General features: G+C 63.0%; 49 protein-coding genes (2 of these 49 running past the window's edge). 10 read left to right on the top strand and 39 right to left on the bottom strand.

Annotation, left to right across the window (positions count from 1 at the left end; translation table 11 throughout):
- The 6 genes from AC3DET_RS11460 to AC3DET_RS11485 form a co-directional block, all read right to left on the bottom strand.
- Positions 1-1534, bottom strand: the 5' portion of a protein-coding gene (locus AC3DET_RS11460) for a heavy metal translocating P-type ATPase (protein WP_488391655.1). 848 nt of this gene lie to the left of the window's left edge; only the first 1534 of its 2382 coding nucleotides appear in the window; it begins with the start codon at positions 1532-1534; its stop codon lies off the left edge, out of view.
- Positions 1531-1926, bottom strand: coding sequence for a MerR family transcriptional regulator (locus tag AC3DET_RS11465; protein ID WP_337731994.1), 396 nt, complete (start codon positions 1924-1926; stop codon positions 1531-1533). Before AC3DET_RS11465 ends, AC3DET_RS11460 begins: the two co-directional genes overlap by 4 nt.
- A 90-nt stretch (positions 1927-2016) precedes the next feature.
- Entirely contained in the window at positions 2017-2550 is a 534-nt protein-coding gene (locus AC3DET_RS11470) for a DUF411 domain-containing protein (protein WP_488391656.1), read from the bottom strand.
- Positions 2551-2561: 11 nt separating this feature from the next.
- Positions 2562-3542, bottom strand: coding sequence for a copper resistance protein B (locus AC3DET_RS11475; RefSeq protein WP_488391657.1), 981 nt, complete (start codon positions 3540-3542; stop codon positions 2562-2564).
- Positions 3470-5272, bottom strand: coding sequence for a copper resistance system multicopper oxidase (locus AC3DET_RS11480; protein WP_488391658.1), 1803 nt, complete (start codon positions 5270-5272; stop codon positions 3470-3472). Before AC3DET_RS11480 ends, AC3DET_RS11475 begins: the two co-directional genes overlap by 73 nt.
- 120 nt (positions 5273-5392) lie before the next feature.
- Positions 5393-5794: a CopL family metal-binding regulatory protein gene (locus tag AC3DET_RS11485; RefSeq protein WP_337731990.1), complete on the bottom strand. Its 402-nt coding sequence runs from the start codon at positions 5792-5794 to the stop codon at positions 5393-5395.
- A 141-nt stretch (positions 5795-5935) separates the two neighbouring features.
- Here AC3DET_RS11485 and AC3DET_RS11490 point away from each other — a divergent pair, with 141 nt between their 5' ends.
- A complete protein-coding gene (locus tag AC3DET_RS11490; protein ID WP_488391659.1) occupies positions 5936-6952 on the top strand; it encodes a glucokinase in 1017 nt (338 codons plus the stop codon).
- Positions 6953-7507: 555 nt separating this feature from the next.
- Here the strand turns inward: AC3DET_RS11490 and AC3DET_RS11495 are convergent.
- From AC3DET_RS11495 to AC3DET_RS11540, 10 genes are all read right to left on the bottom strand, one after another.
- Positions 7508-8269, bottom strand: coding sequence for an SseB family protein (locus tag AC3DET_RS11495; protein ID WP_488391660.1), 762 nt, complete (start codon positions 8267-8269; stop codon positions 7508-7510).
- Positions 8270-8271: 2 nt separating this feature from the next.
- Positions 8272-8544, bottom strand: a complete 273-nt coding sequence (locus AC3DET_RS11500) for a BPSL0761 family protein (protein ID WP_488391661.1) — start codon at positions 8542-8544, stop codon at positions 8272-8274.
- Positions 8545-8693: 149 nt separating this feature from the next.
- Positions 8694-9446, bottom strand: coding sequence for a hypothetical protein (locus AC3DET_RS11505; RefSeq protein WP_488391662.1), 753 nt, complete (start codon positions 9444-9446; stop codon positions 8694-8696).
- Positions 9447-9512: 66 nt separating this feature from the next.
- Positions 9513-10154 (bottom strand): DUF6988 family protein, encoded by a 642-nt coding sequence (locus AC3DET_RS11510; RefSeq protein WP_488391663.1) that lies wholly within the window; start codon positions 10152-10154, stop codon positions 9513-9515.
- Positions 10151-10624, bottom strand: coding sequence for a hypothetical protein (locus AC3DET_RS11515; RefSeq protein WP_488391664.1), 474 nt, complete (start codon positions 10622-10624; stop codon positions 10151-10153). Before AC3DET_RS11515 ends, AC3DET_RS11510 begins: the two co-directional genes overlap by 4 nt.
- A complete protein-coding gene (gene hxsA / locus AC3DET_RS11520; RefSeq protein ID WP_488391665.1) occupies positions 10621-11340 on the bottom strand; it encodes a His-Xaa-Ser repeat protein HxsA in 720 nt (239 codons plus the stop codon). Before hxsA ends, AC3DET_RS11515 begins: the two co-directional genes overlap by 4 nt.
- Positions 11259-12398 (bottom strand): His-Xaa-Ser system radical SAM maturase HxsC, encoded by a 1140-nt coding sequence (gene hxsC / locus AC3DET_RS11525; protein ID WP_488391666.1) that lies wholly within the window; start codon positions 12396-12398, stop codon positions 11259-11261. The genes hxsA and hxsC overlap by 82 nt, the downstream gene beginning before the upstream one ends.
- Positions 12399-12433: 35 nt before the next feature.
- Positions 12434-13930, bottom strand: a complete 1497-nt coding sequence (gene hxsB, locus AC3DET_RS11530; protein WP_488391667.1) for a His-Xaa-Ser system radical SAM maturase HxsB — start codon at positions 13928-13930, stop codon at positions 12434-12436.
- 2 nt (positions 13931-13932) lie between these two features.
- Positions 13933-14229 (bottom strand): hypothetical protein, encoded by a 297-nt coding sequence (locus AC3DET_RS11535; RefSeq protein WP_245123472.1) that lies wholly within the window; start codon positions 14227-14229, stop codon positions 13933-13935.
- 172 nt (positions 14230-14401) lie between these two features.
- Positions 14402-15340, bottom strand: coding sequence for a DNA-binding protein (locus tag AC3DET_RS11540; protein WP_488391668.1), 939 nt, complete (start codon positions 15338-15340; stop codon positions 14402-14404).
- Positions 15341-15442: 102 nt separating this feature from the next.
- On the opposite strand from AC3DET_RS11540, the gene AC3DET_RS11545 reads away from it, so the two are divergent.
- Positions 15443-16534, top strand: a complete 1092-nt coding sequence (locus tag AC3DET_RS11545) for a site-specific integrase (RefSeq protein ID WP_488391669.1) — start codon at positions 15443-15445, stop codon at positions 16532-16534.
- Positions 16535-16609: 75 nt separating this feature from the next.
- On the opposite strand, the gene AC3DET_RS11550 is transcribed toward AC3DET_RS11545, so the two are convergent.
- The 6 genes from AC3DET_RS11550 to AC3DET_RS11575 form a co-directional block, all read right to left on the bottom strand.
- Positions 16610-17218 (bottom strand): hypothetical protein, encoded by a 609-nt coding sequence (locus AC3DET_RS11550; protein WP_488391670.1) that lies wholly within the window; start codon positions 17216-17218, stop codon positions 16610-16612.
- 23 nt (positions 17219-17241) lie between these two features.
- A complete protein-coding gene (locus AC3DET_RS11555; RefSeq protein WP_488391671.1) occupies positions 17242-20892 on the bottom strand; it encodes an SIR2 family protein in 3651 nt (1216 codons plus the stop codon).
- Between the two features lie 145 nt (positions 20893-21037).
- Positions 21038-21523 carry a Mov34/MPN/PAD-1 family protein gene (locus AC3DET_RS11560; RefSeq protein ID WP_488391672.1) on the bottom strand — a complete coding sequence of 162 codons (486 nt, stop codon included), beginning with the start codon at positions 21521-21523 and terminating at the stop codon, positions 21038-21040.
- Positions 21520-23292, bottom strand: coding sequence for a ThiF family adenylyltransferase (locus tag AC3DET_RS11565; RefSeq protein WP_488391673.1), 1773 nt, complete (start codon positions 23290-23292; stop codon positions 21520-21522). The genes AC3DET_RS11560 and AC3DET_RS11565 overlap by 4 nt, the downstream gene beginning before the upstream one ends.
- The gene (locus AC3DET_RS11570; RefSeq protein WP_488391674.1) at positions 23285-24544 is read right to left on the bottom strand and encodes a nucleotidyltransferase domain-containing protein; all 1260 of its coding nucleotides are present in this window, start codon (positions 24542-24544) and stop codon (positions 23285-23287) included. The genes AC3DET_RS11565 and AC3DET_RS11570 overlap by 8 nt, the downstream gene beginning before the upstream one ends.
- Positions 24541-25740, bottom strand: coding sequence for an SAVED domain-containing protein (locus AC3DET_RS11575; RefSeq protein ID WP_488391675.1), 1200 nt, complete (start codon positions 25738-25740; stop codon positions 24541-24543). Before AC3DET_RS11575 ends, AC3DET_RS11570 begins: the two co-directional genes overlap by 4 nt.
- A 239-nt stretch (positions 25741-25979) precedes the next feature.
- On the opposite strand from AC3DET_RS11575, the gene AC3DET_RS11580 reads away from it, so the two are divergent.
- The gene (locus AC3DET_RS11580) at positions 25980-26534 is read left to right on the top strand and encodes a 3'-5' exonuclease (protein WP_488391676.1); all 555 of its coding nucleotides are present in this window, start codon (positions 25980-25982) and stop codon (positions 26532-26534) included.
- A gap of 87 nt (positions 26535-26621) precedes the next feature.
- On the opposite strand, the gene AC3DET_RS11585 is transcribed toward AC3DET_RS11580, so the two are convergent.
- The 4 genes from AC3DET_RS11585 to AC3DET_RS11600 form a co-directional block, all read right to left on the bottom strand.
- Positions 26622-27257, bottom strand: a complete 636-nt coding sequence (locus AC3DET_RS11585; RefSeq protein WP_488391677.1) for a hypothetical protein — start codon at positions 27255-27257, stop codon at positions 26622-26624.
- 242 nt (positions 27258-27499) lie between these two features.
- Complete coding sequence (locus AC3DET_RS11590) at positions 27500-28459, bottom strand: alpha/beta hydrolase (protein ID WP_488391678.1); 960 nt, start codon at positions 28457-28459, stop codon at positions 27500-27502.
- Positions 28460-28644: 185 nt separating this feature from the next.
- Complete coding sequence (locus AC3DET_RS11595; protein ID WP_488391734.1) at positions 28645-29055, bottom strand: HIT domain-containing protein; 411 nt, start codon at positions 29053-29055, stop codon at positions 28645-28647.
- 247 nt (positions 29056-29302) lie between these two features.
- Complete coding sequence (locus tag AC3DET_RS11600; protein WP_488391679.1) at positions 29303-30310, bottom strand: LacI family DNA-binding transcriptional regulator; 1008 nt, start codon at positions 30308-30310, stop codon at positions 29303-29305.
- Positions 30311-30399: 89 nt separating this feature from the next.
- Between AC3DET_RS11600 and AC3DET_RS11605 the strand changes: the two genes are divergently transcribed.
- The 5 genes from AC3DET_RS11605 to AC3DET_RS11625 all read left to right on the top strand — a co-directional run bounded on the left by AC3DET_RS11605 (position 30400) and on the right by AC3DET_RS11625 (position 35087).
- Positions 30400-31452 carry a sugar phosphate isomerase/epimerase family protein gene (locus AC3DET_RS11605; RefSeq protein WP_446539150.1) on the top strand — a complete coding sequence of 351 codons (1053 nt, stop codon included), beginning with the start codon at positions 30400-30402 and terminating at the stop codon, positions 31450-31452.
- A 27-nt stretch (positions 31453-31479) separates the two neighbouring features.
- The gene (locus AC3DET_RS11610) at positions 31480-32706 is read left to right on the top strand and encodes a nucleoside permease (protein WP_446539149.1); all 1227 of its coding nucleotides are present in this window, start codon (positions 31480-31482) and stop codon (positions 32704-32706) included.
- 11 nt (positions 32707-32717) lie between these two features.
- Positions 32718-33842 (top strand): Gfo/Idh/MocA family protein, encoded by a 1125-nt coding sequence (locus tag AC3DET_RS11615; RefSeq protein ID WP_446539148.1) that lies wholly within the window; start codon positions 32718-32720, stop codon positions 33840-33842.
- 61 nt (positions 33843-33903) lie between these two features.
- A complete protein-coding gene (locus tag AC3DET_RS11620) occupies positions 33904-34761 on the top strand; it encodes a sugar phosphate isomerase/epimerase family protein (protein ID WP_446539147.1) in 858 nt (285 codons plus the stop codon).
- A gap of 17 nt (positions 34762-34778) precedes the next feature.
- Entirely contained in the window at positions 34779-35087 is a 309-nt protein-coding gene (locus tag AC3DET_RS11625; protein WP_446539146.1) for a c-type cytochrome, read from the top strand.
- Between the two features lie 30 nt (positions 35088-35117).
- On the opposite strand, the gene AC3DET_RS11630 is transcribed toward AC3DET_RS11625, so the two are convergent.
- The 4 genes from AC3DET_RS11630 to AC3DET_RS11645 are packed head-to-tail and all read right to left on the bottom strand — an operon-like array spanning position 35118 to position 39046.
- Positions 35118-35876 carry a 3-keto-disaccharide hydrolase gene (locus tag AC3DET_RS11630; protein WP_446539285.1) on the bottom strand — a complete coding sequence of 253 codons (759 nt, stop codon included), beginning with the start codon at positions 35874-35876 and terminating at the stop codon, positions 35118-35120.
- Positions 35877-35932: 56 nt separating this feature from the next.
- Positions 35933-36508 carry a gluconate 2-dehydrogenase subunit 3 family protein gene (locus AC3DET_RS11635; protein WP_488391680.1) on the bottom strand — a complete coding sequence of 192 codons (576 nt, stop codon included), beginning with the start codon at positions 36506-36508 and terminating at the stop codon, positions 35933-35935.
- Entirely contained in the window at positions 36508-38193 is a 1686-nt protein-coding gene (locus tag AC3DET_RS11640) for a GMC oxidoreductase (protein ID WP_488391681.1), read from the bottom strand. Before AC3DET_RS11640 ends, AC3DET_RS11635 begins: the two co-directional genes overlap by 1 nt.
- Positions 38194-38218: 25 nt before the next feature.
- Positions 38219-39046, bottom strand: coding sequence for a hydroxypyruvate isomerase family protein (locus tag AC3DET_RS11645; RefSeq protein ID WP_488391735.1), 828 nt, complete (start codon positions 39044-39046; stop codon positions 38219-38221).
- Positions 39047-39811: 765 nt separating this feature from the next.
- On the opposite strand from AC3DET_RS11645, the gene AC3DET_RS11650 reads away from it, so the two are divergent.
- Both AC3DET_RS11650 and AC3DET_RS11655 read left to right on the top strand, forming a co-directional pair.
- On the top strand, positions 39812-41467 hold the full coding sequence (locus AC3DET_RS11650; protein WP_488391682.1) for an acetolactate synthase large subunit: 1656 nt from the start codon (positions 39812-39814) through the stop codon (positions 41465-41467).
- 106 nt (positions 41468-41573) lie between these two features.
- Positions 41574-42956 carry an aldehyde dehydrogenase family protein gene (locus AC3DET_RS11655; RefSeq protein WP_488391683.1) on the top strand — a complete coding sequence of 461 codons (1383 nt, stop codon included), beginning with the start codon at positions 41574-41576 and terminating at the stop codon, positions 42954-42956.
- 187 nt (positions 42957-43143) lie between these two features.
- Here AC3DET_RS11655 and AC3DET_RS11660 read toward each other — a convergent pair whose 3' ends face one another.
- The 9 genes from AC3DET_RS11660 to AC3DET_RS11700 form a co-directional block, all read right to left on the bottom strand.
- The gene (locus AC3DET_RS11660) at positions 43144-44301 is read right to left on the bottom strand and encodes a PepSY-associated TM helix domain-containing protein (protein ID WP_488391684.1); all 1158 of its coding nucleotides are present in this window, start codon (positions 44299-44301) and stop codon (positions 43144-43146) included.
- 4 nt (positions 44302-44305) lie between these two features.
- Entirely contained in the window at positions 44306-46462 is a 2157-nt protein-coding gene (locus tag AC3DET_RS11665) for a TonB-dependent siderophore receptor (RefSeq protein ID WP_488391685.1), read from the bottom strand.
- Positions 46463-47337: 875 nt separating this feature from the next.
- The gene (locus tag AC3DET_RS11670; protein WP_488391686.1) at positions 47338-50295 is read right to left on the bottom strand and encodes a bifunctional diguanylate cyclase/phosphodiesterase; all 2958 of its coding nucleotides are present in this window, start codon (positions 50293-50295) and stop codon (positions 47338-47340) included.
- Positions 50296-50423: 128 nt separating this feature from the next.
- Positions 50424-52253 (bottom strand): diguanylate cyclase domain-containing protein, encoded by a 1830-nt coding sequence (locus AC3DET_RS11675; protein ID WP_488391736.1) that lies wholly within the window; start codon positions 52251-52253, stop codon positions 50424-50426.
- A gap of 332 nt (positions 52254-52585) precedes the next feature.
- A complete protein-coding gene (gene ligD / locus AC3DET_RS11680; protein ID WP_446539140.1) occupies positions 52586-55162 on the bottom strand; it encodes a DNA ligase D in 2577 nt (858 codons plus the stop codon).
- 81 nt (positions 55163-55243) lie between these two features.
- Positions 55244-55870, bottom strand: coding sequence for a GIY-YIG nuclease family protein (locus tag AC3DET_RS11685; protein WP_337731974.1), 627 nt, complete (start codon positions 55868-55870; stop codon positions 55244-55246).
- A gap of 9 nt (positions 55871-55879) precedes the next feature.
- On the bottom strand, positions 55880-56227 hold the full coding sequence (locus AC3DET_RS11690) for a CBS domain-containing protein (RefSeq protein WP_337731975.1): 348 nt from the start codon (positions 56225-56227) through the stop codon (positions 55880-55882).
- A 184-nt stretch (positions 56228-56411) separates the two neighbouring features.
- Positions 56412-57314, bottom strand: a complete 903-nt coding sequence (ku, locus tag AC3DET_RS11695) for a non-homologous end joining protein Ku (RefSeq protein WP_488391687.1) — start codon at positions 57312-57314, stop codon at positions 56412-56414.
- Positions 57315-57655: 341 nt separating this feature from the next.
- Positions 57656-57671, bottom strand: the 3' portion of a protein-coding gene (locus AC3DET_RS11700; protein WP_337732221.1) for an ABC1 kinase family protein. 1670 nt of this gene lie beyond the right edge of the window; the window shows 16 of its 1686 coding nt (coding positions 1671-1686); its start codon lies off the right edge, out of view; it ends in the stop codon at positions 57656-57658.

The raw sequence follows: 57671 nt of genomic DNA on the forward strand, positions 1-57671 counted from the left end.
GGCTGGCAGCCAGCCGCAGCGCCGCGTTCTCGTCGAACGGGGCCAGCGCATGCACTGCCTGGAAGGCGGGACGGCCTTCCGTCAGGGTGCCGGTCTTGTCCACGATCAGGGTGTCGACCTTGCGCAGGGTTTCGATGGCCTCCGCGTCGCGGAACAGCACGCCGGCCTGTGCCGCACGCCCGCTGGCCACCATCACCGACATCGGCGTGGCCAGCCCCAACGCACAGGGGCAGGCGATGATCAGCACCGATACGGCGTTGAGGACACCGTACGTCCATGACGGATCCGGGCCGAACAGACCCCAGCCCATCAACGTCGCCAGTGCGGCAGCGAGCACGGCGAGCACGAACCAGAACGACACCCGGTCTGCCAGCCGCTGCATGGGTGCGCGGGTGCGCTGCGCCTGCGCGACCAGCTGCACGATCTGGGCAAGCACGCTGTCGCTGCCGACCTTTTCGGCACGTATCACCAGGCTGCCCGCACCGTTGAGGGTGGCGCCGATCACGCGGTCGCCCGGCACACGCTCCACCGGCATCGGTTCGCCGGTCAGCATGGATTCGTCGATGTGCGTGCGGCCTTCCAGCACCACGCCATCCACTGGGACCTTCTCGCCCGGCCGCACGCGCAGCCGGTCGCCGACGTGCACGTGCGAGAGGTCGATGTCTTCCTCATCGCCATCGTCGCGCAGGCGGCGTGCGGTCTTCGGCGCGAGGCCCAGCAAGGCGCGTATCGCGGCGGAGGTCTGCGAGCGCGCCTTCAGTTCCAGCAACTGGCCAAGCAGGGTGAGCGACACGATCACCGCCGCCGCTTCGAAGTAGACACCGACGTGGCCATGGTCGCGGAACGAGGGCGGGAACAGCTGCGGTGCCAGCACGGCGACCACGCTGTAACCATAGGCTGCGGCCACGCCGGTACCGATCAGCGTCCACATGTTGGGGCTGCGATGCCGGATCGATTGCGCCCAGCGCTGGAAGAACGGCCAGGCGGCCCACAGCACGACCGGCGTGCTGAGCGCGAATTCCAGCCAAGTGCGCACGGTGGGCGGGATGACGTCCAGGTACATGCCGCCCATGGCTAGCAGCAGCGTGGCCGTGCTGAAGGGCAGCGTCCACCAGAAGCGCCGCCGGAAATCGGTCAACTCCGGATTCTCTTCCTCGTCCAGCGAGGGCAGCATGGGTTCCAGCGCCATGCCACAGAGCGGACACGTGCCCGGGCCGTCCTGCACGATCTCCGGATGCATGGGGCAGGTGTACTGCGTGCCCGCAGGTGCCGGCGCGGCATCAGTGGCCGGATGCAGATAGCGTTCGGGATCGGCGACGAACTTCGTGCGGCAACCTGCGGAACAGAAATGGTAGGCCTGGCCTGCATGCTCCGCATGGTGCGAGGTGGTGAGCGGATCGACCTTCATGCCGCAGACCGGATCGGTGGCGTGAGTGCCATCGTTGGCGCGCGCCGTGGTATGGCCGCTGCAGCACACGGGTTTCGCCGCGTGTTCCGCCGGAGGGTGGCCATGCGTGTGCGGTGCGGGACTCATGCCTCGCCTCCCAGCGCCGTGAGGATCGGGCACTGGTCCAGCGCGCCATGCCCCGGACATGCATCGACCAACTGGCGCAACCCGTCACGCACGCGCGTCAGCTCGGCCAGACGTTGTTCCACGTCGACCAGCTTGTCGGTGGCGGCGGAACGGATGGCCGCCATGTCGCCGTCGTGGGCGCTGCTGAGGGCCAGCAGTTCGCGGATCTCCTCGAGCGTGAAGCCGAGCGCCTTCGCGCGGCGGATGAAATTCAGCCGCAGCACATCGTCCGCTTCGTAATGCCGGTAGCCGCTGGCACTGCGCGTGGGAGGGGGCAGCAAGCACTGCTTTTCGTAGTAGCGCACGGTATCGATGGGGACGCCGGTGCGGCGGGACAATTGTCCGATGTTCATGCGGGAACTCCTCGAAGTACCTGCAGTCTGCACCCTGGAGTACGCTCCAGAGTCAAGGGGTGGGACGGCGTCCGTGCCGTCCCCCTCGGTTCATGGCGAATGCGTGGCGTAGGGCGTGGTGCTGCCGTCGCGGTGCAGTGCCAGCACGGTGTAGGCCGGTGCGTCGACGCCTTCCACCTCCATCCCCGGCGAGCCCATCGGCATGCCGGGCAGCACGAGGCCACGGATGGCCGGCTTCTCGCGCAGCAGGCGCCGGATGTCCGATGCCGGCACATGGCCCTCGACCACATAGCCCTCGATGTCGGCGGTGTGGCAGGACGCATGCTCTGGCACGATGCCCAGTCGTTCCTTCACCGGACTCATGGCGTCCTCCACACGGTCGTCCACGTCGAAGCGTTCCTTGCGCAGGTGTTCGACCCACAGATGGCAGCAGCCGCAGTAGGCATCGCGATGGACGATGATCTTCGGCATCGCGGCCACCGCGGTCTTCTGCTGCGTTGCTGGTGCAGCCGTCGCCGCGAGGGCGCTGTCCACCGGCGCCGGCACCGCCTGCGTGCAGGCGGCGAGGGTGGTGGCGAGCAGCAGGATGGAGGCGAGGCGGGGCAGGGGCGTGCGGTAATTCATGAAGTCCTCCATCAGAACCAGACCCGGACGCCCGCGACGACGCGGGTATCGCGCGTGGCTTCGCCCTCGGCGCGGCGCAGATCGGCGGTGTCGCCCACGGCGCGTTCGTGCACCACGCCGATGTAGGGCGCGAAACGGCGCGTCACTTCGTAGCGCAGGCGCAGACCCGCTTCGATGCCGGAGATGCCGCGTCCGACGCCGTAATCGGGATCATCCTTCGCTGCGATGTCCACTTCCACCAGCGGCTGCAGGATCAGGCGGTTGGTGATGCGCAGCGTGTATTCGGCCTCGACGTTGGCGGCGAGCTGGCCGCCCTCGCCGACATAGGCCGTGGCCGACACCTCGAAGCGGTACGGTGCCATGCCCTGCACGCCGAACGCTGCCCAGCTGCGTGCATCGCCGGGCTTGAAGTCGTGCTTCACGCCGGCCACCACGTCCCACCACGGCGAGACGCTGCGGCCGTACAGCACTTCCAGATCGGCACTCTCGGTGTGGCCTCCCATGCGCTCGCCCTCGCTGCGCAGCCACAGGCGGTCGGTATCGGTGCCGAACCACGCGCTGCCTTCCCAGGCCTGGCCGGTGCCTTCGTCCGCATCCCAGGCTTCCAGCCGGTTGAAGGTCACCTTGTGGTTGAACGCCGGCGCATGCTGCATGGCGTGGTGGTCGATGGCCGGAAACGCTGCGGCCATGTCGTCCGCAGTGATCGCGGGAATCGGTTCGCGCGGCGCAGCGGTGATCGCCGCTGACGCTGTCTGGGACATGGCGCCGTGATCGTGATGCGCGTGGTCGTCCTGCTTTGGTGTCTCCTGCGTCGCAGGCTGTGAATGGTCGTGATGCTGCGCCATGGCAGGAGCGGCCACGCCCAGCATGACGGCAACGAACGAGGCCAGACGGAGCGGGGCAGGGATGAGGAAGGTCTTCATGCCTCGATCCTCACTTCGCGCATCATCCCGGCTTCCATGTGGTACAGCAGGTGGCAGTGGAAGGCCCACCGTCCCAGCGCATCGGCGCGGACGCGATAGCTGCGCCGCGTGCCGGGCGGCATGTCGATGGTGTGCTTGCGCAGCTGGAATGCGCCGTCCGCATCCTCCAGGTCGCTCCAGACGCCGTGCAGGTGGATGGGGTGCTGCATCATCGTGTCGTTGACCAGCACGATGCGCATGCGCTCGCCGTACTTGAGTCGCAACGGGTCGGCGCTGGCGAACGGGATGCCGTCGAACGACCAGGCGAACTTCTCCATGTGGCCGGTGAGATGCAGTTCCACAGTGCGGCCCGGGTCACGGCCATCCGGATCGTCGAACAGGCTGCGCATCGCGCCGTAGGTCAGCACCTGGCGTCCGTTGTCGCGCAGGCCGATGCCGGGATCGTCGAGTTTGGGTTCGCTGGAGGACGACTGCATGTCGACCAGCGGATTGCCAGTTTCGCTGGCGGGATGGTTCGGCGCGTTCAATGTCGCGCCGTGAGCGCCGTGATCCATCGCACCCATGTTCGCACCGCAGCCGCCTTCGCCCATCATCGCGCCGCATCCGCCTTCCATGCCTTTCTGCGTGCCATGGCCGCCCATGTCGTGGCCCATGTCGGCCATCGTCAGCAGCGGACGTGGATCGCGCGACGGAATCGGCGCCTCCAGCCCGTCGCGGACGGCCAGCGTGCCGCGTGCATGGCCGGTGCGGCCCATGTCCTGCGCGAAGATGGTGAAGGCGTCCTGGCCCTTCGGTTCGACGATCACATCGAACGTTTCCGCCACCGCGATGCGAAACTCGTCCACGCTCACCGGATGGATGTACTGGCCGTCGGCAGCGACGACGGTCATCTTCAGGCCCGGGATGCGGACATCGAAGTAGGTCATCGCGCTGCCGTTGATGAAGCGCAGCAGTACCTTCTCGCCAGGCTTGAACAGGCCGGTCCAGTTGCCGGCAGGCGCCGCACCATTCACCAGATAGGTATAGGTGTGCGCGTTGATGTCGGAGATGTCGGTGGGCGTCATCCGCATGCGCCCCCACATACCGCGATCCTCGACCGTCTCCGCCAGTCCGTCGCGCTTAGCGTCGCGCACAAAATCCACCAGCGTGCGCTGGTAGTAGTTGTCGTGCTCCGGCATCTTCTTCATGCGCCGGTACAGGGCAGCCGGATCCAGGTCCGTCCAGTCCGAGAGCAGCACGACGTGTTCGCGGTCGTGGTGGTAGGGCGGCGGATCGCGCGGGTCGATGATCAACGCGCCGTACAGGCCGGCCTGTTCCTGGAACAGCGAATGGCTGTGGTACCAGTAGGTGCCGGACTGCTTCAGCTGGAAGCGGTACTGGAACGTTTCGCCCGGCGCGATGCCGTTGAAGCTCAAGCCCGGCACGCCGTCCATGTTCGACGGCAGCAGGATGCCGTGCCAGTGGATCGAGGACATGTCGCGCAGGCGGTTGCTGACGCGCACGGTGACCGTGTCGCCTTCGCGCCAGCGCAGCGTGGGGGCGGGCAGGCTGTTGTTGACGGTGATCGCGGGCCGCATGCGGCCGGTGATGTCGATCGGCATCGCGCCGATGCTCAGCGCGAAGTCGGTGCCGGTGGCGAGCGCCGCACCGCCGCGACGCGCGGGCGTGCCGGCCGAGGCGGGCATGCGCGCCAGGCCGAGGCCCAGCGCGACGCTGCCGGTCGCCAGGCCGGTGACGAACTGGCGGCGTGTGGGTCGGAACGCACCCAGGCGTCCCGGTGTGGATTCATCGTGATTCATTGCAGACATCCTGTGCATCGTCGGCGCGACCGACCGCTGTGGCGGTGGCGTCCGTCGTGGTCGTGGATCCGGCGCGCGACACGCGCCACCGGCCCTGCGGAAAGCCGCGGGAATGCGGCGTCAGGCCGCCAGGATGGGAGGTCGGTGACGGTGCGACAGGCGTACGGATGCGTGGGCATCGGCACGGTAGGCGGGAGCTTCTGCCTGCGGATACGGGAGTGCCCCGAGCGGGGTCAGCCAGGTCAGTGCAGGCGCGTGCTGGGCACAGAAGCCGTCGCAGCTCCCTGCCTTGCAGCAATCGGGCAGGCCGGCGTCGGCGTCGTGGTGACCGGAAGAAGCGTCGCCGTCCACCGGCATCGCCATGTCCATGCCCTCGTGGCACGGTGGCGTGTCCTCGGCAGCCTGGACGGCGGCCGCCACGTCGCCCATCGCCATGCGCGTGGCGGCATGCGCGTACGCCGTGCCGTTGAGCAGCAACGCCAGGCAGAGCAGGGCACGGAGCAGGGGGGCGAACCGGGACATGCCCGCATGATACGCCATGACCCGTGCACGTACCTTTCCGTAGGGTGAGCTGCGCGCGTCCGCGGTCGGCCCGCGCCACGATCGGGCAACGACACGTTATCCTTGTCGCGCAATTCAGGCATTGGGCAGCGTGGCATCCGCATGACAGGCACGGTAACGATGGACAAGGTGCCGACAGGCGTTCCCGCAGCACACCCGCAGGACGTTTCGCGTGTACGCATCATCGTCGCCGACGTGGGCGGCACGTATGCCCGCCTCGGCTGGATCGACGCCGACGGCAGCAACGACATCCACGATTACCGTCGCTACGCCTGCGCTGAGCATCCGGATCTCGCCTCCATCCTGCACGACTATGCGGCCGGCACGCCGTGCCATGGCGCGGTCGTGGCCATCGCCGGTGTGCTGGAGGGCGACCGTCTGATCAATTCGAACCTGCCGTGGGCGGTGTCGGTGGAACAGACGCGCGTGGGTGCCGGCCTGGCCTGGGTACAACTGATCAACGATTTCGAAGCCGTGGCCAATGCGGTGCCGACGCTCGCGCCGGACACGCTGTCGCCGCTGACACCGCTGATGGCATCTGGAACGTCGTCGCCGGCGCTGGTGATCGGCCCGGGCACCGGGCTGGGGGCTGCGGTGTGGATCGAAGGCCAGCCGCCACGGGTGTTGCCGACGGAAGTCGGCCAGGCGTCGCTGGCGGCCGGCAACGCGCTGGAGCTGGATATCGTCCGCCGGTTGCTGAAGGACCGGCCGTACCTGCACAACGAGCACGTGCTGTCTGGGCCTGGCCTGATGAATCTGTACCGGTGCCTGTGCGAACTCCGCGACGCGACGCCGGTGCATTCGGATGCCGGCGCGCTGGTCGCGGCTGCGGAATCGGATGCGTTGGCAAGGGAAACGCTGGAGACGTTCTGTGGGTGGCTGGGCAGCGTGGTCGGCGATCTGGCGATCATCTTCGGTGCCCGGGTCGTGTATCTGGCGGGCGGCGTGACCGCGCACATTCCGCAGTTCCTGCACGACGGGCGCTTCCTGCAGCGGTACCTCAACAAGGGCGTGATGACCGAGCAGCTGGAACGGGTGCCGGTATGGCGGGTGGAGCATGGGCAGCTGGGGCTGCTGGGGGCTGTGGCTTGGTATAGGCAGAACCGCTTGGAGATCTAGCCGGCCCTGCGCATTGTATTTTACATAATAGGCATTATGCGAAATAGCCTATGAGGCGAGCTGGACTGTTGGATGCGCCTTGTCAACTGATTGCCGCAGCGAATCTGCCCCCGCTACGCCCAACAATCGCCTCATTTGGGTTCAACAACTGCCCCAGATTTGTTGAGGCTCCTACAAGTTGCCCCGTGATCTGAGAACCGCCAAGCAAGTTGCCCCGTGCTTGTTGTAGGTAGATCCACCGGTGGTCGGTTCGGACCCCAAATTCGTGCCGGCAACTTGCCTCCAAGTAAGGCTGCTCCCGACAAGATGCCCTCAGGCCAGAGAAAGGCTCCCTAAACACGCCACAATTTCCACGCTCCTGAGCCAATGGGTACGCTCAAGAAGGTTTCGACAGCCCTCTGACCCATCGCAGCAGCTCCTCATGCGGGATCGTCCGCCCAGCGTCGACGTCGGCCAAGGCCTCGCGGGTCCGGCGATCCTTTTCTTCCTCCGTTAGCTCCGGAGGAATTGCTGGCAGCTCATCATCGGCTTGCATGTGGACCAGGGTGCTCGGACTCAGATGGACTTGGTTCTCGTGAATATGGGCAAGACCTGCGGATTATCCAAGGCCTCCGGCAAAGGCTGCGACGCGTCGTGGACCATCAGATCAATGACAACATCCACCTCTGAGCATAAGGGCTGGATGGCCGTGGTCACTAGACGGGCAGCCCTCTCGGAAAAGGCCATGTCAGCCACCAGCCAGATCAATAACCCTGGGTGCTGGTTGGAAGCCGGGGCTGGGCGAGTTTCAAGGAGGTAGGCCGCCGAGACAAAGCTGGTGTGCTCAAGGCTTTGGGCGATCGTCGGAGCCAGCCAGCCGGGTGCACTTTGAGCCGGTCTTACTTCGAATTCGAAGGGCGCCGGCTTCTCTATCCTGGCCAGGAAGCCCGTATCCAACCATGTCGCGATCTCTTCTGGATACAGGACAATGCCCCCGTCGTTGGGGTTGAGCATTAACGTTGCGCCACGCGAACCCTCCAAGAGGTCGCGCCCCGCTACCCCCAGGATTTTGACGGCCGCTGAGCTGGCGATCTCCGCCTTGCCGAGCGAAGTAAAGAAAGGAATCGCGTCAAAGCCGTCGGGGTGCCGGAACTGGACCAATCTCGGGGCTCGAGCATCGTCCGAGACAGGCGCGTGCACGTACACCATGGCATCCATCAGCCGCTTGAAGAAGGCCAGTTCCTCGGCCGAGTCACCACGGGCTCGCTCGAGCGCAGCCTCCAGGTCTGCCTCCGCCGCTGACGCGATTCTCCCCCGCGGCCTGGCCGATCGCTTCATGATCAGATGCGGTGCGGGCCAAGCGGGAAGCTGCGAAACCAGTCTGCCTCGAACTCGCTCCTCAAATACGGGCGTACGGAGGCCGACTGGGTCAGCTCCCGCAGCCGTTCCTCGTGCTGGGCAATGGCCTCGATGTCGCTGACCGTCGGATAGTGTCGAAGCAATCGGTATGCCTCTTCTCGCACCGATTTGGGCACGTCCTTGCTGGCGGCGAGTTCTCTCAGGAACGCGCCGGCCTGCAGCACGTTGCGTGTGCGTTCGGCGGGCATAGTCATGCGGAGGCCTGATCGTACTAAGGAATACTTAGCTTACAGACTTCCGTGCATTCTGTGGATCAAGCGCTCAGGTCATTTGCTTTGGGTGGAAATATGCAGTAAAATCAGGTACATACTTCGCATAACATTCCTTATGTACGGAGTCGGTGTCAGGGGGCTGCCCGCGTTGACGGTATTGTTTGCTCCACCTGTACGGTCATAGGAGTTCGGTATGCGATCCGCCGGTCTTTGGGTACTAGTGTGGTGAGTCGAGCCTGAGGGCTGTAAAGCACGTTCGTGCTTCCTACCTGCCCCACGTACAGTGCGGGCGCTGGAACGTCTGCACCAATTGCGCTTAGTGCAAGATCAACGTGCAGCCCTTTTTCCACACTCGTGAGTGTGGTGACTTCGCTCTTACCGTAGTACGTCACGGCGCACGGTATGTAGGCTAATAGCAGTGCGAAGACAAGAACCAAGCTTGGTTCCGGGAGCCAGCGTTTGAGCCATGTACTTTGCGCTAGCACTAAGACGGTAAAGAAGTTCAGGCCCAAGCCCAGAAGAATCCAGTGCAGCGGGTTGCCAATGACTAGTAGCCAGACCCAGAGTCCAATGGCTACGATCAAGCTCGCTGCGAATAGAAACGGTAGGTACTTAAGCGATTTCTCGCCCAGGTTGGGTGTCTTCTGGCCAAGCCATAGGCCGATGATGACTCCGAATACAGAGAAGACACCGAGCAATGTGAGGCTTCCGATCGCCGTACCCAACAGCTCAGCCGCACTGGCATGTTGATAGGGATTGATTCCGACCTTGCTCCAGAAGGCGAACAAGTAGAACGCCGCGATGGCAAAACCGTACGGCGCAGACAACATGGCGATGAATTTCGCCAATGAGCTTGCTGAAATCGGGATCCGTTCGTCAGTCACACTCTTCCCTCCTTCCCCGTCCCCGTCCCCGTCCCCGTCCCCGTCTGGCGTCCGGGCCCTCTGCATCTAGATAGGGTCAGGAAGCACGCTTGAGAAGCAAGCACTAGCGGCCATGATCTCTTTTTGGATGCCAGGTACACCTGTCAGTATCCCCAAGTGGTTGTAGGCCAGGTAGCAGAAGCCGTTTGAAATCCTAAACGTCTGCTCGATCAATTTTGGCGGAGACCCGAATCGTGTTCGATGTATGGCGTGAATCCCGGCGTGTACAAAAGAATTGAGTGGTTGCCAGGCGCAGTCTCTGAACTCTCTTAGTGCCGCAGTCACGCCAAAAAGGTTAGGTCGTTTTTCCAGCTCGCTCAGCATCTCACTGGCCTGAGGGATATTCTTCGCTCCCTGTTGTGTCTCCATCGACAGATCGGTCTGGTTAAGACGTGCCACTTGATTGTCGGTGGCGCAGTGGAAAGCCCACACACTTCTTGTCAGCGCCTCGAACTGGGAACGCAGGCAGGTACTTGCCCCAAGTAACTGACCACTGACGCATAGCAGTCTGACGGAGAAGGCGAAGTCAAGGGAGGCATCGGCCAGTACGACGCTCAATCCGAGTCTTTCGGAGTCATCATAAAAAGGGTGATTAATTACTTGCTCAAGTATGTCGAACAACTCGTGCGCCCTGTCGACATCGATCGTGACCTCTTCGATTGTGTTCATTCCTCTTCCCAGTCCGGCTCGTCAGCGTATTGCGCATCTTCGGCCGCACGCTCAGCCTCAGCTTGCGCGGTTTCATCGGCCAACTGCTGACGATCCTCCACGAACGCTTCGCATCCCTCTACAAATGATTGTGAGTTTCCGCCACAGTCGGAGCCATCACTTAGATCGTTCTCTTGGGCCCAGGCAAATCCTGCCTCGTGACCTGAGCAGTCCTGCGTGCAAACATAGTTTCCGCTGTCTTCTACGTCATAGGCATCTACCCGCGTCGCATCGGCAGAGGTTCCATCACTGTTGGCGCCGTAGTCGTCATAGACAGATTGCCGAGCAGCGTCTCCAGCGTCTTCCGAATGCAACTCAATATCGTCGCTCGCCTCTGAGTAGCGCCCTCCTCCACCCGATCCGCCGCATGCAACCAGAGTGGTCGCCAGCATTGCTACGACAAGTAACTCGACGTACGAAGCTCGAATCATGGCGAAAGGGCGACTCCCAAGGCGTTCAAAGTGGGCGTGGTCATGGTGCCCGTCGCTGGCAGGCCGTGGGCTGCTTGAAAAGAGGCCAAGGCGGCCTTCGTTTGCATCCCCATCACCCCATCTATCGCGCCCGGATCATAGCCGCGCGCGTAGAGGGCGGCTTGCACGCGCATGATCATGAGCTGCAGTTGGTCGGAGCTCGGGCGAGGAGTGAGATTCTGCTTGGATCGCTGTACCGGTTCGAGCGTCAGAGGTTGTGAGTTCGAACCGGAGCTTGATCCCGAAGACGTGGTGCTGCTGTCGTTGTACGAAGATCGCGGTGCCGGTTGATACGTAGCCGGTGGCGGTGGAGGCGGCGGAGTGTAGGTTGGCGCTCGGTATGACCCGCCACTGCCCGAATAGTGCGAACTGTGCGACCGATGAGAGCTATGCGATCGGTGTGAGCTATGTGAGCGGTGGCGAGCGTACATATTGAACTGCTCGTGATTCAGTGGCGCGGTCAGCGTCGTCGTGAGCTTGCTCTCGTTGAGGGCCAACTCCGTAAGGCCACTGGCCTGCCAGCCCTGGTCAGCCAAGCCGCCTAGAGGGCTTGCGCCATTGATAATGGCGGTTGCGACTGCAAGGGTCTTGCTCATCAGGCTGGCTCCCGTTGATTTATCGGTGCGATGCCGCGGCTCAACCAGTCCGGCGTCACCCAGGAAAAGAACCCCCCGCATCGATCACGAACCTGACAAGGTGCGCATTCGGGGCGGTAGTCCTGTTTCCAATGCGAAATGCTTTGTCGCGAGAACGGCCATAGGCGTGGCGGCAGCGTACAAAGCGGCAAGTTGTAGAGCGAGACGGCAATGTTGCGCGAGCTCAGAAAGTCTACGGTCCCTTCCAACTCAACGGTCATGTCCATGGGATCCACCCAGAGCGCTTCCCGGTGGGCCTTGGCGAAGCCGATGGGCTCCACGCCCATGAGGGCAACATGTTCCACAAATGGCAGATTGCGATAGATGTAGCGCGCGATCGCCTCAAGGCGGTGCACCACGTCCTTGACGAGCACAACACGTATCTCGATCCGTTGCTTGGCCTGCTCAAGGGCGTATAACCCGCGAAGTGTTTGAGCGAAGGCCCCCTGGCGCTGAACGATGTAGTCATGCACTGTCGAAGTATCCCCGTAGAGCGGAATGCCCCAGGTCAGCGATTCGTGCAAGCCGGTGAACCGTGCGGCATACGTGCCCTCCCCCGCCAATCGCCCGTTCGAGAGGACATGGACGTGCGTCACGGGAAGCGCGGCGTTGCAATGCGCAATCACATCAACTAGGCCTTCTCCCAGGAGCATCGGCTCGCCTCCACTGATGGCGATCGAGGGCTCGTCTTTGTCGATTAGTTCAATCAAGGCATGGAGTTGTTCGACCCTCCAAAGATCATCCACTGCGCGCGGTGGCTGAGAGCACATCAAGCAATAGCTGTTGCACTGTTCGGTCGCAAACAGCACGTTCCCGTTGTCGCCGCGGCGATAGCGCAGTGCGACACGCCCGGACGAGGGCTGGAGTTCTAGAACATCGCCTGGCGATGCCCAGTTTTCTTCCGCTTCATATCGCACCCAGGGTCGACCTATGGGCGCCTGATTGGCGTGGTCCACCAGAAAGCCCGCCCAGGGCAGGCTGAATAGCGTATCCGTCTCACGCAGGCTCAACGTACGCATATCCAGCAACATGTGCTCCAGCGGATAAGCTCCGCCCGCAAACTCCTTCAGGCCAGCCACTTTGAAGTGACCGTAGTCCATGCCATGGAACTCCGCCTTGGCTTGCTGTGGGCGCATCAGTGCACAGGCTCAAGAGCAGGGGCGATCTGTCTGGCCCCGATCGCCCACCCTTCCAAGATGCGCCGCTCGGTAGAACTCGCCTGCTCCATGCGTTCCAGCAACAGGTCGAACAAGCCCATTTGCTTGGTACAGAAGTCCGAGCTGGGTCGATGTCCGATGACATCACCTTGGCGCGCGAAATGGTCTACAGGATCGGCGCCGCACAGGGGGACGTACGCACAATCGGAGCAGCCTGGCAGCGCCTCTGCCACGCCACCGGCCTGAAGTTCTTGCATGGCCGGCGAGGTCAACCACTCATGCACGGACTGATCCAGGTTGCCAAGGCAAAACCTGTCTTCCCCTTGGGCAGCGAGCATGCGGGCCTCATCCGAGGGGTAGACCCGTCCATCGTAGTCATAGACCACCGCGCCAACGCCCGCGCCCATCGGTGAGCGAAGATCTACGTAGCCATGGCTGAAGGGAGTCAGTAGCTGGGTCAGCAGCAGGCTGGCGTGCGTCTCTTCAAGCGCATAGCCGTCCGCGTTCAGTTGGATAATCGCGTCCAGTGCTTTGCGGTAGAAAGCCAGGAAGTCACGCATGGTGTATCCAATGCGATGGGCGGTCTTTCTCGCAAAACCATAGGGACTCAGGGGGCGCAGCGAAATGCTGTGAAATCCCTGGAGGCGATACTCCTCAATGATGGCCTCTGGGGCGGACAGACTTTTTGCCGTCAATGTGGTCAGCGCGGACACGCTGTCGTGGCCGAGGACTTGGCGAGCGCGTCCAATGCCGGCAACCGTGCGCTCATAGCTGTCGCGCGAAGGTATCGGACGATTAGCGTTATGCAGCCAGGCGGGGCCGTCGAGTGAAGTCGAGAGCTCGAAACGATGCTGCCCGAAGAACTCCAACTGCGCGTCAGTGACGCCATGAAGCGTAGAAGCAATGACGAAGCGAAGTGCCCTTCCCTCCGTTCGATTGCGTGCTTGGATGAATTCAGTCAGCGCTTTGACTTGCTCAAAGTGCAGTAAGGGCTCGCCGCCTTGAAACTCGATCGTCAGTGTCGGTGAGGGCCACTGGAACAGACGCTCCACGAGTTTGGCGTTTAGCGCCTCACGCATATCGAATTGGCGCTGCAGCGTGTCTTGGCGTGAGACCTGACAGTAGCTACAAGAATGATGGCATCGCAACGAAACCACCACGATATGCAATGCGGGGCCGCCATCCAGGTACCCCTTGCGCGTGCGCAACTGCGAGAGCAAGGGCGCCAAGGTAAGGGAATCCAGCGGCCCGGCCACGATGTGGCGCGCCTGCAGGTCCTGCATCAAGGCAGAATCGATGGGTAGTTCGCCTTTCAACAACGAGGCTAGTTCCTCATGGCGACAGATCAACCAGTCGCCGGCCGCGGAGCTAACAAAGACGCGTGCCGAATCCCAAGGGAGCCGACGAAAGCGCAGCGGCAGTAACTGGTAGGACGCAGGTCCGCCAACGAATGCAGAGGCTGGCTGAAACTTCACAGTCAGCCATTACCCTTGGGCAAGGCGCTCTCCAGCGCCGCGCGCATGAGCTGGCGTTGCAGGTCGCCAGTTTGGAGAGCTACTTGGGCGCGCAATCGGTCATCGCAGGCGTCGGTCTGGAACCGCGCTGCCAAGTCGGCCGTGTCAACATCAGGCGTTCGCGGCTTTAACGTAACAACGTGGCTCGGTACGGCGCTCCTTACAGACACGTAGAAGTCGCCGGAGTAACGATACGCCGTGCGCGCGATAACGTCCGCGTCGAAGAACTGCGCGTCGAGTTCTAGCTCGATGCTATCCATGGCCCCATCCCCGTGTGCCGTAGACGCATGCTGCGCCGCTGATCAGACCAATTCAAGTCCTACAGGCCCAGACCAACCGGTCCGACAATCCGCTAGTAAATGCGTGTAGGTGGGCTGCGCCAGTATAGCTAAGCGACAGCAATTGGAAGGCCGCCGTCAGCCTCGAGCAATGCTAAGACGAGCTTTTGCGTCGCCCAGGGCCTGTTTTGGCCGTGGGCGGCGCATTCGCTTTGCGTAGACGCGGCTTGGGCGCCTGCAGCCGCGCCAATGTGGCCTGCAAAGCCGCAGGCAACTCGCCAAACCCTGCCATCTGCTGCTCTAGCGTGTCGGCCCGGCCGCGCTGCACGCCGGCCTCGCGTTGCGCGGCCGCGGTGGCGGCCAGTGCGTCCTCTCGCTCCCGTCGAAGGACCTCGGAACTGCGTTGCAGGGCTGCCAGCTGGCTGCGCACTTCCTTGGTTTCCTGGCGAGCGCGATCTATCTCGCCATGCGCCCGGTCCTCCAGCGCCCGCAGGTGCTGGGCTTGGGCATCGCGTTCGGCGATCAGACTTTCCTCGCGCTGTGTTGCGCGCTGTTGCGCGGCGTGGAGGTCAGCCTCCAAGCGCGCACTGCGTGCCTCCAGGCTCGCGCGTTGCGCGCTCAGGTCGCGGATCTGTTCCTGCTGCAGATCGTTCGCCCGCTGCAGGTCAGCCAGACGCTGCTCGGTAGCTGCCAGTGCCCGGCTCGCTTCGTCTGCGGCGGCTGCCGCGTCGCGTAGCTGCGCCTGCCACTCCCCTTCCCGGCTCTCTAAGTCACGGCGCTGCGCATCCAATTGAAGCCGGTCTTGCACTACGGCCTGTTCGGCGTCGTTCCGGGCAGTTCCCACCGCCTGCTCCCAGATCTGCTGCGCCAGCCGACTGACCGGTGCTGGCAACTCTGGTATCGCCTGCTGGGCGCTATGAGCAAGCAGGCGCGGCGCTAGTCCTCGCCACCACGTCTCCAGCCAGCGCGTGACCGTGTTGGGGGAGCCTGTGCCCAGGTGCGCGCGGATGCGATCAACGGTGGGCCGTTCGCCGGCGACGACCAATTCATCGGCAGCGGTATGCACGTCGGTTTCGGTGATGCCGCGGGCCATCGTGGGTCTCCCACTTCGAATCGGTGAGCATCCGTGTTGTACTAACGATAAGTGATGATTATCGTGGCTATGAAGTCATTGTCGTAGTAAAACATACATACTATGAAAGATATTCCCGCGATTCCGATCCTCGCGCAACCGGCGGCCAGCCTAGTCCTGCCCGACCAGCTCGCCCAACAGGCCGCCGCCGCGGTGCGCGAACTGCTCGCCGAAGCGGCCGCCGAGAACACGACCCGTAGCTACACCAGCGCGCTTCGCTATTGGGCGGGCTGGCACGCGGCGCGCTACGGCATCGAAATGACCCTGCCAGTGCCCGAGGCGGCTGTGCTGCAGTTCGTGGTCGACCATGTCGTCCGCCGCAACGCCGACGGCGAACTGGCCTGGGAACTGCCGCAGGCCGTCGACCAAGCCCTGGTGGCAGCCGGCCTGAAGGCCAAGGCTGGCCCATGGACCCTGTCCACCGTCCGGCACCGGGTGGCGGTGTTGTCTACCGCGCACCGGCTCAAGCAGCAGCCCAATCCTTGCGAGCAGCCAGCGATCCGCACGGTGCTCAGCCGTGCGGCCCGCGCTTCGGTCAAACGCGGCGAGCGAGCACGCAAAAAAACCGCGATCACCTTGGTCGAACTGGAAGCGATGCTGGCCACCTGCAACGACAGTCTGGAAGGCCTGCGCGACCGTGCCCTGCTCTGCTTCGGATTTGCCAGCGGTGGGCGCCGGCGTAGCGAGATCGCGGCCGCCGACCTGCGCGATCTGCGTCGGATCGGCGACAAGGGTTATATCTATCGCCTCGAGCACAGCAAGACCCAGCAGGCCGGCGTCACGGCCTCCTCAACCCCCGATAAGCCGGTGCTCGACCGGGCCGCCCTCGCGCTGGAAGACTGGTTGGAAGCATCGGGAATCACCGAAGGGGCAATTTTCCGGCGGCTCTGGAAGCAGCGCATCGGCCCTGCCCTCTCCCCGGCCGCCGTGGGTGAGATCGTGCAGCGTAGGGCGCGCCTAGCCGGACTGGAGGGGGATTTTGGCGGACACAGCCTGCGTTCGGGGTTCGTGACGGAGGCCAGCCGCCAGGGTGTTTCTCTGCCGGCGATCATGCAGCTGACCGAGCACCGGTCGGTGTCAAGTGTCGTGGGGTATTTCCGGACCGGAGGGGCGGCCGACAATCCCGCAGCTCGTTTGTTGGACGATTCGGCCTGAAGTGCGACGTCACAGGCAGATGAGCTGCCTCGCATCGAACTAAGCGAATCGGGACAGTTTCGATCGAAACTCGGTCTACATCCGTCGCAATAGCGCTGCGTAGGAACCTTCGGATGGCGCTTGACTTAGATACTCAGCTGCGCCGTTTGGCGACTTTGAGAACTCCACCATTCGCTGATGTTCGTCAGCCTTCTTCCGGATGAGAGCCGACAATTCCGGGCTGTCTTCCTCCATCTGCTCCAGCGCAAGGCGTGCTCGCTCAGGAAGAACGACCCAATATTGATACGTCCCTGCCCCTTTCCTGATCCCATGGTCCAGGACCACCAAGTCGCCGGGTGGCTGGGCATCGGGGTGCGACGTCCTGTGCAAGGAGATATCGATCTTCTTCCCTTCGTATTCGAGCCAAGCATGGGAGGTCGCGCCGTCCCATTGGCCATCATTGACCCATCCGACAATTACCGCCACCTCGACACCGTACTCGAGGCGCAGGTATTCATGCAGGAAAAAGGCTAGGTGGTAACAGCCTTCGGTCATGCCCAAGCCCACGACGATGCCGTCGTAGGCCCGCTGTGCAGCATTGGCGATGAGCTGTTCTACGGGTGACAGCGACGCCAGCCAGAGGACGTTCCTGGTCTTTAGCGCTTCAATCTCAGCCTTTCGTCGTGCTGCTTCGCCCATGATCATGGTCCTCTCTTGCAGGTCTTTATTCAGGCATTAAGTAGCCGCCGCAGGCCGTTGAGCCGGATGTAGGCGGGGTCATCGACGACCCCAGCGTCACTCGCAACGCATTCCTGCAGGACGGCAGGCAGATCATTCGGTACCGGGAACTTCGTCGCGTCGATCAGGGCATTGACCAGCCGAATGAACGCACGCGGATGCGCGTGGAGTAAATCCTGATGGTGACGTTCAAGCCGCAAGGCATGGGCGATCTGGTAGAGCTGATAGGGCACCAAGACGTCCATGATTGCGGACACGGCTTCAGGAAATGCAGCTCCACACTCCAAGGCCATCAACACGAGCCTTTCAGAAGAGGTCTTGCCGCGAGCCTGCACGTCCAATGGCCACAGATCGGCGAACAGCGGGCCCACCATGCCCCGCCAGTGGGCGGCCTTATCGACAATAGTTTCGTCAGCCATCATCCGCCATAGGTTCCAGGCTACGTTCCGCCGAACTTCGCTGGGCGCTATGGTCAGAGCATGCTTGAGCTCGGCCGGCGAGACGATGTAGTCCCCGCCCTGCCCCTTGCGGTGCCAAATCGCCACGCTCAGAAGCTTTGAGAAGACTCCCTCGAGTTCCTTCTCGGGCAGGCCCTTGCGCTCGAATGCATCCAGCATGGCGGGGCGAAGAGCATTGAACAGCCGCGCCGAGCCGATCTTGCCGTGGGCGAAGGCGCGCCACAGGGGCAATGCTTCTTGATGGGCCCAGTCCAGCCGCGGCAGCAGGTGGCGCGAGGTCCATTCGGGCGCTACCGCATCCAAGTAGGCTAAGGCTCGCATGATGTAAACGCGCGCTAGTAAGCCAGCATGGTTACCGGCGGCGATCAGACGCTCGAACCGCGGGGCGAACTCAGCATTCAATTCGCTGCCGGCCTCGGGCTGGGTGGCGGCCAACGCATCGAGCAAGGAAGCCGCCAGCATGCCGCCGGATCGGTTCAGTGTCTCGGAAATCAGATCATCGCCAAAGCCATGCTCGACCGGCTCAGCATCCGGTGCGTCATAGGCAAGGTGGGAGAGGCGGTCCCAGAGTGCGAAAAAACGCGCGCCATTGTCTGCATTCCGTTGCGCTAGCGCCTCTCGCTGCCGCTGGATCCACGAACTGGCCGCCGACAGAAGCTCGCCCAACGACTCCGGCGGCATCTGGAGGACTTGGTCGGCTAGGTCGCGCTGAAACCCCAAATCTCCCTGTTCGCTCGCTGCCCATAGGAGGTATCGCCAAGCTTCCGGTGCCCATTGACCTCCCTCGCTTTCATGCTTGAGGCCGCGCAAGGCACGCTCAGGATCGGCAGAACAGAACACACGCCAAAGATCGCCCTCGTCGTATTGCCGCTCCTGCTGAAGGCGGAATGCTTCCCGGACCAAGTGGTCGTCTGCGATTCCCGCCAACAGCTCGGGATGACCGTCCGGCCCCACACGCGTTTCATGCCACGAGCCGAAATCATCCCGGTCACCCGCTTGCGGCTGCCACTTGGGGTGCCGCTCGGCGATTTGACCGAGCACGGTGCGCGTGGCGTCTGTCAGCAGGCCGCCTGCCGCCTCGATCCGCTTCAATCGCCGGAAGATGGAGTTGTCAACGATCGAGGTCCAACGGTCGGCGTCGGCTGCAATGCCGTCGACATACAACTGTGCAGGAACACCTCGACAAAGACGTTCCTCCAGTGCCGCACGTTCTGCCTGGGTCCATTGCGGCCAACGGCCTACCAACAGGCGCATGACTTCGACTTGGGCCTCGCTGTCCCAAAAGGTCTCATCATCGAGAGCCAATATCGCCGTGGCGACCTCGCCAGAAGCGTAAGCCTCGTTGGCGAGTGCGAAGAGATAGAGACGTCGAAGCAGCAGATACGGAGCGTCAGACCAGTGTGCAATCAATGCGCGAGCCAGCGCCGGATCGTGGCCGGCGATACGCTGCCAAAGCTCCGCTAAAACGCGGGTGATAGGTTGGAATCCAGAACGATCCGAGTTCTGGGGATGGGGGGCAATAGACGGGACATCGTGGCTTGCCGTGTCCCATGCATCGAGCAGCCCCAAGTCCGAAGCCTGCTCCAAAGCCTCGAAGAGGGCTCGATCGAGCGTGCGGAACAACGCACTGCTCTGCTCTGCCGTGTCGGGCCAGACCTCCAAGATTTCGGTCGCCCCGGGATGATCGGCCGGTTCTAGTTCAAGTCGAAGCAGGTCGTGCAGCGTCTCATCGCCGTCGTCATCAGTGGCGTCTTCGTCGTGCCAACGAAAGACCTTGCTGATCTTCAGGCGAGGTTGCACGATGCGGGCCACGATCTGCCGCGCTTGCAGATGCGTTTGGCCACGACGAATCAAGGGCGCCCAGTCGTACCAATCACTACTCACGGCCCCACCGTCCGCCCGCAGGCCCAGCAAGAGTCGCCACGCTCGCTCTTGGGCGGGCATCAAAGCGACGTCTTCCTGGCCCAGAGCCCGCTCGATCCGCCAACGGGTGGGTTCGTCGAGCGGCCCTAACCCGGCGCAGGCTCGGATCATTTCGGAGTCGTTGATTCGGCTTGCAATCCAGGCGTCGGGCAATTGGGCATTGTGCAGCCCGGCTTCCACGACAATGGGCAGCCAAGCAGCCACTGGCGACAACTCGCCCAGGAGTTGCTGGGCGTCTCCCCGGTTCAACAAGGCGAGACAACGTTGGATCTGCTCGTCCGTGGTTGGCGGGGTATCCAGCATTCCCCGCAACTGGTCGCGTCGCCAGGCGGTGGGGTCATCGGCGTAACGTCGCCATTCCTGCAACGTGTTGTAAAGCGCAGAGTGGTCGTGATGCTCGACTTGATAGAGGATGGGTTCGACGCCTTTGGCTCGCCATAGCGCCTCGATTAGTTCACGCTCACCTGCTTCGTAGTGCCCAAAGGAGTAGACCTTCTTCAGGTCTGGGTAGCGTTCGCGATCCGCTTCCAACGCCTCCAGCAAGTAGCGCATGGGTGGATCCTCGGCTTGATAGCCGACCAGAACCACTGTGTGCCCTCGCACCAGGTCATACACATAACGCGAGGCCCACCCCGAGCGCAGATAGGCGTCACCGAACTCGGCGCTGGTCAGCACCCAATCGGTTTCCGTCACCTGGACCGAAGCGTCGGCAAGTCGGCCGTGCAGGTGCAGCACGCCGCTGAACGCAACAGTCTTGGGCTGGGGAAGCGCCACGCCCGCGTGGCTGGGAATGTTGTTGTGATGGGCGGCCTGCCAAGCCCGTTCAAATAGCGTGTCGAAGTTGGTGGTGAGCAGACGCATTTGTCCTTCAGCGTCCCGCGACAGTTCCAGTAGAGCCAGATGATTGGATAGCTCCGCGTCGTGCGGTGGCGCGAGAGCTTCACGCACTGCCGCGCGAATGCGTTCCTTCATGTTTCGGTTGCGCGGCGCATCTGAGGCAGACAGCCGTCGTTCCAGGCATCGAAGCACACGGTCATATTGACCGTACAGCTTGCCGTCCGGAGCCATGCCCGCCCGTTCGGCGGGATGGTGGGTCCAGTTTTCCCCCAGCCGGCGATAAACGTCCTCCACCAGTCCATGAAAAAGCGGGAGACCGGCGGTGCGTGACACGCCCGCACCGCAAACGAAGATAGTCTCGCCGCGTTCTTGAGCCACGATCAGGTCGTACGGAATGTCAGGCCCCGCATCAACAAAGCGCATGCATCATCCTTGGTCGTTTGAAGCGTTGCTAAATGTAGTGTCGGCGAGAGAGGGAAAAGTCGTCTTGGGAGGCAATCCACCACTGCGTAAGCGATTACGGGGCGACGTGTCGGTTCATCGCTTCAGTGGAACGAGACCCCGCGGTTCATGCCCGCGCCCATTGTCCTTCTTCAGGTTGACCATTTCGAATCGACCACGCGCGAATCCCCCGCGCGTGCGCGGGCTTGCCCACGATGACCGCCAGCGGCGATGACAATGCAACGGCATAGCGGGTAGCAAAGGCTGAAAAGCTCGCCACATCCATGGGCGATATCTTGGGTATCACCTGCGGATGGGTATGCCAATAGCCCACCAGACGCCAACCTCGGGCGTTGGCTTGACCAATCTCTTGTCGGCATCGTTTGGCATCCAGTTCCAGCCACGCCCACCCTGCCCGATCCGCCGGATGGGGCAGGGTGGCGCTGGCGAGCACGAGCCCTCGCCGATCATCCGGATCGACAAAGAGCTGGCCGCCGCGCTCGGTCTCCCAGATCCGCTGACGATGTGCGCTCAATACCTGCGTCACGGTCTCGGTGACAAGCAGTTCTGCACTGTGACCGGGCCACCGCCATCGCCAGGCAATCCTACTCATGAGCGCTCCTCACAGGCCGGCCACTCACGCTCTAGCACCACATGGACCTGACCGTTTTCCAGACGCGGGCCCTGGTAGTGGCCCTTGAGCCGTGCTACTTCGTCGGGGGTAGAGATACTGCTGACCCATGCCTGTGCGGGCATTTTGTCGCGCAACACCCGTATCGCGCTGTTGACGACCATCGAGACCACGCTGGCCAGGCCCGTCGCACCTCCCGGAATGAAGCTCTCCCCGCAGGCCGGCAGCGGCACCACGCCACCCTCGGGCCACTGCGTGAACGCCTCGCAAAAATCACCGCGCTCATTGAACAATCGCCGCCCATCGCGGCCCGGTTCAAGCGCCACCAAAGCATGACCCACAAAGGCATTGGGTTCACTCCATGCCTGTATCAGCGGCCACGCCGCGCCACTGGCCTTGGCGCGCCAGAGCGCCACCTCCGAACCCCATTCGGCACTGGTCACGATAACCAGGTCTGCCTTGTCCAGGACCTCGGGCTTGGCGGTGAGGATGACCTCCACGAAGGTGTTGTAGGCCTCGATCTGGACGGTGGGCAGATCCCGCTGGAGCCGCATCCGCAGCGCGCCGACCTTGGACTTTCCCAACTCATCCATGCCTAGCGCATGTCGGCCCAAGTTCTGACCAACCAGCTTGTCCGGGTCAATCAATGTCAGATGGCCTACCCCGGCCTTGGCCAGCAACATCGCCACGGGACTTCCCAAGGAACCCAGACCGACCAACACGACCCGGCGGTGCTCCAGGTCTTCGGCCATTCCGGCACGTTCCCTTGAATGGATCGCAGCGCGTTCGAGCAAGTCGAGCGTGGCCACCTGCAGAACTGCGGGAAACAACGCGGTCTTCTGCGCGCCCTGTCGACGCCCGGCGCGCAACCCATAGCGCGGGCCTCGGCGGGGTTGCAGTGCCTTGGAGCGCAGGTTGAAGCAAAACAGCGGCCCGGCTTGGTCACCCGGCAGCTCCAGCACGGCCCAGCGTACGGGAAGATCGTCGCTGCGCTCCAGCCAATCCAACAAAGCTGGAATATCCTCATCATCCAGATACGGCGTCAGCCATTCGAAGAATGCTTCAGCCGTGGGAACACTCAGTGGAGGATAGTCCTGCAGCTTGATGAAGAATGCCGGCGCCAGCGGCTCGCGGACCGATCGAGCCACTCCGACGACGCGTTCGTGATGCTTCCTCAGTGCGCCTTGGTCATCCGATAGCCATAGCGTTTCCCAACCCGATATCACTTCGCGTCGAGGATCACTCAAGGCATACAAGGGCCCGGCCTGCGTGGGGCGCTTCAACAGCAGCAAGCTCTGCGAGGACTTTTTTAGCTGGTGGGACCAGTAAGAGGTGATCTCCGCTTGGAACTCGGCTGCCCGACGATCGGGATCGGACCCTTCAACGGCAAAATCCAGAATCTGCCCGAGTCGTTTCAAACTGTCGGAGACGATGCTCTCGGGTGTTCCGGTGATCGGGCGCTCGCCAAAGCCGTGCAGGCACATGCCATCCTCCATGGCATGAGGCCACTGAAGCCAAGGCGATGGCGTCACCTGCAGCGCCAGTTGACCTGCGGGGAACTGGGAGGGAAACCCGATGCGTAGCCGGCGTGAGAGGCCGGTATAGTCCGCCGGCAGCGGGAGCGTGAAAGCCGCTGCTTCGTTGTAGCGTGGCGTGATCGCTGTCAGCCAGGTCTGGACCACATCCGGGCCCAAGAACGCATGCAGCGCGGCGATGCCGCGCTGCACATCACTTTGCGCGGGCTCAGCCAAGGCGCCCGACCGGCTTCACGTTCTCTTGGGAGCCCTGACCTCGCACCCCCTCGCCGAAGAAAGAGCCGGCCACCATGGCGTTACGGGTCACCGTATCGGCACGACCAGGCAAGGTCCAGTTGGGCGGGATGGCTTCGTTGATCTCGTTCACAAAGGCACCGCCGATGCCGAAGCTCTCCTTCACCGAGTCGGCAAAGGCCGCCGTCGAGCTGAACGTCTGCAAGCCCAGCGCGAAGGAAGACATCGCATGGGCATGCCACTGATCGAACGCCTGGCGGTAAAGCTGCCCGTCGGGACGATTCCACTTCTCGGCGAAATTCTCGCCCGGATCCTTCGGGTTGCAAACCTGGTAATGGCCGGGATGCCCCTGGATATAGGCCGGCATCCGCTGGACGATAGCCATCATTGCCTCCAACGGGCGCAACGCCCGGGCCTTGGAGGCCTTAGCGACATCCAGATACGCTTGGCTAGCCAACGTGGTGATGACCGCCGAGATCGGCCGATGCCCTTCCGTCCGGGTACGAATGGCCCATTCATCACGGTGCCGCTTGAGCATTTTGACCGCTGCGCGCAGCGGATCCTGTTCCGAATACAGCGCATAGTCGGGCAGCGGCTCTTGCGAAGCTTCGACCAGCCGGCCATCACGCTTGGCCAAGCGATGCGTGCTGTCCAAGGCGATCTGCTCCTGGGATGCGGCTTGCAGCCAGGTCGCGTACGGAAGCGGACTGCTGGCCTTCCAGCCTTTCAATTCGCGGTCCGGTACCTCGAGTTTGCCCGCACCGTTTTCCTGCCCATTGCCAGCAATGGCGCGGGCCGGCGTGACGTCGATATGGAAGCCGGGATTCTCATCGGCATAGACGATGCGAACGCCGCGCCGCAGCAGCTCGATCTTGGCCTGGACGCGGCTACGGTCATTAAAACGTTGGTAGATGGCATCCAGCACCTGCATCGCGCTGGCGCCCTGCGCATGGGGCAACCAGACGATGGCATCGGCATCGATGGTGCCCAAGTCCTTGGGCGCGTCCGCCACCGGCTTGATCGTCGTGCGCAAGCGCATGGACCCTTGCACGAAGATATGGGCCTGGGCCAACAACGGATCGTCAGCCGCATCCAGCACCTTTTGCAACTGCTGATAGCGATTGTTGATGATTTGGTACTGCGCCTCGCTCAGCGAGATCTTCTCAGCCGCACTCAGCAGGAAAAACTCCCAGCTGCTGTACTTGGTGTGGCCAGTATTTACTTGCATGTTCATGGTTCACCTGTAGTCGACGAAGGGCCCAACGGCAAGGCGGGTTTGAAACGATCCTGATCGTTCCTGTCACGATCAAAGATCAGATAGGGATGTCGGTGTTCGGTAGTCAGCAGTGCGCCGAATTCGATCATCAAGGCCGCTGGCGCGGCCGGAAAGACATGGATCGGCCCTGCCGTCATGGCCTCCAGGCGGCTGAGCTGGATCTGCAAGGCATCGCGGAAGGCGTGGATGACGCCGCGGTTCTTGACCATCGCGTAGCTGGGTTCGGAAATGGTCAGCGTGGCAATGCGCGCTTCGGGCAAGGCAGCCAGCACATCCCGATCAGGGACTTGAGCGGAAATGGACAGCACCAAGGCCAGCGGCCCATCGCCTTCGGGTGGCGCGGTGTACAGATACTCTGGCGGCGCGGCGCCGGGGTCGGGCCAGCTCAGGCCGTGCTCTCGGTTGTAGGAGAACAACGCGCGGTTGGAGCGATCACCAATGCATTGCCCCAACAGGACCAGCGCCGGCATATCGGCCAAGCCCACCACGGCCAATGCCGGCGCATCGCCATGCGAGCCGCCGCGCTGGCTGAGTTTGTGTTCGAGCTGATAACGCATCTTGTCTTCCAGCAACTTCCAGTAAGCCGCATCGCGCCCCGCGGGCCCGGGCGCATCCAGAATCAGCTTCACCGGATGACCGAAGGCGGCCAGTCCTTCAGCGGACATCGCCGTGAGGAAGGCGCGCTCCCCAATCTCGTTCTGGGTGCTGAAATGTTGGCTTTGCACGATCAGGGCAATGGCCCGGCCACCCTCTGGAGTGGAGGCTGCCAACCGAATCCGCTCACAATGGGCCTGATGCAGGTGGCTCAAATCCTGCTCGGGATAGCCCTCTGCGTCGCGATCGATCTTGTCGTGGCAGCTGGGGCAGAGCAGCATCAAGTTGGCCGGATCATTGGTCAGGACCTGCGCCTGTTCGGCGTCGTGCTGAGCTTGCCCTCGAGGCCCTTTGGGACTGGCTGGCATGATGTGGGCCACCTCGCCCCACTTCATGGATTGGCCCACCCGATAGTCGTGCATCAGGTCGGTACCACACAGCTCGCAATGCCCTGCCGCGTGGGTCCAAACGATGCGCTTGATCTCCTCGGTCGTACTGAAACGGCCGCGGCTGGCCGCCTTGGTCGGCGAGTCACTGGTTTGCTGATCTGTTAGCGCCATGTCATCACTCCGTGATTAAAGTGCTACGTGTGTCCCTAGCTAATGCGATTCAAGTCTCAGAAACTGAGAAAATGTGATCGTCAGCCTATTCATTTTCATGAATAGGCGGCCCGGTAATCATCCAGCCCAGCGACGGGCCCGAAGGGGTCCCCAAGCGCTTGGTGGGGAGCTCTGACGCGAGTGCAAATCGCCTACGGCAATGCTATTGAGAGCGGCCGATTGTTGAGGATTTGCTTTACATGCCGAACACGCGCGAACGTTTCATTTCCGTCGATGTGGAGACCTCCGGACCGATCCCCGGCGAATTCAGCCTGCTCACACTGGGGGCCTGCGATGTGGATCGCGATGAGCTGACCTTCGCGTGCACGCTGCAGCCACTGAATGAGAACGCTGACCCTGACGCCTTGGCCGCTACCGGCTTGTCGTTGAGTGACCTGGCCACAACCGGCACTAAGCCTGCCATTGCAATGAATGATTTTGCCCAGTGGCTGCAGTCCCTGCGGGCCGAGGGAGACAAGCTGGTGTTCGTGGGCTTCAACGCGCCATTCGACTGGTCGTTCGTGAATTACTACTTTCATCGCTTTACGCGCGACAACCCGTTTGGCTTTTCGGCCCTGGATATCAAGGCTTACTACATGGGCGCCACAGGGTGCGCGTGGGGCGATACGCGTTCCAGCCTGATGAGTAAGCGCTTGCAGCCGCGCCGAGCCCCGAACCATGACGCCCTGGAAGACGCCTTGTACCAGGCCGAACTTTTTCGCTTGATACGCTCACTACGCGAAGTGCCAGCATAATCGTTATGATTCAGTCGGCTGGTGACAGATGCTAAGTTTTAGAGCCAATCTATCTACTATGTAGGCAGTTCAGCGCAGGCCGCAACGCTATATCTCTTCGGGCTTCTGCCCATACCGAAAGATCTCGATAAGGCATACGTAATGCGCAGACTCCTTTCCCGAGAAGCTAGCTGCCGCTTTAACTGATCGGCGAACATGAAATTTTCCGCTTGTCCCAGGAATTTCATGCGCACCAAGCTTGGATTTTCCATCCTTGACAAATCTTGACGGCGCTCGCGATTCGCTCACAACCAACAGAAAACATCGAGTTCCAACTGCAGCGTTCTCAAGGAAGGAATGAAGGCGCGCCAGATCGTCGTTCATTGATTGAACACTGGCGTTCCCGCGCTTCACCTCAATCACAAACCTTGTGTACGCAGCGATATGGCCTTCTCTTCCAAGCGGCTTGGCTGCGGAATCACACAAGACCAAGTCTGCCCTCGCTTTTGCGCCGATGCCAGCCACAGGTTGCGTGTTTGGCGTGAGATTCTTATATAGACACTCAGGGAACAATACTAATGAGTGAGGGAGGTTTGCCTGTATCAGGTTGCACGCCTCCGCAACAAGTGCACCTTCAGCAAGTGGATAGTCGCGAAACAAGGAATGACGATGGCCAATCCAAAACGCTAGGCCTTGAAGCGCATGCTCCAGCCAAAGTTGGCGCTCAGGAAGAGTGGTACCCATGAACTTGCCCAGTATCGGAATGACCTTCGCAGCTTGATCTTAGTCTCGGCCCCTTTAACAAGCTAGCGTTGCAGCCCATCAGCCTCATGTCGAGCTTATCGCTTAAGAGGACGCGCCAAGTCTTTGCTACAGCGGAAAACCCTCCCCTCCCCCACCCCCGATAAATCTTCCTAATCCCCTACCACGCCCATGTCCGCTTCCGGCCAGAAGCGGACCGAGTTTTTTACGCTGCAAACCAGAGGTCAGAGGATCCTGATCTTTCGTAACCAACGCAGGGCATCGTCCGTCCATCGATCCGTATCCTTGCCTTGCTTGCGTACTCCGAAGGCATGCCCGCCCGTTTCATAGACGATGAGATCCACATCGACGCCAGCATTCTTCAATTCGCGCTCGTACACCACGGAATAGTGAACCGGATCCACGAGATCATCCTTCGCATGTATCAGCAGGGTCGGCGGCACATCCTTTGATATGACAATGTCGGTGTTGAGCTCCTGGGCTGCAAGGGCTTTTGGCACCTTGTTCTTGTGCTCCATAGTCGTGTGGCCGGGATACACGGGGATAGCAAAATCAGGACGACTGCTGGCATGGTCAGCTTCATCAAACGGATAATAGGATCGCGAATGGAACGCCGTGCTGGACAGGACCGCGAGGTTGCCGCCAGCAGAGAACCCCATGACACCAATCCTGTCTGGATCAATGCCGTAACCGGCCGCATTGAACCGGATGAGTGAGATAGCTCTCTGTGCATCCTGTAATGCCATCGGTACGTCGGGTGTATCGTGCCTCTTGGCCTCCTTGTTCCAGTTGCACCCGGTATTTGGAACGCGGTACTTAACGAGGATGCAAGTGATACCGGAGTCTGTGAGCCACCGGCAGACGTCTGAACCATTTCGTCCGATGGTGCTTTTTGGTCCTATCGCCAGCGCCTTGTAACCGCCTCCAGGGAAGATGAGGATGGCGGGACTTTTCGTCGTTAGCTGTGGAGAGTAGACCAAGAGGGTTGGATGGGTGATGGCCCATTCTTCCTTGGCCAGCACCCTAATTCCGTCCTGAAGAACTGGAGACTCGTCGGGCCATAGCGGCACTTCCTGTGGATCACCTGCCGCAATCGAGGCAAACGACGATGAGAGGACCAACAGACAAATGGCCATCAAAGCAATGGGACGAACGATATGCATCTGCTTCGCTTCCTGTGCCATGCCATGCTACGCGGCGCCCGAGAATTTTCGCGAGCTTAGGTTTAGACCGCTCGGCGCGCAACCAAGCGCGGAGCGAGAGTGTCCGCTCCGAGTCGGAAGCTTCCATGCCCATACCCTTGGCAAATCCATCTAATTCCATGCATTGCTGGTGTCCGCTATCGCCCGAGATCGGCAGTAGGCGCTCGCTATTCCTTACGTAGTTCGCCAGCCCCTACGTGAAAATGCAGATGCTTCGAATCCTGATAGGCACCAAGATTGGTAATCACCCTACAAGCACCATGTTCGCGCTCCACTTGTGCGGCCACTTGACGTACGACTTCTAGCAAACGGTGAACCACCTCCATGCTATGTCCGCCAAGGTCGGTCAGGGATGGTATGTGCACTTTTGGGACCACGACTATGTGCACAGCCCAGTGAGGGCACGTGTGGTGAAATGCCAGCACGTCGGCCGTCTCCACGACGACCTCAACCGGCGTCTTGCCGCTAAGCGCTTCGTCACAGTAGAAATCGTTGGTCACTTGGGCCTCTAGATTCGTGCGCGGCGGGACTCTGCGAGGTCTAACCAGCGGAGTTGCCAGGATTCTAGTAGACGCCATCGAACAGCGCTGCACCTTCTGGCCCAGCGCTGAGTTCCCGATGAGCCTTCGTTGGTCCAGTCGCAGCTGAAAGGACAAGTCAAGGTCATGTCCGCTTTGGGTCGGAAGCTGCCATGCCTCCTAACCCCGATAAACATCCCTGATCATCCGCGAAGGACAGGCATCACGTTGGCGACGGTAGGAGAGATCTGAGCAGCGCTCCGCCACATGGAACCGCCATTTCCGGCACAGAAGGAGTAGCCCTCGCCTACCCCACGCGTTCGGCAGTAGACCCACGCAGCATCAAAGCAAAGTCCAACGTCTGCCGGTGCTGCACGTCCACGCCATCAATAATGGCAAGCAAGATCTTCACGGCGCGAATACCGATTTCGCGCATGGGTTGGCTGATGGTGGTCAGGGGCGGGTTGAGGTATCGGGATGAGACCAGGTCGTCGAAGCCGACGATCGAGAAGTCTTGTGGCACGCTGAGGCCGAGGTCCCTGCAGGCGGCCAGTACCCCCAACGCCATCTGGTCGCTGAAGCAGAAGGCTGCGGTCGGTGTGCTGGAACCCTGCCCCAGCAGTTGTCTGGCCGCCGCGTAGCCGGACTGCACGGAGAAATCGCCCGGCACGAGTATCAGCTGGCGCAGGCGGCCGCGCGCCCTGGCTGCGGTTCTCGCCCCTTCCAGTCGTTGTTGATGCAGGGGATTCTCGGGTGGGCCACCGACCACCGCGATGCGCTCGTGCCCCAATGCGTACAGGTGTTCCATCGCGGCGCGAGCGGCGGCCGCGTTGTCGATATGGACGCTGGGAATGCCCAACGCCGGATCGAATTCGCAGCCATTGACCACCGGCGCGTGCGGACCCAACTGTTTGACGATCTCGCGTGCCGTCGGCGGCAGCCGATGCCCCAGGACGATCAGGCCGTCGGCCTCGTTGCGGCGAAGCATCTGCGCATAGCGCTCTTCGCGATCCGGCTGGTGCTGGGTATCTCCCAGAAGCACCGCGTAATCGGCCGCCTGTGCGGTTTCTTCCGCGCCTTGAAGTATCTGCGCGAAGAACGGATTCGCAATGTCCGGCACGGTGACCAGAATCTTGCCGCTGCGCTGCGTCTTGAGCGTCCGGGCAATCGTATTCGGGACATAGCCAAGCGCGGCCGCCGCCTGCTCGATGCGCTCGCGCGTCGCCGGCAGCACCTTCTCCGGGCGCGAGAGCGCGCGAGACACCGTCCCTGCCGAGACGCCCACGTGTCTGGCGATGTCGTAGATCGTCGCCATGTCAGCCCCGTCTCCGATGCGCTGCACAACGCATTTGCGTCGGACCCCATGCTAGGATCATGCAATCGATTGCATCAGGGCCGATCGCCGTGAAGACACTCAAGGGTCCCGCGCTCTTCCTGGCGCAATTCATCGGTGACAAGTCTCCTTTCGATCGGTTGGATACCTTGGCCGAATGGGCGGCCGGGCTCGGCTATTCTGGCGTACAAGTGCCCACCAGCGCGCCCCATATCTTCGACCTGACGCAGGCAGCACAGAGCCAAGCGTATTGCGACGATATCGCCGGCATGCTGGACCGGCATGGCATCCGCATCACCGAACTGTCCACCCACCTGCAGGGCCAGCTGGTCGCCGTACATCCCGCGTACGACAGCCTGTTCGACGGTTTCGCCCCGCCGGAGAGGCGCGGCGATCCTTCCGCCCGACAGGCGTGGGCGGTCGGACAGATGGTAATGGCCGCGCAGGCCAGCCAGCGACTCGGACTGACCGCGCATGCCACGTTCTCGGGTGCATTGGCCTGGCCCTATTTCTACCCCTGGCCGCAGCGGCCACCGGGCCTGGTGGAAGAGGCCTTCGTCGAACTCGGACGCCGCTGGCGTCCCATCCTGGACACCTTCGATGCCCATGGCGTCGACCTCTGCTATGAGATCCATCCCGGCGAAGACCTGCACGACGGTGCGACCTTCGAACGGTTCCTCGACGCAGTGGACCATCATCCGCGCGCCAAAATCCTCTACGACCCCAGCCACCTGCTGCTGCAGCAGATGGACTATCTTGGCTTCATCGACCGCTACCACGAACGCATCGGCATCTTCCACGTCAAGGACGCCGAGTACCGCGCCAGTGCGCGCAGCGGCGTCTATGGCGGCTACGAGAACTGGATCGACCGTCCCGGCCGCTTCCGCTCGCTGGGCGATGGCCAGATCGATTTCAAGGCCATCTTCTCGAAGATGGCGCAGTACGATTTCCCCGGCTGGGCCGTACTGGAATGGGAGTGCTGTCTGAAACATCCGGAAGACGGCGCGCGCGAAGGCGCCGCCTTCATCCGCGACCATCTGATCCGGGTGACCGAGCGCGCCTTCGACGATTTCGCCGACAGCGGTGCGAGTCGGGAAACACTGCGCGGCATGCTGGGGCTCTGACCGAACACCGACCTGGGAGGGGAAGTCATGACGTTCGCCATGTCGCGCCTGAGCGCGATGATGTTCCTGCAGTTCTTCATCTGGGGGGCGTGGTTCGTCACCCTGGGCACGTATCTGGTGCAGGGCCCGCTGAAGGCCAGCGCAAGCCAGGTCGCCACCGCCTTCCTCAGCCAGTCCATCGGCGCCATCGTCGCGCCGTTCCTGGTCGGATTGATCGCCGACCGCTACTTCGCCGCGCAACGCATCCTGGCGGTGCTGCACTTGGCCGGGGCGGTGCTGATGTGGTTCGCGTCCACGGCTACGAGCTTCGACGCGTTCGCCGCGTATGTGATGGCCTACATGCTGTTGTTCATGCCGACGCTGGCCCTGGCGAACAGCGTGGCGATGCGGCACATGCAGTCGCCCGAAAAACAGTTCCCGCCCGTGCGGGTCGCGGGCAGCATCGGCTGGATCGTCGCCGGCGTGCTGATCGGCTGGCTGGGGTGGGAACAGGCACACCGCCTGGAGCTCACCTTCCGCATGGCCGCGGCTGCCTCGCTGATGCTGGGACTGTACGCCTTCACCCTGCCCCACACGCCGCCGCTCGCCCAGCAGCGCAACGCTTCGCTGGGCCAGATCCTCGGCCTGGACGCGCTGCGCCTGCTGAAGTCGCGCTCGTACTTGGTGTTCTTCCTGGCCTCGATCGCCATCTGCGTGCCGCTGTCGTTCTACTACAACTTCACCAATCCGTACCTCAACGACCTGGGTGTGCGCGGTGCGGCCGGCCTGCAGTCCCTGGGTCAGGTGTCCGAGGTGCTGCTGATGCTGGCCATGCCCTTCCTGTTCGCGCGGCTGGGCGTCAAGACCATGCTGGCGATCGGCATGGCGGCGTGGGTGTTGCGCTACGGGATGTTCGCCTATGGCGACGCCGGCGGCGGGTTCGCGCTGCTTGTCATCGGCATCGTGCTGCACGGCATTTGCTACGACTTCTTCTTCGTCACCGGCCAGATCTACACCGACGCCCACGCGGGCCCGTCGGTGCGCAGCAGCGCGCAAGGGTTCATCACGCTGGCCACCTATGGTGTGGGCATGTTGATCGGCACCTTCCTGTCCGGTGCGGTCGTTGAGTACTACACCACGGCGGCGGGCCCGGACTGGCAGAAGATCTGGCTGTTTCCCGCGGCTGTGGCCTTCGTCGTGCTGGTGGCCTTCCTGCTGCTGTTCCGCGAGCGGCCGGTTTCCGCCGGTGCGCCTTCCACGTCGTCCGCCAGCTGAGGAGCCGTCGCATGGGCAAGCTCGGGGTCGCCATCGTCGGCACCGGAATGATCGGCGCCGTGCATCGTCGCGCGGCCTTGCTGGCCGGCGCGGTCGTGCGTGGCGTCAGTGCGTCATCTCCGGAACGTGGTGCCGAAGTGGCGGAAGCATGGGACGTGCCGCGCGCCTATCGCGACATTAGTGACGCCCTCGCCGACCCGGAGGTGCAAGTGGTGCATGTATGCACCCCTAATCACCTGCACCGCGCGATGGCGCAGGCCGCGCTGGAAGCCGGCAAGCATGTGATCTGCGAGAAGCCCCTCGCCACCACCCTGCAGGATGCCGAAGCGCTCTCCGCGTTGGCGGCCTCCACCGGCCTAGTGGCGACGGTGCCGTTCGTCTACCGCTATCACCCGGTCGTTCGCGAAGCGCGCGCGCGGATAGCTCACGGTGACCTGGGGCCGCTACGGCTCATCCATGGCAGCTACCTGCAGGACTGGCTGCTGGACCCGGCCAGCAACAACTGGCGCGTGGATCCGGCGCTGGGCGGCGTGTCGCGCGTTTTCGCCGACATCGGCTCGCACTGGTGCGACCTGGTGGAATGGGTCAGTGGCGAACGGTTCGTGGACGTCAGCGCCGCCTTCGAAACGGTGATCGCGCAGCGCGCCGCCGCCACCGGGCTGAGTTTCTCAACGCCCGCGGCGGGCGGCGCGATGCAGCCGGTATCCAGCGAAGACGTGGCCGCGGCGCTGTTCAAGACCGGCAACGGCACGCTGGCCTCGTTGACCGTCAGCCAGGTGTCGGCCGGACGCCGGAACCGCCTGTGGTTCGAAATCGACGGTGCGCAAGCCAGCGTGGCCTTCGATCAGGAAGACAGCGAACGGCTCTGGATCGGACTGCCCGACCAGCGCGAGGAGATCTTCGTGCGCGGTCCGGGAGCGGGAAGCGCCGAACAACGCCGGCTGTCGGTGCTGCCACCCGGTCACGCGCAGGGCTATGGCAACTGCTTCGACGCCTTCGTCGCCGACACCTACCGCGCCATCGTCGCTGAGCGACCTGAAGGGCTGCCGACATTCGAAGACGGACTGCGCTCGGCACTGATCGTCGACCGCGTCATCGCCTCGGCCAGGACGCGCGCCTGGACGTCCATACCTTGATCGACCTGGGACACGAGCGCCGCTTCTTCCTGTCTGCAGGTCTTCGAACCTGGAGTGCATCATGACCATCACGCCCTTGCGCAAAATCGCCGCCACCACGCTGCTGTGCCTGTCCGCCCTGTCCGCCTTCGCCAAGGACGCCGCCATGCCGCCCAAGCCCATCGCCGTGCAGATGTACACACTGCGTCATGTGGCCTCGCTCGATGAGCAACTGAAGATCGTGCACGATGCGGGCGTGCGGGCGGTGGAAACCGTCGGCACGCAGAACGTCAGTGCCAACGAACTGAAGCGGTTGCTGGACAGGTATTCGATCAGGGTCATCTCCAGCCATGTGCAGCTGGCGGACCTGCGCACGGACCTGGATGGCGTGGTCGCCTTCAACCAGGCGATCGGCAACACCGTGCTGGTGGTGCCCTATCTGGGCGAACAGGAGCGGCCGACCGACGCGGCCGGCTGGACGGCCCTGGGCGAGGAACTGGCGGGCATCTCGAAACGGCTGCAAGCCAGGGGCATGACCCTGGCGTACCACAATCACGACTTCGAACTGGTGGATTTCGCCGGCAAGACGGGACTGGATCTGCTATTCGAAGCGGCGGGCCCAGGATTGAAAACGGAGCTGGATCTGGCCTGGGTGGCGCGCGCCGGGCTCGATCCAGCGGCGACGCTTGGCAAGTTCCGCGGGCGCCTGTTCGCGGTCCATGCCAAGGACAACGCAGCCACGGGCCAGGCGCAGGATGAAGGAGGGTTCGCCCCCGTCGGCCAGGGCGTGCTGGACTGGGGATCGATCCTTCCTGCCGCCAAGGCGGCGGGCGTGCAGTGGTTCATCGTCGAGCACGATCAGCCGCGCGATCCTTCCGCGGTGGTGAAAGCCGGCGCAGACTATCTCTACAAGCACCTGCCTGCGGACGCAGCGCGCTGAATACCGGAGTGATCCCCATGGGGAAATTCGTCAAGTTGGCCAGCCTGTCTGTCGTGGTGGCCGCCTCCGTCGCGGTCCCGGCGATCTCGGGAGGCCCGCAGGATGCGGCGGCCGGTGCCCGGCTCTACGCCACCCAGTGTTCGGCCTGCCACGGCGCGGAACGTGCCGGCATTCCGGGCACCTTCCCTGCCCTCACTGACGTGGGCAAGCGGCTGGACGAAAAGCAGATCAGGGAGAAGATCGTGAATGGCGGCGGGCTGATGCCGCCCTTCAGCCAGCTCTCGGAAAAGGAAATCGACGACCTGGTCGCCTTCCTCAAGCAATAAGCGAAGACGGATGAGCGTCCAGCGCGCAGCTCAGAGTTCGCGCATCCAGATGTTGCGGAAGCTGACCCTGGCATCGTGATCCTGCAGGTAGATCGGGGCGCAGCTGTGGGGCGGATACGAGGGCGCGCCGATGTATTCGGTCTTGCCCGACACGACCGTATCGTTCTGCACCAGCACACCGTTGTGCAGCACGGTGATGCGCGCCGGTGAGACCAGACCGCCGCCAGCGGAGAAGCGCGGCGCCTTCCAGATGATGTCGTAGACCTGCCATTGGCCCGGTGCGCGCGAGGCGTTCACCAGCGGAATGGCCTGCTTGTAGATCGATGCGGCCTGCCCGTTGGGATACGTGGGGTTCTCGTAGCTGTCCAGCACCTGCAGTTCGTAGACCTCTTGCAGGAAAATGCCGCTGTTGCCGCGCTGCTGTCCATCGAGCCCCCGGGTCTCGACAGGCGTGCGCCATTCCACATGCAGCTGGATATCGCAGAAGCGCTGCTTCGTGCGGATGCCCTTGCTGCCCGGCACCACCGTGAACGCGCCGTCGGCCACCACCCAGCGCGCCTCGCCGCCCTGCTCGCCCTCCCACGCCGACAGATCCTTGCCGTCGAATAGCACCACGGCATCGGACGGGGCGGCATCGCGGGGCGTGGCGACCATCGCCGGGATCGGCTTCCAGACTTCGGTCTTGGCAGGGTCGCGCTGCGGATCACCGGCAGCCTGCGCGATGGCGGGCGCTGCGGCCAACACGCAAGGGGCCAGCAGGCAGGTCGCCATCAGCATGGGTCTTGTCATCGGGGTCATGGAGGTTCTCGTGAACGCGCGGGGCGTGGACGGACGGTACAGGCCGCTCATTCGGTGGCCCATGCCGGCGTGCCCGGCGTGTAGCCCAGTTCGCCGTCGTAGCGGCCCGGCACGGGCACGTACCGCAGCGCCTCAGTCGCGCCCGGGCGCGAGGTGAAGAAACTGAAGATCACCAGCTGCTTGAGCATCGTGAAGTAGTGCGGCGTCAGCGGCCCCGGGTTCACACCGCCCTCCTTCGCGGTGGTACCCAGCCCCGCCCTGGCCTCGGCATCCAGCGCACGCAGCAGTGTGGCGCGCGCGTCCCGCGACAGTGAGAGGAACCCTTGCCCGCCACGCCGATCCAGATCGGCCAGACCGTCGCGGAAGATCGCCTGGTTCTGCGGCGTGTAGCAGTCGGCCACATACCGGGCCATGAACGCGCCCGCGCCCGCATCCTTGGCACCGGGCGTGCTGGTCCGGGGCAGGATGGTATCGGCCACCTCGTCCAGCAGCGCCACATCGACTTCGGAAAAGGCGCTCGCAGCGCCGGCAACCGGCGACTGCGCGTAGCCGAACGCGGGCATGCCGATCATGGCCGCGCCGGTGGCGGCGGCGATCATCTTCAGGAGCTCCCGACGTTCCATCACAGGTTCCCCGACTTGAGTTCGCGCACCGCATGGTCCGCCGCGCGCGCCGTCAACGCCATATAGGTCAACGACGGATTCACGCAGGCGCTGGAGGTCATGCAGGCGCCGTCGGTCACATAGACGTTCGGCGCATCCCACACCTGGTTGTGCATGTTCAGTACCGACGTTTTCCGGTCTCGTCCCATCCGCGCGGTGCCCATTTCGTGGATACCCATCCCCGGCGCGTAGTCATCGTCATGCACCCGAACGTCCTTGATGCCTGCGGCTTCCAGCATCTCCGCGGCATCGGCGCCCATGTCCTTGCGCATCGCCAGCTCGTTCTCGCGCATGGACACGTCCATCGCCAGCACCGGCAAACCCCACTTGTCCTTGCGTTCGGGGTCCAGGCTGATCCGGTTGTCGTGATACGGCAGCATCTCGCCGAACCCGGTCATGCCGATGCGCCACTCGCCCGGCTGGGTCAGCGCCTCCTTCAGTTCCACACCGATACTGAGCTCGGCGATCTCGCGCGACCATCCGGTACGGCTGGCGCCGCCCTGATAGCCGAAGCCTCGCATGTAGGCGCGCTTGTCGCTGCCGACGTTGCGGAAGCGTGGGATGTAGAAACCGCACGGACGGCGACCCGAGTAGTACTTGTCCTCGTAACCATCGACACGACCCGAGGCACCGACACGGAAATGATGGTCCATGACATTGTGTCCCAGCTCGCCCGAGGAGGAACCCAGGCCGCCTTCCCAGACATCGGTGGCCGAATTCATCAGTAGCCAGGTGGAGTTGAACGAGGACGCATTGAGGAAAACCACTTTGGCCGTGTACGCGTAGGTCTGGCCGTTCTCGGCGTCGATGATTTCCACCCCTCGCGCGCGCTTGCGGTCCTTGTCGTAGAGCACCTCCTTGACGATCGAGAACGGCCGCAGCGTCAAATTGCCCGTCTTCATCGCCGCCGGAAGCGTGGCCGACTGGGTGGAAAAGTACGCGCCGAACGGACAACCTAAAACGCACTTGTTGCGGTATTGGCAGTTCACCCGGCCCTGTTCGGGCTTGGGCTGGGTGATGTTGGCGGTGCGCGAGTGGATGAGGTGGCGCGTGCCGCCGAAGGCCTGATTGATCCGCGCGGCTACGTCCTTCTCGACGATGTTCAAAGGAATGGGCGGCAGGAATTCCCCGTCGGGCAGGACGTCCAGGCCTTCTCGGGTACCGGCGATGCCGGCGAACTTCTCGACGTGGTCGTACCAGGGCGCGATGTCGGCATAGCGGATCGGCCAGTCGGTGGCGATGCCCTCTTTCAGGTTTGCCTCGAAATCCAGATCCGACAGGCGATAGCTCTGCCGGCCCCACATCAGTGATCGGCCGCCGACGTGGTAGCCGCGGTACCAGTCGAAGCGCTTGGTTTCCGTGTAGGGGCAATCCTGCTCGTTCGCCCACATGTCCAGCGTGTTCTCGCCCAGGCCGCCGTCGCGCACGCGGACCGGGAACCTGGCCCGCATCTCCTGGGTGGGATGATTGCGATGCGGGTAATCCCATGACTCCTTCATCGCGTTCACGTAGCCTTTGACGTGTTCGATGTTACGGCCGCGCTCCAGCATCAGGACTTTGAGGCCTTTCTCGGTCAGTTCCTTGGCAGCCCAACCGCCGCTGATTCCCGAGCCGACGACGATGGCGTCGTAGTGATTGTCTGCCATGGGATTTCCCTGGTGGATATCGGATTCAGATGTCGCAGAGGCGCACGGCCTCGCGCAGCGAGGCGATGGGATCGGCGGCGGTGGGCATGAACTCCTGCGCCACGTAACCGTCGAAGCCCGTATCGCGGATGGCGCGGCAGATGGCTGGATAGTTGAGTTCCTGGTCCTCGCCGATCTCGTGCCGGCCAGGCACGCCCGCGGTGTGGTAATGCCTGAAGAACGCGTGGTGCTTGCGGATCGTGGCGATCACGTCGCCTTCCATGATCTGCATGTGGTAGATGTCGTAGAGCAGGCCGAAATGATCGGAGCCCAGCCGCTCGCACAGCGCCACGCCCCAGCAGGAGCGGTCGCACAGATAGTCGGGGTGATCCACCTTCGAGTTCAGCAACTCCATGACCAGCATGACGCCGCGCTTCTCCGCATGGCCCAGGATCCGTTTCAGGCCGGCTTCGGCGTTGACCAGGCCCTCCTCAGGATCCATGCCGTTGCGATTGCCGGAGAAGCAGATGAGGTTGCGATAACCGGCGTCCGCCACCAAATCGATGTGGCGCGTATAGCGCTCGACCAGTTGATCGTGGAACTGGGTGGCGGCGAAGCCTTTATCCAGACCAAGCTCTGCGCCGTTGCACATCGAGCTGAACACGCCATGCGCTTTCAGCGTCAGCCAGTCCTGCGGGCCGACCAAGTCGATGGCGGCAAAACCGATGCCCTTCACCGTCTCGCACAACTGGGCAATCGACAACTTCGGGAATGTCCAGCGGGCGACGGAGTGTTTCAGCGTGCCTTTGAGCGGCGCCGCTGCACCGGTGCCGGACACCAGGCCGGCACCGACCAGCCCAGCGCTGCCCAACATGGCGGCGCGCAGCGCATCCCGGCGCGTGAATCCCCCGCCTTGCGCGCTCATGGATCCAGCCACGGCCGGCGGACGCTCGAAACTATCGTTCGAGACATCGCTGCCATCGCGAGGCATGCACCGGACGAGATGCAGCATGCCGTTATGATCGAATAGACATACATCGATATCCCGGCCTCCCAACCGGCGCGAAGCTTCAAAGATTCGCCTCAATGCAATCGATTGCACCATAAAGCAGCCGAACACTCCGATGCAAGACGCCACGCACGAATTCTCATGCTGCAGAGCACAACAATTCGAACCTTGCGTGAGCTCGACAGCACGATTGCCGGCAAGCGCGTTTGCAGCGCCATGCCCCTCTTTGCCATACGCATGACTCATGACAAACAGTGTGCTGGCAGGCGGTCATCAGCGGCTCTACCGTGTGCACGAACGGACCGGCGCAGTTGAGCGGCACGTCGATGTCCTGCAGCCCGCGCCTGACATCGGCTAGGTCATCGAGCACGAACATGCGAGCCTGCAGCGGATCTTCGTTACGTCCGGCAAGGACGAGTGCCGGCCCGATTCCCTTCGCCCGTGCGGCAGCCAGACGCACGGTGTCGCCGGGGCGTCGTGAACCATCATCTTCTTCGTGTTTTTTTCCTCGCCGGTTCACAGTAGCCGAGTCCCGCCACGCTCCGCGCAGTTAACGTATCGCTTGCTAGACTCGCCCATGCACTACGTCCGCCCAGTTCTGTCCGATTCACTGCCATAAGGATCCGAACTATGCGCAAGGGCTCTGCCTTGCTGGTCGATGCGCTTGAGAACGAAGGCGTGGACCGTATCTTCGGCGTACCGGGGGAGGAGAATCTCGACTTCCTGGAGTCGCTCCGGACCTCACGCATCGAACTCGTCCTGACGCGTCATGAACAAGCAGCCGCCTTCATGGCGGCGACGCATGGGCGGCTCACGGGTAAGCCAGGCGTCTGCCTCGCCACGTTGGGCCCGGGCGCACTGAATTTCTCGACCGGTGCAGCCTATGCCCATCTCGGGGCCATGCCGATGATCCTTCTCACCGGCCAGAAAGCCGTGATGAGCGCCAAGCAGGCTCGTTTCCAGATCGTGGATATCGTCGCGTCGATGAAGCCACTGACCAAGATGACGCGCCAGATCGTCAGCGCGGCGTCCATTCCCGCTACCGTGCGTGATGCGTTCCGCGTTGCCACGGAGGAGAGGCCGGGGCCGGTGCATCTCGAGCTGCCGGAGGACGTCGCCGCCGAAGAGGTCAAAAGCGCCCCCGTCATTCCGGTGCACCCGATCGAGCGTCCCCTCGCCCCTCCTGCCGCGCTCGACCGGGCGGTGGAGGCCATCCTCGCCGCCAAGCGCCCGCTGGTGATGATCGGCGCGGCCGGCAGCCGGCCGTGGCTGACCGAGGCGTTATCGACCTTCGTGATGCGTACCCGGCTCCCCTTCTTCAACACGCAAATGGGCAAGGGTGCGGTCACTGGCGGCTCCAACCTCTACATGGGCACCGCCGCGCTCTCGGAGGGCGACTATGTCCACGAAGCCGTCGAGCGTGCCGACCTGATCGTCGCCATCGGCCATGACACGGTCGAGAAACCTCCCTTCCTCATGAAGAACAGCGGCGGACCGCAGGTCATCCATGTCGGCTACCAATCTGCCACGGTCGAGCAGGTCTACCATCCGGATATCGAGGTGATCGGCGATGTTGGAGCCTCCGTCGAAGCGCTCGCGGAGCGGCTCGAAGGCCGCCTGTTTCCCGACGAAGGGATGATCGCGCTGCGCCAGAAGATCCTTGCCCGCCTCAACGACCGCGCCGAAGAGGATCGCTTCCCGGTCACACCCCAGCGCCTCGTCCACGATGTGCGCGAGGTCATGCCGGACGACGGCATCGTCTGTCTAGACAATGGCATGTACAAGATCTGGTTCGCCCGCAACTACCGCACCCATGTCGCCAATACACTGCTGCTCGACAACGCGCTCGCCACGATGGGTGCCGGCCTGCCTTCCGCGATGATGGCGGCGATGCTCTATCCACATCGTCGCGTCATGGCGGTCTGCGGCGATGGCGGCTTCATGATGAACTCGCAGGAGATGGAAACTGCCGTGCGGCTCCGGCTTAACCTGGTCGTGGTCATCCTGAACGACAGTGCGTACGGCATGATCCGCTGGAAGCAGGCAGTCGATGGCTTCGCGGATTTCGGCATGCGCTTCGGCAATCCCGACTTCGTGCGTTATGCCCAAGCTTATGGCGCGAAGGGTTCGCGGGTGACCGCAGTCCAGGATCTCGTGCCGACGCTCGAAGCCGCCTTCGCCGGTGGCGGGGTTCATCTGATTGACGTGCCGATCGACTATTCCGAGAACACGCGTGTGCTCGTCGACGAATTGCGCAATCGGAAACCCGGCCTGGAGTGCGCGTGAGCGGAACTGTCGCGACGCCATCGGTCGTCAATGACGTCTTGCAAAGCCGCGCAGAGAATGGCACCCCGCTTCTCCCTCGAGCATCTGACGTGTGAGGAAATCCACCATGCTGAACGTCGTTCAGGCCTTCGACCGTGCACCGATCGCGGAAATAGAAACCGACGATGCCATGGCACTGGAGCGCAAACTGCAAGCCGCCGAGCGCGTGTTCAAGGATCGTGACGGCTGGCTCAAGCCGCATCAGCGCATTGCCATCCTGCGCAGGCTGGCCCTTCTGATGGAAGGTAAGCGCGACCAGCTCGCCATGCAGATCGCGCGCGAGGGTGGCAAGCCGCTACCTGACGCTATCGTCGAGACAACGCGCGCCATTGACGGCGTCCACAACGCCGCCGACGAACTGCGGAACTTCGCTGGCCGGGAGATCCCGATGGGCCTGTCGGCCGCTGCGGAGAATCGCTGGGCGTTTACCACCAAAGAGCCCGTCGGCATTGTGGCGGCGATCTCGGCGTTCAATCATCCGCTGAACCTGATCGTCCACCAGGTCGCGCCGGCCATCGCGGTCGGCTGCCCCGTCATCGTCAAACCCGCGGGCACGACCCCCCTCTCCTGCATCGAGTTCGTTGCGATGGCACATGAAGCCGGCCTACCAGAGCCCTGGTGCCAGAGCTTCGTACCGGAAGGCAATGAACTGGCCGAAAAGCTCGCGACCGATAAGCGGGTCGCGTTCCTGAGTTTCATCGGCTCGGCCAGGGTCGGTTGGTCGCTGCATGCCAAGCTCGCCCATGGGGCGCGCTCGGCGCTCGAGCATGGGGGTCTTGCGCCGGCCATCGTCGATCGCAGCGCCGACCTCGACAAGATCATCGAGCCGATCGTGAAGGGCGGGTTTTACCATGCAGGCCAGGTTTGCGTATCGACGCAGCGCATCTACGTCCACCATGACATTGCCGACGACTTCACGCACAGGCTCATCGCTCGCGTCGAAAGATTGCGTACCGGTAATCCCACGTTGAAGGAGACCGAGGTTGGCCCACTGATTCTGCCACGAGAGGCAGACCGGGTCGCGGAATGGATCGGGGAGGCGGTCAAGGGCGGCGCCAAGCTCGCTACCGGCGGAACACGCCTCTCTGAGACGACGCTGCAACCTGCGGTGCTGCTCGATCCCTCTGTCGACGCACGGGTATCCCTGCAAGAGATCTTCGGCCCGGTGGTCGCGGTCTACCGCTATAGCGATCTCGACGAGGCGATTGCGCGCGCCAACGCCCTGCCCACCGCCTTCCAGGCCAGCATCTTCGCCCAGGACATTGATATCGCCCTGCGCGCGGCCAACCGTCTGGATGCCTCGGCGGTGATGATCAACGACCCCACCGCCTTTCGCACCGACTGGATGCCTTTCGCTGGTCGCAAGGAATCCGGGTATGGCACCGGCGGCATTCCCTACACCATGCGCGACATGACTCAGGAAAAGATGATCCTGATGCGCCGGAGCTGAGATTTCCAGAAGCCAGGGAGCTAGCGGTTGGTCCAAGGTCGGAAGCAGCCTTTGCTTCTGCTTCGCCAGCGACAGGCTCTACTTCATGGCTTCCAATGGAATCAGCGCGAGCCAGAGAATCAGCAGCACCAGCCAAAACCAGCGCCATCGTCCCATGCTGCGCCAGGCCAGTCTCCAAGGACCGGGGTCAGGTCGACTCATGACGCCCCCGCTTTCGGACCGAGCGCAGTGCGTCGGCCACTCGCAGGCCATACAGGTACACGCCCGTGAAGCTGAGCGCCGTGAGCGCAGCGCCGAACAGGAACCACAGCAGCCGCACCGGCCATCCACCGAATGAGCCAAAGTGCAGCGGATCGGCCATCTCGGCGATGCGCTGATGGACGCTCATCTCACGCCCATCCTGGAGCTCGAGCAGACGGCCATCGCGCAGATCGAAGCCGGCGACATTGGCTCGATCACGTACGAGCCATGCCTGCGCTTGTCCGTCGATGAGGATGCCCTGGCCAGCCGCACTGGGTTGCACTCCTGCCACACTCAGCTCAGGCCAGCGCTTCGCCAACTCCGCGACGGCGCGGTCGATGGCCACAGGATCGGCAGGTGCCGCCTTCTCGCCCTTGCCGTCACCTGGCAGCGAGATCTTCGGTGGAGGCGTGGCCTTGCCGCCCAGTGATTCGACCAGATACCACCCGCCGGTAACCGCAATCAGCGCCACGAACCATAGGCTCCAGACACCGAGCAACCGATGGATGTCACCCCAAAGGCGGCGTGGCCGATCGCCGCGTGGCCAACTGAAAAATCCGCGCCACCAGCGCTTGTAGATGAAGAAGCTGCTGACAAGTGACAGCAGCAAGGGGATCGACAGCGCCGCTACCAGCGGTACGCCGTACTTGACGGGCAGCATGAGGTGGCGATGCGTGTTGCGCAGGAAACGGTGGACATTGAACCAATGGGTATCCCCCGTCACCTTGCCGGTGTACGGGTCGACCCAGACAAACCGCAGCCTTCCATCTGCCGTACGCACTTGGGCCTTGGCGGCGAAGCGCGATGCATGCGGTGCAGCCAGGCCCTGAAGCGACCCGTCAGGATGGGCCCGCTGCACCGCATCGACCATCTGCCCCCAACTGACGCGTTGCTCGCCGGGAGTCACGCGCATTTCCGCGTGCAGCAGCCAATCGATTTCCTGCGCAAACACCGCCAGGGTGCCGGTCAGGCAGATAAAGCCCATGAACAGGCACAGCTTGAGTCCGATCCAACTGTGCAGATCGAACCAACGGCGCCTTCCGCCCGCTCTGTGGAGCTGGGTCGGCACGGAAGAAGATGAGATCGCTGGCGGTGGCTGGCGCATGACGTCAGAACGTATAGGCCGCCTGCAGGTAGAGCCGTCGCGGTTCACCGGGGAAATGACCGTTGCGTTCGATGAAACCGCTGGCCGCATAGACCTTGTCGAACAGGTTCTTGATGTTGGCCTGGAACTTCCAGTCCCGCCATTGCGTCTGCCAGCTCAGGTCGAAAATCGTGTACGGCTTGACCCGCTGCCCCTCCAGGCTGATGCGCTCGTCCGTGTAGTCCGCTCCGAAACCGATGGCGGATGCGATGGCCGGGATGTCATAGCGGGTCCACAGGCCCAGCTTGTTGCGCGGGGCGTTGGCGAAGCGATCGCCTGATGCATTGGTGATGCCGTTGCTGCCGGCATCGATCACGCGGGCATCGTTGTAGGCATATGCGATGTTGATGACCCAACGGTCGGTCACGTCTGACAGCAGGTCGACTTCCAAGCCTTCGCTGCGTACCAGGCCAAGTGCCGCCAGCTGGTTGGTGCCGTCCACGACTTCACCCGTGGCTTGCACGATGTTGCTGCGCTCGATCCGGTAGAGCGCGGTGTTGAGCGTGAGGCGGCCATCGGCCAGCAGCGTCTTCAAGCCCACTTCCCATTGCTTGCTCTGCTCGGCATCGAAAGGGCCCCCTGCCGCGGGGTTCTGGTTGCCGGTCGTTTGCGGCACGAAGCCGCTGGCCACGCTGGCATACGCATTCAGTCCATCACGCAGCACGAAGGTACTGCCCAGGCGCCAGCTGAGGTCGTGACCGTCCACGCGGGTTCCACCGATCAGATCCTCATCCTCAAAGCCGTCCCAGCGCAAGCCGGCCAGCAGATACCAGCGCGGTGTCAGGGTCAGCTCGTCCTGGATGTAACCGCCGTAGCGAATGCCGCGGGTGCTGGTGTCACGCCACGGAAGGGCGGCGAGGTTGTAATCGCGGTAGGAGGTGACCCCGTATACGGGATTGAACAGGTCGATGCCGGGCACGGGTCCTGCGTTGCGAACCAGGTCCGCGCTATTGGCTGTCTGTGCCGTGAAATCCGAATCCACGTGGTAGTAGTCGGCGCCGAACAGCAACTTGTGTTCCACAGTCCCGGTGCTGAAGCGCCAGACGGCATTGCCGTTCACTGCAATGGCGTCGTTGTCCCGGTACTGGTTGCGCAGCTGGCGCGTCATCCATTCCGCGGTGCCATCGCCGTCCCGGTCGATCAAGCCCATCGGCTCGTGGTAGATCTGATGCTCGCTGTTCTCGAACCATCGCGCAGCAAAGTCGACGTCCCATGCTTGCGCCGGCGAGAAACGATACTGCGCGAGCAGCACCTTGGCATTCATGTCGAGGAAGTCGGTGGCTTCGTTGTGATTCCAGCGACGGTTCGTGAGGAATTCGCCGTTGTCGTTCACTGGCACCCCGCGGAGCCGGTTGCCCCCCAGATTCTGGGTGATGTCGGTGTACTGCACCGTCAGTTCGCCGGTCTCGCCGATGTCCATGGCGATCGAGGCATCACCGATCACGCTCTGGCTGTCCGCATTCCAGCGAACGCCCTCCTCGCCATCGCCGTAGGCTCCCAGGCGATAACGCACCCTTCCGGACGGGGTGAGCGGACCGGTCGCCTCGACCGAACCGGCAACAAAATCCTCGTTGCCGAATTGGATTTCGGCCCGGCGCTGCACCTTGGCTTGCGGCTTGCGCGTAACGTAATTGATGACACCGCCGGCATCGCCGCCGCCATACAGCGCGCCGGCCGGACCTTTGAGTACTTCGACCCGTTCTATGTTGAACAATTGTGGGACGGAGAAGCCTGCATAGGGATCGCCACGCAGCCCGTCGTACAGCACGTTCTCCTGGCGGAATCCACGCAAGGTCACGCCGGCATAGCTGAAGAAGCTGATGCCGCTGATGCTCCGATAAAGGTCGGTGACCTGGCGTGCGGCCTGGTCATCGATCAGTTCGCGGGGCATGACCTGTACCGACTGCGGCACCAGAGCCAAGGGCGTATCCGTACGGGTACCGACCGCGGCATCGTCGGCCTTGTACAGAGTTTGGGCCCGACCCAAGACTTGGACCGCATCCAGTTCGGTTACATCAGGGTTGGCAGGTGCGGCGTCGGGGGAAGCCTGGGCATGAGCCTGAAAAATGGCCAAGGACAGGGCGGTGGCCAAGAGGCCACGCGTAAACCGTTGGGGGGACATGAGGACTTTCAATGCGAATGATTATCAAGAACATCAGTCTATCACCTGTTCTTGCCGGTCGCAGCTAGCGGGCAGCAGATCTCTCAGCTCCCTCGCCTCAAACTCATCCTCCCACGAGCCCACTTCACGGTGCAGGGCAAGATCCAAAGGGAGCGCACTGAAGGCCGCAAAGATTCGCAGTCCGGTGCATCCTTTGCCGTGTCGGAGGTCCTTGAAGTAGATTTCCACATGGCGAGGGGCAAGCTATGACCGTAATGACGATCACGGACAACGGACACCAACTGACTGTACAGACGATCGAGAAGATTGATCCGCTGGGAATGGTCTATTGGCAGGGCCGCGCAATGTTCCGCATTGCAGAGGGGCGTGCACGCGTCGACGTGGTCACCACTGAGCGCCACGCTAGCCGCGATAGGGCCGAAAGCGCTGCTATCGCACTAGCCCGTAGGAACGGATGGAGCATGAGCCAAATGGTTAAGACAGGCTAGATCTCGCCATGCTGACGTCCAGTTCGCAGCTGCAACTCACGGCCCCATTCGGCTCGCACCATAGAGATCCTATCCGTGCGACTACACCTTTGTATTGCGCGGCATCGCAAGACACCACTTCATCGAAGACCACATGCGTACGAACGGCGCGTGGCTCATGGGTGAACACGTAGCCGAAACCATGCTGCCCAGCTACCCCGCTTGGGAGCAGCGCGCCTTTTAAAGCGGGCCGTGCTGAAAGTGCTCGGATCTTAGGCCACAGCAAGGTGGCCATAAAACCCGAGAAGATATGTCGATACTGCCGCTACTACACCATCAGATTGAGATTCCGGCTTTCAGACATTAATGAATGCATGCCGAACATATGTGAATTAGTGATGCCAGCACTCATTTAGGCGCCGCGAGCCAGGCGAGCAATTCTTCCAGCGGAGCGGGTCGTGCGATCAGGAAACCCTGGACACTGTCGACGCCATGCCGCTTCAGCCAGGCCAGCTCCTCCTCGGCTTCTACGCCCTCGGCCACGATGCCGAGGCCGAGGCCGCGCCCAAGTGCTATCAATGCCTGGCATATCGATGCATTCCTCGCATCGCGGTGCACGTGGCGGATGAAGCTGCGGTCGATCTTCAGACAATCCACCGGCAGGTCGCGCAGGTACGTCATGCTTGAAAAGCCGGTGCCGAAGTCATCGATGGAGATGAACACGCCATCGCGTTGCAATTCCTCCATCGCCGCCCGTGCCATATCGGGGCGGCGAAGCATGACACTCTCCGTCAACTCGACATGCAGGCTGCCGGGCGGAAGGCCGTAGCGCTCGTGGACACTCCGGAGGAGACGGGGAACGGTCCCGGACATGAATTGCACAGCGGAAACATTGACCGCGATGGCCATTCCCGGGAACCCCGCCGCCGCCACCGCCTGATATGCCTGTGCCGCCTTGTCGATCACCCAATCGCCGATGGGCACGATGAGGCCCGATTCCTCGCTCAAGGGGATGAACCTGTCCGGTGCAACGTAGCCACTCGGGGTACGCCACCGCAACAGCGCTTCGACTGCAAAGACCGTACCGTCTTTCAGGCGCTGGATGGGCTGGAAGAAGAGCTCGAACTCATCACCCGGCAGCGCCCGTCGCAGGCGATCGATCATAGCGAGTCGTTGACTGGCGTCGTCCGCCATGCTGTCGGTGTAGTGCATCGTCCTGCTGTTCTCGGCGCGGGCCTGCAGTGCGGCAAGCGACGCATGTGCCACGACCTCTTCCGCCCCCTGGTCGGGGGCTTGCCGGAAGGCGATTCCTATCCATGCTTCCATGCGCTGGCTTCCACTTCCCGACTCGACGGGCTCGGAGAATGCAGCCAACAGCTCGTCGACCAGTTCGTTCCAGTCGGCCGCATGGCGCGTCACGGCGACGAAGGCATCGGCAGGCACGTAGGCCAGCGGCCCGTGCCGACCCGCGACGGCGGCGAGACGCTGCGCGATGCCACGGATCATCTCGTCGCGCGTACGGTGCCCGAAGGTGGGCGAAACGAATGCGAGATCGCGCAATTGCACGTAGGCGACAGCGTAGATCCCGCTGTTTCCGGCCGGTTCCGGCGGGTCATCCAGCTGTTCGACGAACGTACGTAGATTGAGCAGGCCCGTGCCCTCGTCATGCGCAGCCCGCCATGCGAGATCCTTCTCGTGGGCCACCCGGTCGCTCACGTCCTCGGCGAGTACCAACCGCGCTGCACGCCCATTGAACATGATGCTGCTGCTGTGCACGCGGACATGCATGGGCGTTCCGTCGCGGCGGACATGACTCCATACAGGCGAGGCGTCGCGTGGTTCGGCACCGTCATTGACCGACGCGAGTACCGCCTCGACCTCTCCGGCCGGGCGGATCTGCAGGATAGTCATCCCCAGGAACTCTTCGCGCGAGTATCCGTAACGGGAAATGGCGGCAGCATTGACCGCCAGGAACCGGAGAGACTCGATATCGAATACCCAGAATGGCAGTGGATTCAGGTCGAACAACTCGCGGAACTGGATCTCCGCGCGCTTCAGCTCTTCCTGCCGCGCCATGCGCTCGGTGATGTCGACGATCGTGCCCGTCATGCGTGGCTTGTGGTCTTCACCCTCGATCAACGCGCCCTGCGCACTGATCCAACGGCACTGTCCATCCGGCATGACAATGCGGTACTCGGAGCGGAATGGCTGCCCGTTTGCCCGCGCCTGTTCGAATTCGCGTTCGACCCTCTGCCTGTCCAGTACATGCATGCGCTGGAAGAACTCCGCCAGCGGCAACATGCCCGCGACAGGGGCGAAACCGAACAGGCTGGCGGCATGCGCGGAAGCGCGGACGTGGTCATCGCCAAGTTCCATCGCCCATACACCTGCATGCGAAGCTTCTTGGGCCTTCGTGAGCCAGTCGGCATGCCGCCGTAGTTCATCGTGAACTCTACGGCGAGCAGCCTCGGACACCGACATCCTCCGCATCAGGTAAGACATCCCCAGCCAATAGAGCACCAACAGGCAGCCTGCGATGACCGCATAGCGCCACCAAGGCGCCATCGCGTCCTGTTTCGAAAGACCGACTGCCACAACGAAAGGATAGTCACTGGTCGAGGTGAAACTGGCGAAGCGCTCGATGCCATCCAGTCGACTCACCATATCCAGTTGCACCGTGGCGCCCGGCGTGAGGTTTGCAGGCAACGGCACCTGCCTGCCCACGTAGGCGCCACTAATGCCTTGGCGCGCTAGCACCACGCCATTCCAGTCCAGGATTCCTGCGCTGCCCCGCCTACCTATATCCAGACCCTCCAGCATGCGCTGCAGCTCCGACGTGCGCAGCCGTGCCACCAGCCAGTTGCCTTCGGGCGTGCGCAGCGCCAGGGGGATGATCGGCTCGCCATGGCCCTCCTGCTGCAGCCCCCCCACGCCCAGCCCCCCGCCATGCCCGGGAGTGTATGCAGGGTGAGCCGGGCGTTCATGCGCGCCGACGCCATGATGGATCGCGCGCCACTCGGCGTCGTACAGATCGATGTCCTGAAGTTCGACATGTCGCGAGACTACCCCGCGGATTGCTGCCGGCAGGTCCCACCGGCTGCGCTCGGGATAGTCTTCCGCGTAGCCATCCGCTTCGACCGCCATGCCTCGCAACGCACGCTCGAGGTTGCGGAACTCGTAATGGAGCAGGCGATCCACACCAATGGCCACGGCCGTGCTCTGGCGCCGCGCTGCTTCTACGCGTGCAAGCCTATCCTGCACGACCGTCAGAACCAGCCCAATGCTGATGAATAGGCCCAGGCAGGTGCCGATCCAGCGCACGGTGGATGGGGAGGCCGCGGTTACCCGAGTCAGCGCCGCTCTCATGGCGTCGTCACCCCTGCCATACTGGACATCCCTTCGACGCGCCGATCATGCACGCGCCGCGACAGCGGTTCCAGCGGACACGTCCATGGGTCGGCCGCACAGGTGCCTGCGGAATGGCAGTTGGGTGCCTACGCAGACACATTTGGGGCGGACTGCTGCGGACGCGATGCACGCACCATGGTCAGATGGAACCGATTGCGCCCCTGCTGCTTTGCTTTGTACAGCGCCTCGTCCGCCGTAGCCAGCAGGTCATCTTCCTCTACAGGCGATTGCGCGAATGCGATCCCGATACTCGTGGTGAGCATCAGCGAAATTCCTCCGAAGTACATGGGTGCATCGACCGATGCCAATATGCGTCTTGCGACCTCCTCGACGGCCGCTGCGGTGATGTTGCCATCGAGCAGGATCACGAACTCGTCCCCACCCAAACGGACCGCCAGGCCCTTCTCCTCGTTCGCCACCGCTTGCAGGCGATCCGCGAAGCAGCGGATCACGCCGTCTCCTGCCGCATGACCGTGCGTATCGTTCACCTCCTTGAAGTGATCCAGGTCGAGGAAGAACAGCGCGATGGCGCCACTGCCCCTGTCTAGGCGTGCAATGGCCAGTGCAAGCCGGCGTTCCAGCTGGCGTCGATTGGCCACTCCGGTCAGGGCATCCACCAGGCTCAGGCGCTCCAGTTCGAGTCGGCTCTTTTCCAAGGCCCGCTCAGCGGCTACTCGCTTGCTGATATCCCTCCCAGAGAGGATGAGGTCTACCGGCACCGAGGGATCATCGCCGGGAACGGATCGCATGACCACTTCCACCCATACATATTGGCCGTCGCGGTGCCGGATCCGGAAGCGATGCGTCTGCGGAAGGCCGGACGCAACCACTTCCTTCATTGCCCGCCGCTGTCCTTCGCGATCATCAGGATGCATGAGGTGCCAGCGGGACCCCAGCATTTCTTCAGGGGACCAACCCAGCATTTCTCTTGCGGAAGGCGACACATAGGTGCGCTCGCCCGATTGGTTCAGTCTCACCACGAGGTCGCCTGAGAAATCCGCCAGCAGTCGGTAGCGCTGCTCGCTGTCCCGCACGCGTGCGGTCAACCGATCGCGCTCCGCCATCGCCAGCACCACGGGGATGGTCAGGAGGCAGCCACCCGCCAGATAGAGCTGCAACAGTACGATGCCCACCGCAGGGTGCGAGGTAGAAATGCCGGCGAGGGGACCATGGCCGGTGGTGGTGAGCGCTATGCCGATTACCGCAAGCAGCGTCACGCCGATGGCGACACCAGAAAACCGGTGACGAAACGCACCCAGCAGCAAAGGCGGATACGTCAGAAAGAGCACTGGATACGGATGGGTGAACACTGCCAGTCCAACGCTTGCAATCAATCCCATACTGACTGCAAAGCGGGTGCGCCGGCCGCGTGGAGCCAATGCGCGCACGCCTTCGACGTGCAGCACGAGGGTGGCGGTACCCACGATGACCATGCCCGACACGTGCGCGCCGTACCAGGTGGCGAACGCGACGCCGAAGTCTGCCTTCATGACGTGGTGCGCCAGTGCGGCAACGAGGAGGCCCGAGACCGCGCAGGCGAGCAGTGTACTGACCGTCGCTACGCCACCCAAGTGTATCCAGTGGCGGGGGTCGCGGATGTTGGGAATCTCACGGCGGATGAAATATGCCACGCCAACCACTTCGATTCCCTGGCAGAGCGACAGGGCGATAGCCACGGAAAGTGCCGTTCCGGCCGCCCACTGGCCTGCGATATCGGCGATGCCGCCCACCACGCAATACGCTACCCATGAGGCGCTGGGCCGGAGCAACAGCCATGCACAGAGGATGCCTCCTGAAATCCAGACAGCAGACAGGTCCCCTGGGCGTCCGCCCCAGGTGTTGGACAACCAAGCGCCTGCCGCGACCAACACGGCAACCAGCGCGAGATCAGCCGGCGCGCTCCTCCGCTCCTGCATGGACACATCGCATCCTGTCAGCCTCATGCCACGCGGATAGTGGAATGGACAATGTAAGCACCGCGTGCACGGCTGTGAGTGCCGGCCTGTTCATGGATGCTGCCAGCGCACTGCAGGCGGCACGTGCTCGACGGTGCTTCGGAGAAGGCATGCAAGGCAACAGTAGAGCAAGGCACTGTTCGGGATACGTGGATCCTCGTCATTGATCGGGGCATGGCCCCAACTGGCACCTGTCATTGACCGATAGTGGCCACATGCGTGAACCGCCAGCGATCTGCAAAAGTCAGTTTGACGTAAGGACCATCCCCCTCCCCGTCCGGATGTTCGCGTCATCAATTCTTGCGCTGCTTCCCTTGCGCCTTGGGGACTATCGTGTCGATCAGGCGCATTGCGCCATCCAAGTCTTGTTTGACCTTCGTCCAAGCCTCCCAAGGATGTGCCTTCACACGCTCCATGCGGCGACGCGCCGAGACCAGGTCATAGGCATCGCCTGCCTTCACCCGCCCCAGTTCGCTCCAGCGTAACGGCATCGCTACGGGCGCTCCCGGTCTGGCACGCAACGAGAACGACGCGACGCTGGTGGCACCGCGGCCGTTGCGCAGGTAGTCGATGAAGATGCGGCCCTTGCGGACTTTCTTGCTGGCCGTCGCAACGTATGCCAGCGGTTCCGATGCCGCCATCGATTCGGCGAAGGCATGCGCGAACGGCTTCACCTGCGTCCATGGGCACGCCGGTTTCAGCGGCACCACCACATGCAGGCCCTTACCGCCTGATGTCCGCACGAACGAATCCAGTCCCATCGCTTCCAGCCGCCCGCGCACCTGGCGCGCGGCTTCCACCACCTGCCGCCATGCGACATCCGGCCCGGGGTCCAGGTCGAAGACCATGTAGTCCGCCTTGTCGGGCGAGACCGCGGTGGCACCCCACGGATGGAATTCCAGCGCATTGAACTGGACCATCTCGAGCAATCCGGTTCCCTCTTCCACCACCAGGTAGTCCGCGCGCTCGCCGCTGTCTTCCTCGATGCTGACGGCGCCCACGTGCTCCATGCCGGCCGTGTGGTGCTTCTGGAAGAAGCACGGCCGGTCCGCGCCCTGGGGGCAACGCACCACCGACAGTGGCCGCCCCGCCAGCTCGGGCAGCAGCCAGGGCAGCATCGCCTGGTAGTAATCGAACACCTGCGCCTTGGTGATGCCACCTTCCGCGAACACCACCCGACCAGGACTGCTCAAGGTCACCGCGGAAGCCGAGTGCTTCTTCTTTTTTTCAGTTGGTGAGGGCTGCGGCTTTTCCGTCGGGTTGCGCATTCCAGCCTCCTGCAGATCGTCTGCCGTCTTGTCCGCGCGGATCGCTTTGAGCGACGACTGCCGCAACAGCCCCTGGCTGCCCCAGCCATGGAAGAACACTTCCGCCACGTGGCGCGGCCGCACCCACCGGGCGTGGCGCAGCTCGGGATCATCCACCGCGACGTGCACCATGGGCTTTGCGCGCGCATCCCGGCCGAGTCTGGTCGGCAGGTCGGCCAGCAGCTGCGCATTGAAGCCGGTGCCCACGCGACCCACGTAGCGCCATCCATGGTCGGGATCCGGTGTGGCAAGCAACAGGGCGCCCAAGCCCGCGCGGCTTCCCTTGGGCGGGGTGAAGCCGACGATGGCGAACTCCTCCGCGTTGCGCTGCTTGATCTTGCGCCAGGCATCGCCACGCCCGCCGTGGTAGGACGCATCCGCGCGCTTGGAGATGATGCCTTCCAGGCCACGTTCGATGGCCATGGCCAGGGCCTGCTCGCCACGGCCGATGATGTGCGAGCTGTAGATCAGGTGCGGCGGCGGCTTCTTCAGGATTTCCGCCAGCAGCGCCTTGCGCTGATACTGGGGACTGCGCGAGAGATCCACACCGTCGATCTGCAGTACGTCGAACAGCAGATAGGACAGCACGGCATTGCGCTCGCCGGACAGCACGGCCTGCAGCAGGCCGAAGTCTTCCTGGCGCCCTGCCCCCGCCACCAGTTCGCCATCAAGCACGGCGTCCTGCAGCCCCAGCGCCTCCAGCGCGCCGACAATCTCCGGCACCTTCTTCGTCCACTCCAGTTCGTTGCGCGACCACAGGCGCACCTTGCCGCGATTGATCTGCGCGATGAGGCGATAGCCATCCCATTTCGCCTCATGCAGCCACTCGTCGCCTGCGGGCACGGTGGCGCTCAGCTTGGCGAGCTGCGGCGAACGGAATGACGGCGGGTCGTTCGTCGCCCTGGCACCCTGCAGCTTGGCGGCGCGTGCGCCCCAGGGGTCGGAGCGTTTCGGCGACCCACGCGAAGACGAAGACGCCTTTGCTGTCTTTGCCACCTTTGCTGCTTTTCCCGTCTTGGGCCGCGCCGGCTTCGCCGGCGCGCGGGCGACATCCTCCAGCAGGTCGTCGGCCTCCTGTTTGCTGGCGTAGCGGTCACGCTCCTTGAAGAGGAGCCATTGCGGCGTGCGTGCAGGCTTCTGCGTCCGCACGAGATGCCAACCGCCTTTCAGCTTGTCGCCGAACATCTCGAAACGCAGATGGCCCTTGGCAAGCTGTTCCTCCGCATTTCCCTCGGTGGTCCAGAGACCCTTGTCGAATGTCGCCACATGACCGCCGCCATACTCGCCCTTCGGTATTTCGCCTTGGAAATCGGCATAGTCGACGGGGTGGTCTTCCACTTCCGCCGCCAGGCGCTTGACCGCCGGATCCAGACTGGGGCCCTTGGGGACCGCCCAGCTCTTCAGCGTGTCCCCAACCTGCAGCCGGAAATCGTAATGACGATGGCTGGCGTGATGCAGCTGCACGACGAAGATGGGGCGGCGCCCGCGCGGCAAGCGGCTGCCCGGCGCAGGCTCGGGCGTGCTGTCAAAACGGCGCTTGCGCCGATACTCCACCAGGCTCATCACCGCCTCCTTCAACGCCCCCTTTATGCGACGCGGGTCGTCAACGCGATGTGCATGCGCGTGCCTGTGCCGTCTTCCTGCTCAGGGAGGCAGCAGGCTGCTGCGCCGGTGCCAATCGCGCAACGCAGCGGAAACGACACCGGAGAACTCGACCTCCAGCGCACGACAAGCATCAAGGCTGTCGCGGACGGCCGCCAATGGCGTGTGCTCCACCTGCCAGGGCCAGAATTCGATCGCGCCCCATGTTGCCACCGCCGCCTGCTCCATCGTCGCCAGTCGCCACCGCTCGGCGAACAGACGCTCCCGGGCCCAAGTCCGCAGGCTCGCATGCACGGTGAACCCTCGGCGGATGAAGTCGTCTCGCGCCGCTTCCAGCGCGGCCTGCGCCCCGCGCAGCCATTCGGTATGGCCTGCCGCTCGACGTGGCACGAGCAGCGGCGGGGGTGCGGCGTGCGCATGCAGGTGCCGGTGCAATCGGGTTTCCCATTGTCGCGCCTCGCGTACGGCGTCCGCTCGCACCAGCCAGCCACGCTCCAGGTCGAAGAACTCAAAGTAGCGGGGTGCGAAGGCGGACAGCCGAGCGAACGGCTCCTTCGAGATGCCGAGCTTGGCGTAGTCCTCGTAGGCGCACGGGAACACGTAGAGGAACGCGCCGCCCGACGCCCCCGTGCCCACGCCATCCAATGGGACGATCGTCCGTCCAGCCATGATGCGACGTCAGCGGCGGATGAGGATGCCGACCAGCTTTCCGCCGTGGTCCACCACGGGAAGCCGGTTCGATGCCAGCATCGCCATTCGCGAGAGAACGTCATCAACGTCTTCGTCGTCGATGCAGTAGATCGCCCTGGATGTCATGACGTCACGGACGCAGGTGGATGCACTCCGACCCTCAGCGACGACATTCAGGGCGATGTCTCGATCACTTACCACACCGGCCAGCTGACCTTCGTCGACTACGGGCAGACTGGCGATGTCATTTTCGGCCATCAGGGTGGCGGCCTGCTGCGCGGTGTCATCCAGGGATACCACGCAGGCATCCGGGTTCATGACATCACGCACCTTCATGCGAACCGTCCTTCGTTTCCTTGGCCATGATCTTTTCGCATCCGTCCATTCGTCGGGACAATCCACGCAACGCCAGCGGTGATGGAGACGAGAACCGGCAACGGCTAGTCGATGACCTGGCGTTCCCGGCCATCGTTGCCGGGGCAAAGCGCACGGATTCCGCACCTGTGGGCATCACTACTGCCTACTTCGCCGCCGCGCGCTTCGTCGTCCGCTTGGCGGGAGCCTTCTTCTTTGTAGCCTTGCTTGTCGGCGTCTTGCGTGCGGCGGTCTTCTTCGCGGGCGTCCTGCTCTTGCTGTCCAGGCTCTTCTGCAACAGTGCCATGAAGTCCACGACATTGGTTGCCGCGTCGTCATGCTCGACGGGAGCATCGATGAATTTCGTGGTCGCGCCCTTCGCCTTGATGCGCTTCTTGATGATCGCCTCAAGACGCTTACGGAACTCGTCATGGTAGGAATCCGGCGCCCAGGTCGCCTCCATAGACTGGATGAGACTCTTCGCCATTTCCACTTCTTTGGCCGCAATGCGGTAGTCGGCGGCCTTGCCCGAGGGCAGCTTGTACTCTTCCGGATCCACCAGCTCCTGCGGGTAGCGGAGCATCATGAGCACCAGCGCGTCGCCTTCGGGGATGACCGCACACAGGTATTCGCGCGTGCGGATGACCACGCGGGCCACGCCGATCTTCTTCGTGCTCTTCAGGGTATCCCGCAACAGCACGTAACCCTTCTCTGCCTTCTTGCCGGGAACGAGGATGTAGGGCTTTTCGTAGAAGCGGATGCCAATGCTGTCGGCATCGACGAAGGCTTCCACGTCCACGGACTCGTGCGTCTCCGGGGCCGCAGACTGGATGTCTTCCTTCTCGACAACCACGTAACTGCCCTTGTCGTATTCGAAGGCCTTGACGATGTCCTTCCAGGGCACCTCCTCGCCGGTCTCCGCGTTCACCCGCTCGAACCGGATGGGCTTCCTGTCGCGCGAGTCCAGCATGCGGAAGCTGATGTCCACCTTCCGTTCGCCCGACATCAGCGACACCGGAATGTTCAGCAGGCCAAAAGACAGGGTTCCGGTCCAGATGGGACGTGGCATGGCAACACCTTGGGCGCTACGGCTGAGGCCCTGATCTTCATGCGTGCGTAGGCAAGACCATGTGAAGCGGGACGGTGCGGCTGTCCGCGCGCTCCGGCCAGATGCTCGGCAGCCTCAGTTCCCCCATCTTCCGGGGGTCTGTGTACGACGAAAACGCCAGCAGGGCGCTGACGCCGCAGCCCACCATCCCGAAAGACTCACTGGTCGGGTCGTGCAGCCATTCGCAGACACGCGACGCCACCCAGGTTTTCCCCCGACCTTTGTCCGGCCTGCGCAGAACCCCCTACCTGACCCGCGAAGTGAATGAAATGCTTGCCTCGCCCATCGTAATGGCGACGGCGCTACCGTGGCCCGGCC

The sequence above is a fragment of the Pseudoxanthomonas sp. 97-1-1 genome, assembly GCF_057773125.1.

What these genes read in the sequence shown, in the direction of transcription:
- AC3DET_RS11575 (WP_488391675.1), bottom strand. Translation starts at nt 25,740, where the DNA reads ATGGCGCTAACAGATCAGCAAACCAGTGACTCGCCGACCAAGGCGGCC.
- AC3DET_RS11480 (WP_488391658.1), bottom strand. Translation starts at nt 5,272, where the DNA reads ATGAATCACGATGAATCCACACCGGGACGCCTGGGTGCGTTCCGACCC.
- hxsA (WP_488391665.1), bottom strand. Translation starts at nt 11,340, where the DNA reads ATGCGGGGGGTTCTTTTCCTGGGTGACGCCGGACTGGTTGAGCCGCGG.
- AC3DET_RS11690 (WP_337731975.1), bottom strand. Translation starts at nt 56,227, where the DNA reads ATGAAGGTGCGTGATGTCATGAACCCGGATGCCTGCGTGGTATCCCTG.
- AC3DET_RS11485 (WP_337731990.1), bottom strand. Translation starts at nt 5,794, where the DNA reads ATGTCCCGGTTCGCCCCCCTGCTCCGTGCCCTGCTCTGCCTGGCGTTG.
- AC3DET_RS11580 (WP_488391676.1), top strand. Translation starts at nt 25,980, where the DNA reads ATGCCGAACACGCGCGAACGTTTCATTTCCGTCGATGTGGAGACCTCC.
- AC3DET_RS11590 (WP_488391678.1), bottom strand. Translation starts at nt 28,459, where the DNA reads ATGGCACAGGAAGCGAAGCAGATGCATATCGTTCGTCCCATTGCTTTG.
- AC3DET_RS11570 (WP_488391674.1), bottom strand. Translation starts at nt 24,544, where the DNA reads ATGAACATGCAAGTAAATACTGGCCACACCAAGTACAGCAGCTGGGAG.
- ligD (WP_446539140.1), bottom strand. Translation starts at nt 55,162, where the DNA reads ATGAGCCTGGTGGAGTATCGGCGCAAGCGCCGTTTTGACAGCACGCCC.
- AC3DET_RS11630 (WP_446539285.1), bottom strand. Translation starts at nt 35,876, where the DNA reads ATGACAAGACCCATGCTGATGGCGACCTGCCTGCTGGCCCCTTGCGTG.
- AC3DET_RS11685 (WP_337731974.1), bottom strand. Translation starts at nt 55,870, where the DNA reads ATGGCTGGACGGACGATCGTCCCATTGGATGGCGTGGGCACGGGGGCG.
- AC3DET_RS11545 (WP_488391669.1), top strand. Translation starts at nt 15,443, where the DNA reads ATGAAAGATATTCCCGCGATTCCGATCCTCGCGCAACCGGCGGCCAGC.
- AC3DET_RS11550 (WP_488391670.1), bottom strand. Translation starts at nt 17,218, where the DNA reads ATGATCATGGGCGAAGCAGCACGACGAAAGGCTGAGATTGAAGCGCTA.
- AC3DET_RS11555 (WP_488391671.1), bottom strand. Translation starts at nt 20,892, where the DNA reads ATGCGCTTTGTTGATGCGGGGCCTGACATTCCGTACGACCTGATCGTG.
- AC3DET_RS11665 (WP_488391685.1), bottom strand. Translation starts at nt 46,462, where the DNA reads ATGTCCCCCCAACGGTTTACGCGTGGCCTCTTGGCCACCGCCCTGTCC.
- AC3DET_RS11620 (WP_446539147.1), top strand. Translation starts at nt 33,904, where the DNA reads ATGACCATCACGCCCTTGCGCAAAATCGCCGCCACCACGCTGCTGTGC.
- ku (WP_488391687.1), bottom strand. Translation starts at nt 57,314, where the DNA reads ATGCCACGTCCCATCTGGACCGGAACCCTGTCTTTTGGCCTGCTGAAC.
- AC3DET_RS11495 (WP_488391660.1), bottom strand. Translation starts at nt 8,269, where the DNA reads ATGAAGCGATCGGCCAGGCCGCGGGGGAGAATCGCGTCAGCGGCGGAG.
- AC3DET_RS11470 (WP_488391656.1), bottom strand. Translation starts at nt 2,550, where the DNA reads ATGAATTACCGCACGCCCCTGCCCCGCCTCGCCTCCATCCTGCTGCTC.
- AC3DET_RS11610 (WP_446539149.1), top strand. Translation starts at nt 31,480, where the DNA reads ATGACGTTCGCCATGTCGCGCCTGAGCGCGATGATGTTCCTGCAGTTC.
- AC3DET_RS11595 (WP_488391734.1), bottom strand. Translation starts at nt 29,055, where the DNA reads ATGGCGTCTACTAGAATCCTGGCAACTCCGCTGGTTAGACCTCGCAGA.
- AC3DET_RS11465 (WP_337731994.1), bottom strand. Translation starts at nt 1,926, where the DNA reads ATGAACATCGGACAATTGTCCCGCCGCACCGGCGTCCCCATCGATACC.
- AC3DET_RS11635 (WP_488391680.1), bottom strand. Translation starts at nt 36,508, where the DNA reads ATGGAACGTCGGGAGCTCCTGAAGATGATCGCCGCCGCCACCGGCGCG.
- AC3DET_RS11615 (WP_446539148.1), top strand. Translation starts at nt 32,718, where the DNA reads ATGGGCAAGCTCGGGGTCGCCATCGTCGGCACCGGAATGATCGGCGCC.
- AC3DET_RS11670 (WP_488391686.1), bottom strand. Translation starts at nt 50,295, where the DNA reads ATGAGAGCGGCGCTGACTCGGGTAACCGCGGCCTCCCCATCCACCGTG.
- AC3DET_RS11515 (WP_488391664.1), bottom strand. Translation starts at nt 10,624, where the DNA reads ATGATTCGAGCTTCGTACGTCGAGTTACTTGTCGTAGCAATGCTGGCG.
- AC3DET_RS11560 (WP_488391672.1), bottom strand. Translation starts at nt 21,523, where the DNA reads ATGAGTAGGATTGCCTGGCGATGGCGGTGGCCCGGTCACAGTGCAGAA.
- AC3DET_RS11660 (WP_488391684.1), bottom strand. Translation starts at nt 44,301, where the DNA reads ATGCGCCAGCCACCGCCAGCGATCTCATCTTCTTCCGTGCCGACCCAG.
- AC3DET_RS11645 (WP_488391735.1), bottom strand. Translation starts at nt 39,046, where the DNA reads ATGTTGGGCAGCGCTGGGCTGGTCGGTGCCGGCCTGGTGTCCGGCACC.
- AC3DET_RS11490 (WP_488391659.1), top strand. Translation starts at nt 5,936, where the DNA reads ATGACAGGCACGGTAACGATGGACAAGGTGCCGACAGGCGTTCCCGCA.
- AC3DET_RS11650 (WP_488391682.1), top strand. Translation starts at nt 39,812, where the DNA reads ATGCGCAAGGGCTCTGCCTTGCTGGTCGATGCGCTTGAGAACGAAGGC.
- AC3DET_RS11510 (WP_488391663.1), bottom strand. Translation starts at nt 10,154, where the DNA reads ATGAACACAATCGAAGAGGTCACGATCGATGTCGACAGGGCGCACGAG.
- AC3DET_RS11540 (WP_488391668.1), bottom strand. Translation starts at nt 15,340, where the DNA reads ATGGCCCGCGGCATCACCGAAACCGACGTGCATACCGCTGCCGATGAA.
- AC3DET_RS11585 (WP_488391677.1), bottom strand. Translation starts at nt 27,257, where the DNA reads ATGGGTACCACTCTTCCTGAGCGCCAACTTTGGCTGGAGCATGCGCTT.
- AC3DET_RS11655 (WP_488391683.1), top strand. Translation starts at nt 41,574, where the DNA reads ATGCTGAACGTCGTTCAGGCCTTCGACCGTGCACCGATCGCGGAAATA.
- AC3DET_RS11640 (WP_488391681.1), bottom strand. Translation starts at nt 38,193, where the DNA reads ATGGCAGACAATCACTACGACGCCATCGTCGTCGGCTCGGGAATCAGC.
- AC3DET_RS11500 (WP_488391661.1), bottom strand. Translation starts at nt 8,544, where the DNA reads ATGACTATGCCCGCCGAACGCACACGCAACGTGCTGCAGGCCGGCGCG.
- hxsC (WP_488391666.1), bottom strand. Translation starts at nt 12,398, where the DNA reads ATGGACTACGGTCACTTCAAAGTGGCTGGCCTGAAGGAGTTTGCGGGC.
- AC3DET_RS11625 (WP_446539146.1), top strand. Translation starts at nt 34,779, where the DNA reads ATGGGGAAATTCGTCAAGTTGGCCAGCCTGTCTGTCGTGGTGGCCGCC.
- AC3DET_RS11675 (WP_488391736.1), bottom strand. Translation starts at nt 52,253, where the DNA reads ATGCAGGAGCGGAGGAGCGCGCCGGCTGATCTCGCGCTGGTTGCCGTG.
- AC3DET_RS11600 (WP_488391679.1), bottom strand. Translation starts at nt 30,310, where the DNA reads ATGGCGACGATCTACGACATCGCCAGACACGTGGGCGTCTCGGCAGGG.
- AC3DET_RS11535 (WP_245123472.1), bottom strand. Translation starts at nt 14,229, where the DNA reads ATGGATAGCATCGAGCTAGAACTCGACGCGCAGTTCTTCGACGCGGAC.